This window comes from Pseudomonas sp. TWP3-2 (assembly GCF_049897765.1).
Classification (GTDB): domain Bacteria; phylum Pseudomonadota; class Gammaproteobacteria; order Pseudomonadales; family Pseudomonadaceae; genus Aquipseudomonas.
Genome location: NZ_JAFCWW010000012.1, coordinates 54,675 through 110,755, shown reverse-complemented (window position 1 = coordinate 110,755; position 56,081 = coordinate 54,675). Strand labels below are relative to the sequence as shown.

The window sequence follows — 56,081 nt, the reverse complement described above, 5'->3', positions numbered from 1 at the left end:
GGTTACAACGCGTTCTATCGCACCACTGACTATGACGACCTTGATACTGATATCGCCAGCTATGCAGTCGACAGCCTGGGTGCAGGCGTCAATGTTGGCTACCCGATCAGCGAAACGTCGCGTCTGACATTCGGTCTGTCCGCGCAGCAGGATACGATCAAGACCGGTCAGTACACCGTTGATGAGATTTTCGACTTCGTTAAGCAGGAAGGCGACAAATACCTGAACTTCAAGGCTTCCGCCGGCTGGTCCGAGTCGACTTTGAACAAAGGTGTTCTACCGACCCGTGGCCGTTCCCAGAGCCTGACGCTGGAAAGCACGATTCCGGGCAGCGATCTGTCGTTCTTCAAACTCGACTACCGTGGCCAGCTGTTCCAGCCGCTGAGCGAAAACTACACCATGCGCCTGCACACCGAGCTGGGCTATGGCGACGGTTATGGTTCGACCGATGGCTTGCCGTTCTATGAAAACTACTATGCTGGTGGTTTCAACTCGGTTCGTGGTTTCAAGGACAGTACGCTGGGGCCGCGCAGTACTCCGAGTCGTGGTGTCGGTGTGACCGGTAACTCCGGTACCCTGGCCGACCCGGATCAGGATCCGCTGCCATTCGGTGGTAACGTCCTGATTCAGGGTGGTGTTGAAGTGTTGTTCCCGCTGCCGTTCGTCAAGGACCAGCGTTCCCTGCGTACCTCGGTATTCTGGGATGTCGGTAACGTATTCGATTCCAGCTGCGAGAAGACTACCAACGCTACTGTCGGGTCGACTTCTGCCACCAAGTGTAACGACATCAGCCTCAGCAACATGGCCAGCTCTGTCGGTGTAGGCGTGACCTGGGTCACCGCACTGGGTCCTCTGAGTTTCGCACTGGCGATGCCGATCAAGAAACCGGATGACGCTGAAACTCAAGTGTTCCAATTCTCCCTCGGCCAGACGTTCTAAGCGTCTGACCCAAGATAACGACAATGGATTTTGTAGGAGTGCATCGTGCGTAAGTTGACTCAATTGGTTCTCCTGGCCTCCGTACTGGTGGCAGGCCCGGCATTTGCCGACATGAAAATCGCCGTTCTGAACTATCAGATGGCTCTGCTGGAATCCGACGCGGCCAAGAAATATGCCGTGGACGCCGAGAAGAAGTTCGGTCCGCAACTGACCAAACTGAAGACTCTGGAAAGCAGCGCCAAAGGCATTCAGGATCGTCTGATGGCCGGCGGCGACAAGATGCAGCAAGGCGAGCGTGAGCGTCTGGAGCTTGAATTCAAGCAAAAGGCCCGTGATTTCCAGTTCCAGTCCAAGGAACTGAACGAAGCCAAAGCCGTTGCTGACCGTGAAATGCTCAAGCAACTGAAGCCGAAACTGGATGGCGCAGTGGAAGAAGTCATCAAGAAAGGTGCTTTCGACCTGGTCTTCGAGCGTGGTGCAGTCATCGATGTCAAACCTCAGTACGACATCACGCGCCAGGTTATCGAGCGCATGAATCAGCTGAAGTAACCCATGACCGTGACTATCAAACTCGGCCGGTTGGCCGAGTTCCTCGGGGCCACCCTGCGTGGCGACGCGGAAAAGCAAATTACTGGGCTAGCCACTTTGCAAGAGGCTGGCCCAGCTCAGTTGAGCTTTCTGGCAAATCCCCAATACCGTAAATACCTGGCTGACTCACAGGCTGCAGCACTGTTGCTCAAAGCTGCTGATGCCGAAGGTTATGCCGGTGATGCGTTGGTGGTGCCGGATCCTTATCTGGCTTACGCACGTATCTCCCATCTGTTCGATCCAAAACCGAAAGCCGCTGCGGGTATCCATCCCTCGGCAGTGATCGCGGCGGACGCGGTAGTTGATCCTGCCGCCAGCATCGGTCCCTTTGTGGTGATTGAAGCCGGCGCGCGGATTGCTGCGGGCGTGACACTCGGTGCGCATTGTTTCATTGGCGCTCGCAGCGAGATCGGTGAAGGTGGCTGGCTGGCTCCACGGGTGACGCTGTACCACGACGTGCGCATCGGCAAACGTGTGGTCATTCAGTCCGGCGCCGTGCTCGGCGGTGAAGGCTTCGGCTTTGCCAACGAGAAAGGCATCTGGCAGAAAATCGCCCAGATTGGTGGCGTGACCATCGGTGACGATGTGGAGATTGGCGTGAATACCGCCATCGACCGTGGTGCGTTGGCCGATACCGTGATCGGCAATGGCGTGAAGCTCGACAACCAGATTCAGATCGCCCACAACGTTCAGGTCGGTGATCACACCGCCATGGCCGCTTGCGTGGGGATCTCCGGCAGCACCAAAATCGGCAAGCATTGCATGCTCGCCGGTGGTGTCGGCCTGGTCGGACACATCGATATTTGCGACAACGTTTTCCTGACCGGGATGACCATGGTGACCCACTCGATTACCGAGCCGGGCGCTTATTCATCCGGTACAGCCATGCAACCGGCGGCCGAGTGGCGCAAAAGCGCGGCCCGCATTCGTCAGCTGGACGACATCGCGCGACGATTGCGCCAGCTGGAAAAGCGCTCCGGGGAAGTGACCCCTGACGGTAATGCTTCATCTGAAGGCTGATACCATTTCCATATCAAGAGTGCACAGCCTCTGGACTGCCTCCTTGATTTGCTAGAGGAGCGCGCGTCAGTCGCGCGTTCCCAATCTTTACATAGGCTTCCTCCCGAAATGATGGACATCAACGAGATTCGCGAATACCTGCCTCACCGTTACCCGTTCCTGCTGGTGGACCGGGTCGTGGATCTGGATGTGGAAGGCAAGCGCATTCGCGCCTACAAGAATGTCAGCATCAACGAACCGTTCTTCAATGGTCACTTCCCGGCGCATCCAATCATGCCCGGCGTACTGATCATCGAAGCCATGGCTCAGGCTGCGGGGATTCTGGGCTTCAAGATGCTGGACGTGAAGCCGGCTGATGGCACCCTGTACTACTTCGTCGGCTCCGACAAGCTGCGCTTCCGCCAGCCGGTCAAGCCAGGCGATCAGTTGATCCTCGAGGCAACGTTCATCAGCTGCAAGCGCAAGATCTGGAAGTTTGAATGCCAGGCTTCGGTCGATGGCAAGCCGGTCTGCTCCGCCGAAATCATCTGCGCGGAACAAAAAGTATGAGTTTGATTGACCCTCGCGCAATCATCGATCCGTCGGCCGTTCTGGCTGACGGCGTCGAGGTCGGCCCGTGGTCGATCGTCGGCGCAGGTGTGGAAATCGGCGAGGGTACAGTGATCGGGCCACACGTGATCCTCAAGGGTCCGACCCGCATCGGCAAACACAATCGCATCTACCAGTTTTCCTCGGTAGGCGAAGACACGCCTGACTTGAAGTACAAGGGTGAAGAAACCCGTTTGGTGATCGGTGACCATAACGTCATCCGTGAAGGCGTGACGATTCACCGTGGCACCGTGCAGGATCGTTCCGAAACGACGCTGGGCGATCACAACCTGATCATGGCCTACGCGCACATCGGTCATGACAGCGTTATCGGTAACCACTGCATTCTGGTCAACAACACCGCGTTGGCCGGGCACGTTCACGTCGATGACTGGGCGATCCTCTCCGGTTTCACCCTCGTGCATCAGTATTGCCATATCGGCGCCCACAGCTTTTCCGGCATGGGTACGGCGATCGGCAAGGATGTGCCAGCGTTCGTTACCGTGTTCGGCAACCCGGCCGAAGCGCGCAGCATGAACTTCGAAGGCATGCGCCGTCGCGGTTTCAGCGAAGACGCGATCCACGCTTTGCGCCGCGCCTACAAAACGGTTTACCGCCAAGGCTTGACCGTTGAGCAAGCGCTGGGCGAACTGGCCGAGCCTGCTGCGCAGTTCCCGGAAGTCGCCATTTTTCGTGACTCGATCCAGTCGTCGACTCGCGGCATCACTCGCTGATCATGGCCAATTTGCGTATTGCGCTGGTAGCGGGTGAGGCTTCCGGTGACATTCTCGGCGCCGGTCTGATGCGTGCTCTCAAGGCTCAGCACCCGACGGTCGAGTTCATCGGCGTCGGCGGCCCGCTGATGGAAGCCGAAGGCATGACCTCGCATTTTCCAATGGAACGTCTGTCGGTGATGGGCCTGGTGGAAGTTCTCGGGCGCTTGCGTGAGTTGCTCAAGCGCCGCAAGGACTTGATCGCGATGCTGATCGCGCAGAAGCCGGACGTGTTCATCGGTATCGATGCCCCGGATTTCAACCTCAATATCGAACTCAAGCTGCGTCAGGCCGGGATCAAGACTGTGCATTACGTCAGCCCGTCGGTGTGGGCATGGCGCCAGAAACGCGTGCTGAAGATTCGCGAAGGTTGCGATCTGATGCTCACGCTGTTCCCGTTTGAAGCCAAATTCTACGAAGAGAAGGGCGTACCGGTACGGTTCGTCGGCCATTCGCTGGCCGATGCCATTCCCCTGCAGGCCGATCGCGAAGCCGCGCGTGCCGAGTTGGGCTTGCCTGACGGGCCGCTGGTGGCATTGATGCCCGGCAGCCGTGGCGGCGAAGTTGGTCGTCTCGGCGCGTTGTTCCTCGATACCGCCGAACGTCTGCGCGCGATGCGCCCCGGTGTGCGTTTCGTCATGCCTTGCGCCAGCCCGCAGCGTCGGGTGCAACTTGAAGAATTGCTCGCCGGGCGTGATCTGCCGGTAACCCTGCTCGATGGCAAGTCGCATCTGGCACTGGCGGCGTGCAACGCGGTGTTGATCGCCTCCGGTACTGCCACGCTTGAAGCGCTGCTGTACAAGCGGCCGATGGTGGTTGCCTATCGTCTTGCACCGCTGACGTTCTGGATTCTCAAACGCATGGTCAAGAGCCCTTATGTGTCCTTGCCAAACCTCTTGGCTCAGCGCCTGCTGGTGCCGGAATTGCTGCAAGACGATGCGACGGTCGAAGCGCTGGCGCAGACTCTTTCGCCACTGATCGAAGGCGGGGAAGAGCAGACGCGCGGTTTCGACGAGATTCACCGCACCCTGCGTCTGGACGCGTCCAATCAAGCGGCGCAAGCCGTGCTGAACCTGATCGGTCAAACACGATGAGCAAGACAACGATGCAGATGGGCCTCGATTTCACCCTGGTCGCCGAAGTCGAAGAGCTGGTGGCCGGTGTCGATGAAGTCGGACGCGGCCCGTTGTGCGGCGCGGTAGTTACCGCTGCGGTGATCCTCGATCCGAACCGGCCGATCCTCGGTCTCAATGATTCGAAGAAGCTCACCGAAGCCCGTCGCGAAAAGCTCTATGACGAAATCTGCGAGAAAGCCCTGAGCTGGTGTATCGCGCGTGCCGAAGTTGAAGAAATCGACAAGCTGAATATCCTCCATGCCACCATGCTGGCCATGCAGCGCGCAATTGCCGGGCTGCATATTCAGCCAAAACTGGCGATGATCGACGGCAACCGCTGCCCGCATTTGCCGATGCGAGCTGAGGCCGTGGTCAAGGGCGACAGCAAGGTTCCGGCCATTGCCGCGGCGTCAATTCTGGCCAAGGTCAGTCGTGATCGCGAGATGTCGGCGTTCGAGCTGATTTATCCGGGTTATGGCATCGGCGGGCACAAAGGCTATCCGACGCCCGTTCATCTGGAAGCCCTCGCACGGCTTGGGCCGACGCCCATTCACCGTCGCTCGTTCGCCCCGGTGCGTCTGGCGTACGAGGCGCTGGAAGGCCTGACACAGGTTTAAGCGCAAGGCTGATGTTTTCGCCAAGGCCCGGTACAATCCGGGCCTTGTTGTTTTCATGACTATACGCAGGATCACTATGCCGGCTTCATTCGTTCATCTACGCCTGCACACTGAATACTCCCTGGTCGACGGGCTGGTGCGGATCAAGCCGTTGGTCAAGGCCCTGAACAGCCTGAACATGCCGGCCGTTGCGGTCACCGACCAGAACAACATGTGTTCTCTGGTCAAATTCTATAAAAACGCCATGGGTGCCGGGATCAAGCCGATCTGCGGCGCCGACCTGTGGCTGTCGAACAAGGATCCGGACGCGCCGCTGAGCCGGATCAGCCTGTTGGCGATGAACGCTCAGGGCTATCGCAACCTGACCGAACTGATCTCCCGTGGCTTCATTGATGGCCAGCGCAATGGCTCCGTCATCATTGAGCGCGAGTGGGTGGCCGAGGCCAGCGCCGGGTTGATCATGCTCTCGGCGGCGAAAGAGGGCGAAATCGGCATGGCCCTGATCAGCGGCAACATCGCTGAAGCCGAGGCCCTGACGCGCGAATGGATGAGTGTCTTCCCGGATCGTTTCTATCTGGAAATCCAGCGCACCAATCGCCCCAACGATGAAGAACAACTGCACGGCGCCGTGGCCCTGGCCGACAAGCTCGGCGCGCCGCTGGTGGCGAGCAACGATGTGCGCTTCATCAAGCAGGAAGATTTTGCTGCCCACGAAACCCGCGTTTGCATCGGTGAGGGCCGCGCCCTCGACGATCCGCGGCGATCGAAGAATTACAGCGATCAGCAGTACCTCAAAAGCGCCGAGGAAATGGCCGAGCTGTTCAGCGATATTCCCGAGGCGCTGGAAAACACCGTCGAGATCGCCAAACGCTGCAACATCGAAGTGAAGCTGGGTACGCACTTTCTGCCCAACTTCCCGATTCCCGATGGCATGACCATCGATGAATATTTCCGCAAGGTATCGTTCGAAGGTCTGGAAGATCGCTTGTCGGTCCTGCTGCCCAAGGACACCACCGAGGACTACGAGGCCAAGCGTCAGGTCTACGTTGACCGGTTGAATTTCGAGCTGGATATCATCATCCAGATGGGCTTCCCCGGTTACTTCCTGATCGTTATGGACTTCATCCAGTGGGCCAAGAGCAACGGCGTGCCGGTCGGCCCGGGTCGTGGATCGGGTGCCGGTTCGCTGGTGGCCTATGTGCAGAAGATCACCGACCTCGATCCTCTGGAATATGACCTTCTGTTCGAACGTTTCCTCAACCCGGAACGGGTATCCATGCCCGACTTCGACGTCGACTTCTGCATGGACGGGCGGGACCGGGTAATCGACTACGTGGCCGAGAAATACGGTCGCAACGCAGTAAGCCAGATCATCACCTTCGGTTCCATGGCCGCCAAGGCTGTGGTGCGTGACGTGGCGCGGGTGCAGGGCAAGTCCTACGGTCTGGCGGATCGTCTGTCGAAGATGATTCCGTTCGAAGTCGGCATGACTCTCGAGAAAGCCTACGAGCAGGAAGAGATCCTGCGCGACTTCATCAAGGTCGATGAAGAAGCGGCTGAAATCTGGGAGATGGCGCGCAAGCTTGAAGGCGTGGTGCGTAACGTCGGTAAGCACGCCGGTGGTGTGGTTATCGCGCCGACCAAGCTGACGGACTTCTCGCCGATCTATTGCGACGAAGCGGGCGACGGTCTGGTAACCCAGTTCGACAAAGACGACGTGGAGGCTGCCGGTCTGGTGAAGTTCGACTTCCTCGGTCTGCGAACCCTGACGGTTATCGACTGGGCGCTGAAGACCATCAACCGCGACCGCGCCAAGGTCGATCAGCCGCCGCTGGACATCGCCTTCATCCCGCTGGACGACAAGCCGACTTATCAACTGCTGCAAAAAGCCGAAACCACAGCGGTATTCCAACTCGAGTCGCGCGGCATGAAAGAGCTGATCAAAAAGCTCAAGCCCGACTGCCTGGAAGACTTGATCGCACTGGTGGCGCTGTTCCGTCCGGGCCCGCTGCAATCGGGCATGGTTGACGACTTCATCAACCGTAAGCACGGTCGCGCCGAACTGGCCTACCCGCACTCGGATTATCAGTACGAAGGTCTCAAGCCAGTTCTGGCACCGACCTACGGCATCATCCTGTATCAGGAACAGGTGATGCAGATTGCCCAGGTCATGGCCGGTTACACCCTCGGCGGTGCGGACATGCTGCGTCGGGCCATGGGTAAGAAAAAGCCCGAAGAAATGGCCAAGCAGCGCGGCGGTTTCATCGAAGGTTGCAAGACCAACAATATTGACGCCGATCTTGCCGGTAACATTTTCGACCTGGTGGAAAAATTCGCCGGTTACGGCTTCAACAAGTCTCACTCCGCCGCCTATGGTCTGGTGTCTTACCAGACTGCCTGGCTGAAAACCCATTACCCGGCGCCGTTCATGGCTGCGGTACTCTCGGCGGACATGCACAACACCGACAAGGTCGTGACCTTGATCGAAGAAATTCGCACCATGAAGCTGCGTCTCGACGCGCCGGATGTGAACACTTCGGAATTCAAGTTCACGGTAAATGACGAAGGCCGGATCATTTATGGCCTCGGCGCGATCAAGGGTGTGGGCGAGGGGCCGGTCGAGGCAATCACCGAGGCGCGTCAGGACGGGCCGTTCAAGGATTTGTTCGATTTCTGCGCCCGGGTCGACCTCAAACGCATCAACAAGCGCACGCTCGACGGATTGATCCGCAGCGGCGCGCTGGATCGTCTCGGTCCGTACTTCCATGAAGAGCAGAAGGCGTATCAGGCCAACATCGATCGCAATCGCGCGGTACTGCTGGCGGCGATGGAAGGGGCGATCAAGGCTGCCGAGCAAACCGCGCGCACCCATGACAGCGGTCACGCCGACCTGTTTGGCGGACTGTTCGTCGAGGCCGATGCCGATGTTTACGCGACCCATCGCAAGGCCAAGGAGCTGACGCTAAAGGAGCGGCTCAAAGGTGAGAAAGACACCTTGGGTCTGTACCTGACCGGTCACCCGATCGACGAATACGAAGGCGAAATCCGCCGTTTCGCCCGCCAGCGCATCATCGACCTGAAACCGGCCCGGGATACGCAGACCGTGGCGGGGATGATCATCGCCCTGCGGGTGATGAAGAACAAAAAGGGCGACAAGATGGGCTTCATCACCCTCGACGACCGCTCCGGACGGATCGAGGCGTCGCTGTTTGCCGAAGCGTTCCATTCCGCGCAATCGCTGTTGCAGACCGACGCGATGGTGGTGGTCGAGGGCGAAGTCAGCAACGACGACTTCTCCGGTGGCCTGCGCCTGCGGGTCAAGCGCGTGATGAGCATGGAAGATGCACGCACCAATCTGGCTGAAAGCTTGCGTCTGAAGCTGCAGACTCAGGATCTGAAGGGCGATCAGCTACGCTGGTTGGGTGACCTGCTCAAGCGTCATCGCGGCGCGTGCCCGATCACCATGGAGTACACCAGCCCCGACGCGAAGACCTTGCTGACGTTCGGCGAGACCTGGCGAATCGATCCGGCGGATGCGTTGATTCAAGCCCTGCGTGACCAGTTCGGGCGAGACAACGTCTTCCTCCAATACCGTTGACCGGCAGGGTGCCACCAAGCGCCTTGCCCGCGACCTGAATTTTTAATCTCGACCTTAGCGCGCCTTTTCCTTAAGGTAGGGCGCGAATAGACAACCGGCCGGCCCAAGCTCATTTGGGACACGACCCAAGACGGACGCCTATGAACCCGAATTTTCTAGATTTCGAACAGCCGATCGCCGACCTGCAAGCCAAGATCGAAGAGTTGCGCTTGGTCGGTAATGACAATTCGCTGAATATCGGCGATGAGATCTCCCGCCTGCAGGACAAGAGCAAAACGCTCACCGAAGACATCTTCGGCAAACTGACCAGCTGGCAGATCGCACGTCTGGCGCGTCACCCGAAGCGCCCGTACACCCTGGACTATATCGAGCACATCTTCACCGAGTTCGACGAACTGCACGGCGACCGTCACTTCTCCGACGACGCGGCAATCGTTGGCGGTATCGCTCGCCTCGACGAGCAGCCGGTGATGATCATCGGTCACCAGAAAGGCCGCGAAGTGCGCGAGAAAGTTCGTCGCAACTTCGGCATGCCGCGTCCGGAAGGCTACCGCAAGGCCTGCCGTCTGATGGAGATGGCCGAGCGTTTCAAAATGCCGATTCTGACCTTCATCGACACGCCGGGGGCTTACCCTGGGATCGACGCTGAAGAGCGCAACCAGAGCGAAGCCATCGCCTGGAACCTGCGTGTCATGGCACGCCTGAAAACCCCGATCATCGCCACCGTTATCGGTGAAGGTGGTTCTGGCGGCGCACTGGCGATTGGCGTCTGCGACCAACTGAACATGCTGCAATATTCGACCTACGCGGTGATCTCACCGGAAGGTTGCGCTTCGATTCTGTGGAAAACCGCCGAAAAAGCACCGGATGCCGCAGAAGCAATGGGCATCACTGCCGAGCGCCTGAAAGGTCTGGGCATTGTGGACAAGGTGATTGGCGAGCCTCTGGGCGGCGCCCACCGTGATCCGGCTGCGGCTGCTGCATCGATCCGTGCCGAGCTGAGCTCGCAACTGGCGATGCTGCAGAAGTTCGATAACGAAGCGCTGCTCAAGCGCCGTTATGATCGACTGATGAGCTACGGTCTCTAAGTCGACCGCAGTAACCCTGTAGGAGCTGCCGCAGGCTGCGATCTTTTGACCTTGTTTGTTTTAAGATCAAAAGATCGCAGCCTGCGGCAGCTCCTACAGGTTTTTATGAGAAGTGATCAATCTCCATGAATACTTCGAAAAGTGATCTGCTCTCCCGGCTTCTGCTGAATCTCGAGCCTTGGCGCAATGCCGCCCACTGGCGCATCGCCTTCTCCGGTGGTCTCGACTCCACCGTCCTGCTGCACATCCTCGCCCATCTCGCAAAATTCGGTCCCATGCCGGCACTCAGCGCCATCCATGTCCATCATGGCCTGCAGCCTGTGGCTGACGCGTGGCCTAAGCATTGCCAAGAATTTTGTGAAGCGCTGGGCGTCCCATTACAGGTGGTTCGCGTGCAGGTGCAAACGGGTGCAAGCCTGGAGCGCGCCGCGCGGGATGCTCGCTACGTGGCGTTCAGTTCCGTGACGCAAGCCGATGATGTCCTGCTGACCGCGCAGCACCGTGACGATCAGGCGGAAACTCTGCTGTTTCGGCTGCTGCGTGGCGCCGGCGTGCGTGGTTTGTCCGGCATGCCGGCCGAGCGGCCGTTGGGGCAGGGTAGGCTGGTGCGGCCGTTGCTCGACGTGACCCGTGCCGAGCTGGAGGCCTACGCGCAAGCCAACCAACTGAGCTGGATCGAAGACCCGTCCAATCAGGATCGCCAGTTCTCGCGCAATTACCTGCGCCATCAGGCAATGCCGGTGCTTACCGCGCGCTGGCCGCAGGCACAGGCGAGCATGGCGCGCAGTGCGGCGCATCTGAGGGAGGCGCAGGGATTGCTCGACGAGCTGGCGCAGATTGATCTGGCTGGCGCCAACACTTCACATGAATTCGAATGGCTGCGAATTCCTTCTTTGCAAATGAGCGTACTGACGACGCTGTCACCCGCGCGTCAACGCAATGCGCTCAGCCATTGGCTGCAAGCGCTGACGCGACTGCCAGACACTGACCATTGGTCGGGTTGGACGGATCTGTGCACTGCCGCCAGCGACGCTTCGCCGATCTGGCGTCTGGCGGATGGCGAACTGCACAGAAGTGCCGGCCGTGTGTGGTGGCTGAGTAATCGATGGCTGCGCACACCGGTGGTCAGCGACCTTTGGCACGAGCCTGCGCAGCCACTACGCTTGGGCGATAACGGTCATGTGATGTTCAGCGGTCCGGCTCCCGCAGGCCCGCTGCACATTCGCTATCGGCAGGGCGGTGAGGTGCTGCATCTGGCCGAGCGTGGCCATCGCGACCTCAAACGCCTGCTTAATGAGCGCGCGGTGCCGGGCTTCGTGCGTGGCAGATTGCCGCTGCTGTTTCGTGGCGAAGAATTGCTCGCGGTGGCGAACCTGCCGGGGCTCGACGGCAATCCGCAGCAAGGCTGGCGATTGCATTGGGGTCACGCGGAAGAAGATCAAGGTTTGAGATGAAGGGGGCATTCCGGTAGACTACGCTCCCTTCTTGATACAACTTCTGTGGATTCGCCTGAATTGCAGGAGTTGCCGATTACCAAGCAGTCTTTGCTGGGCGATTCCAAAAAATGTGTAGCGAGCAACGTACCGGTGTTTCACCTGCCGGTCTGTCCCAACGCGGCGGTTTTTTTGAAAGGTGCACTGTGATTAATGCAGGTGATCGGGGGCTTCGGCCTTCCTTCGCTTTCCCCGGCGGCTCGTACCGCTTTAACGCAGACTTCTAGGGTTTTTCATGACGCGCTACATATTCGTCACGGGCGGTGTTGTTTCTTCTTTGGGGAAAGGCATTGCATCGGCATCATTGGCGGCGATCCTGGAGGCGCGGGGGCTTAAGGTCACCATGCTCAAACTGGATCCGTACATCAACGTCGATCCGGGCACCATGAGCCCGTTCCAGCACGGTGAGGTGTTCGTCACCCACGACGGCGCCGAGACTGACCTGGACCTGGGCCACTACGAGCGGTTCATCCGCACGACCATGACCCAGAACAACAACTTCACCACCGGCCGTGTCTACGAGCACGTGCTGCGCAAAGAGCGTCGTGGCGACTACCTGGGTGCAACCATCCAGGTAATTCCGCACATTACCGACGAGATCAAGCGCCGCATCATCAAAGGCGCGGGCGATGCTGACGTGGCAATGGTCGAGATCGGTGGCACCGTGGGTGACATCGAGTCGCAACCGTTCCTCGAAGCCATCCGTCAATTGCGCTTCGAAGTCGGCGCCAAGCGCGCGATGCTGATGCACCTGACGCTGGTGCCGTACATCGCCACCGCTGGCGAGACCAAAACCAAGCCGACTCAGCATTCCGTCAAGGAACTGCGTTCGATCGGCCTGCAGCCAGACGTACTGGTGTGCCGTTCCGATCACCCGATCGACATTTCGTCGCGTCGCAAGATCGCCCAGTTCACCAACGTTGAAGAACGTGCGGTGATTGCGCTGGAAGACGCCGACACTATCTACAAGATCCCGGGCATTCTGCACTCGCAGGGTCTGGATGATTTCGTGGTTGAGCGTTTCGGCCTGCAATGCGGCAGCGCTGACCTGTCCGAGTGGGAAGCAGTGGTTGACGCCAAGCTGAACCCGGAACACGAAGTGACCATCGCGATGGTCGGCAAGTACATGGAGCTGCTGGATGCCTACAAGTCGCTGATTGAAGCGATGAGTCACGCCGGCATCAGCAACCGCACCAAGGTCAACCTGCGCTACATCGATTCCGAAGACATCGAGAACCAGGGCACTGCCTTGCTCGAAGGTGTTGACGCGATCCTCGTACCGGGCGGCTTCGGTCTGCGCGGCGTGGAAGGCAAGATCACTGCCGTGCAGTTCGCTCGCGAAAACAAGATTCCATACCTCGGCATTTGCCTGGGCATGCAAGTCGCGGTCATCGAGTTCGCACGTAACGTGATGGGCTGGAAAGACGCCAACTCCACCGAGTTCGACAGCAAGAGCGGCCACCCGGTCGTGGGTCTGATCACCGAGTGGGAAGATGCTACCGGCGCGGTCGAAACCCGTACCGAAGCGTCCGATCTGGGCGGCACCATGCGTCTCGGCGCTCAGGAATGCCTGCTTGAAGCCGGCTCCAAAGTGCATGACTGCTACGCCAAGGATGTGATTGTCGAGCGTCACCGTCATCGCTACGAAGTGAACAACAACCTGCTGCCACAGATGATGGAAGCCGGCCTGAAAATTTCCGGCCGTTCCGCTGACGCAGCGCTGGTTGAAGTGGTCGAAGCTGCGGATCACCCATGGTTCGTCGCTTGCCAGTTCCACCCGGAGTTCACCTCGACACCACGTGACGGTCATCCGCTGTTCAGTGGCTTCGTCAAGGCAGCATTGGCTCAACACCAGAAGAAGGCGTAACCCCGATGGCACAGAAGATCATCCGCGTCGGCGACATCGAGATTGCCAACGACAAACCCATGGTGCTGTTCGGCGGCATGAACGTGCTGGAAAGCCGCGACATGGCCATGCAGGTTTGCGAAGAGTACGTGAAGGTTACCGAAAAACTCGGTATCCCTTACGTGTTCAAGGCCAGCTTCGACAAGGCCAACCGGTCTTCTGTGACCTCCTATCGTGGTCCTGGCCTGGAAGAAGGCATGCGCATCTTCCAGGACATCAAGGAAGCCTTTGGCGTGCCGATCATCACCGACGTCCACGAGCCTGATCAGGCTGCAGTGGTCGCCGAGGTCTGCGACATCATTCAGTTGCCGGCCTTCCTGTCGCGCCAGACCGACCTTGTGGTCGCGATGGCCAAGACCGGCGCAGTGATCAACATCAAGAAAGCCCAGTTCCTCGCCCCGCACGAGATGAAACACATCCTCAGCAAGTGCGTGGAAGCGGGTAACGATCAGTTGATTCTCTGCGAGCGTGGTTCGAGCTTCGGCTACAACAACCTCGTGGTCGACATGCTCGGCTTCGGCATCATGAAGCAGTTCGAATACCCGGTGTTCTTCGACGTGACCCACTCGCTGCAAATGCCTGGCGGTCGTTCCGACTCCGCTGGCGGCCGTCGCGCCCAGGTCACTGACCTCGCCAAGGCTGGCATCAGCCAGTCGCTGGCCGGTCTGTTCCTCGAAGCTCACCCGGATCCGGACAACGCCAAATGCGACGGCCCTTGTGCCTTGCGCCTGGACAAACTGGAGCCATTCCTGGCCCAGCTCAAAGCTCTGGACGAACTGGTGAAGAGTTTTCCGACGGTAGAAACCGCGTAACACTCGAATCTCCGGTAAAGTACCGCACGATTTGTCGCTCATGCCCTCGGGCATGAGCGTTGTCGTCTGCAAGTCTGCCCGCTGTACCTCGCTTGCCGACGATTGAAGATTTCCTCTAGCTGCGTCGTTTTCGTCAACTTTGGAGTGTTTACAACAATGGCAAAAATCGTCGACATCAAAGGTCGTGAAGTTCTCGACTCCCGTGGCAATCCCACCGTGGAAGCGGACGTGCTTCTCGACAACGGCATCATCGGCAGCGCTTGCGCGCCGTCCGGTGCATCCACTGGCTCGCGTGAAGCACTCGAGCTGCGTGATGGCGACAAGAGCCGTTACCTGGGCAAGGGCGTGCTCAAGGCAGTAGCCAACATCAACGGTCCGATCCGCGATCTGCTGCTGGGTACTGACCCAAGCGACCAGAAAGCGCTGGATCACGCGATGATCAAGCTCGACGGTACCGAAAACAAAGCAACCCTGGGCGCCAACGCCATCCTCGCGGTGTCTCTGGCTGCGGCCAAGGCTGCTGCACAGGATCAGGACCTGCCGCTGTACGCACACATCGCCAACCTGAACGGCACGCCGGGCGTTTACTCGATGCCGGTGCCGATGATGAACATCATCAACGGTGGCGAGCACGCCGATAACAACGTCGATATCCAGGAATTCATGGTTCAGCCTGTTGGCGCCAAGTCTTTCTCGGAAGGTCTGCGCATGGGCACCGAGATTTTCCATCACCTCAAAGCTGTGCTGAAGGCCCGTGGCCTGAGCACTGCGGTAGGCGACGAAGGTGGTTTCGCACCGAATCTGGCGTCCAACGAAGATGCACTGAAAGTGATCTCTGAAGCTGTGGCCAACGCCGGTTACAAGCTGGGCACCGACGTGACCCTGGCACTGGATTGCGCGGCCAGCGAGTTCTACGAAGACGGCAAGTACAACCTGTCCGGCGAAGGTCAGGTGTTCACTGCTGAAGGTTTCGCCGACTACCTCAAAGGTCTGACCGAGCGTTACCCGATCATCTCCATCGAAGACGGTCTGGACGAGTCCGACTGGGCTGGCTGGAAGATCCTCACCGACAAAGTCGGCGAGAAAGTGCAGCTGGTTGGCGACGACTTGTTCGTGACCAACACCAAGATCCTGAAAGAAGGCATCGATAAAAAGATCGCCAACTCGATCCTGATCAAGTTCAACCAGATCGGCACCCTGACCGAAACTCTGGAAGCCATCCAGATGGCCAAGGCTGCCGGTTACACCGCCGTGATCTCGCACCGCTCGGGCGAAACCGAAGATTCGACCATTGCCGACCTGGCTGTGGGCACCTCGGCTGGCCAGATCAAGACCGGTTCGCTGTGCCGTTCCGACCGCGTTTCCAAGTACAACCAACTGCTGCGTATCGAAGAGCAGTTGAATGGCAAAGCCAAGTACAACGGTCGCTCCGAGTTCCGCGGTTAAGCGATTGCTGGTAAAAAGACAGCGGATTGTGTCGAAAAACTCGCAACAGCGATGAATTTGCCACTAATCTGATGCCTTATATGCACAAGCCTGGATATTCCAGGCTTCGTGCTATCAGATGCTTCAAGTTTTGCATGGCTGTCTTTTTTCACTGGATACCTGATATTCGATGCGCAGTCCCTATTGGTTGTTTCTCGTCTTGCTCTTGCTCCTGGCCGGTTTGCAGTACCGCCTGTGGGTGGGCAATGGCAGCCTCGCGCAAGTGGCCGAATTGAATCAGCAGATTGCCGATCAACACGCCGAGAACGAAGGCTTGCTGGAACGCAACCGGGTGATGGACGCCGAAGTCAGTGAGCTGAAGAAAGGCATGGAGACCGTTGAAGAACGCGCTCGCCATGAACTGGGCATGGTCAAGGACGGCGAAACCCTTTACCAGTTGGCCCAATGATCGATTCCCTGCCGGCCTTCTGGGCCGTGATTCCTGCCGCGGGCGTCGGTGCCCGAATGGCCGCGGACCGTCCCAAGCAATATTTGCAACTGGGCGGGCGCACAATTCTTGAACACAGCCTCGGCTGTTTCCTCGATCACCCGAGCCTCAAAGGCCTGGTGGTCAGTCTTGCTTCTGATGATCCTTATTGGCCGAACCTGGCCTGCGCCAGCGACTCGCGTATTCAGCGTGTCGAGGGTGGCAGCGAGCGTTCCGGTTCAGTGCTCAATGCGTTGCTGTACCTGCATGCGCAAGGTGCCGACGATGAGGATTGGGTACTGGTGCACGATGCGGCACGGCCCAATCTGAGCCGCGATGACCTCGACAAACTGCTGAGTGAACTGGCTGACGATCCAGTCGGCGGTCTGCTGGCGGTGCCTGCGAAAGACACGCTGAAGCGGGTCGACAAGCACGGTCGCGTGGTTGAAACCGTGGATCGCAGTGTGATCTGGCAGGCGTATACGCCGCAGATGTTCCGCCTCGGCGCTTTGCATCGTGCGCTGGCAGACAGTCTGGTCGCCGACGCGGTGATTACCGACGAAGCCTCGGCGATGGAGTGGGCCGGTCTGGCCCCGCGTCTGATCGAAGGTCGCGCAGACAACCTCAAAGTCACCCGCCCCGAAGATCTCGAATCGCTGCGCCAGCGCTGGGCCAACCGCCGCTAGAGCCGATACTCCGGCCGTTCGGCCAAGCCTTCCTTGAGAAAATCCACCAGTTTGCGCACTTTCGGCGACAAGTGTCGCTGTTGCGGATACAACGCCCACACGGCTGTGTTCGGCGGTTGATGCGCCTCCAGCAGGGAAATCAATGCGCCGCTGTGCAGATGCTCCAGCACGTAATAATCCGGCAACTGACACAACCCCACCCCTTGCAGCGCTGCATCGAGCACCGCTTGCCCACTGTTGCAGCGCCAGTTTCCCTGCACCCGTTGGGAAAATTCCCGCCCGTTTTGCTCTAACTGCCACATATCCGAGCTGCCGATCAGGCAATTGTGCCGACTGAGTTCCGACAAACTGTGTGGGCGACCATAGCGTTCGACGTAGGAAGGTGACGCGCAGAGATACATGCGGCGCGGCGCCAAGCGTGTCGCCACCAGCCGCGAATCCTGCAAACGGCCGAGCCGGATCGCCAGATCGAGGCCTTCATGCACGAGGTCGAGTTGGCGGTTGCTCAACTCGATGTCGATGCGCAATTGCGGATACAGACCCATGAACCGCGTCACCAGCGGCACGATGAATCGTTCGCCGTAAGCCACGGCGCAGGTCATGCGCAGCATGCCTTTGGGTTCGCTGGTCAGATCACCAACCGCGCGCAAAGCCTCTTCGCGTCCATCCTGCAGGCGTTGGCAATGTTGCAGAAAGGTCTGTCCGGCCTCGGTCAGCGTCACGCGGCGGGTACTGCGATACAGCAGGCGCGTCTGTAAACGCTCTTCCAGTCGTACGATTTGTCGACTGACGTGTGAGGAAGAAACCCCCAGGCGTTCAGCGGCAGCGGTGAACTGGCTGCATTCGGCAACGGCAACAAACTCGTCGATGCCTTCCCAGCGGTTTTCGGACATCAGGATTATCCCTGTGTGGCAATAATGTTTTGCTTTTGTCCGGATTATTCATCGTAAAGCTGTGTATTACACTCACTGTCTGCTTTTTTATTTAATGGATTCACTGGAGAGTCAGCATGATCAAGTCGCGCGCCGCCGTTGCCTTCGAGGCCAAGAAACCGCTGGAAATCGTAGAAGTCGATGTCGCCATGCCCAAGGCCGGTGAAGTGTTGCTGCGCGTGGTGGCTTCCGGGGTTTGCCACACTGACGCCTACACTTTGTCCGGCGCCGATCCGGAAGGCATCTTCCCGTCGATCCTCGGCCACGAAGGTGGTGCGATCGTTGAGGCAATCGGCGAGGGCGTGACCTCGGTTGCAGTCGGCGACCATGTGATTCCGCTGTACACCCCGGAATGCGGCCAGTGCAAATTCTGTAAGTCGGGCAAGACCAACCTGTGTCAGGCGATTCGCGCGACTCAGGGCAAAGGCTTGATGCCGGACGGCACTTCGCGTTTTTCCTACAAGGGTCAGACGATTTTCCACTACATGGGTACTTCGACGTTTTCCGAATACACCGTGCTGCCGGAAATCTCCGTGGCCAAAATCGCCAAGGACGCGCCGCTGGAGAAGGTCTGCCTGCTCGGTTGCGGCGTCACCACCGGCATCGGCGCCGTGCTCAACACCGCCAAGGTCAAGCCGGGTGACACCGTAGCGATCTTCGGTCTCGGTGGCATCGGCCTTTCGGCAGTCATCGGCGCAGTGAAGGCCAAGGCAGCACGCATCATTGCCATCGACATCAATCCGGCCAAGTTCGAAATTGCCAAACAATTGGGCGCGACCGACTGCGTCAACCCGAAGGACTTTGATCGCCCGATTCAGGAAGTGATCGTCGACATGACTGACGGCGGCGTCGACTTCTCCTTCGAGTGCATCGGCAATGTGCAACTGATGCGCGCAGCGCTTGAGTGCTGCCACAAAGGCTGGGGCGAATCGGTGATCATCGGCGTGGCCGGTGCCGGTCAGGAAATTTCCACTCGTCCATTCCAGTTGGTGACCGGTCGTGTCTGGCGCGGTTCGGCGTTCGGCGGCGTACGTGGCCGTACCGAACTGCCAAGCTACGTCGAGATGGCGCAGAGCGGGGAAATCCCGCTGGATACTTTCATCACCCACACCATGGGCCTGGAAGATATCAACAAGGCATTCGACCTGATGCACGAAGGCAAGAGCATCCGTACCGTCATTCATTTCTGATCATTCGCGACAGCTACGGTTGCGTAGGTAAGCAGCCGTAGTCGCGTAGGAGTCTTTACATGAACCTGGAAAACATCTCCTGTCAGAAAAGTTTTGGCGGCTGGCACAAACGCTATCGACATCGCTCGGATGTGCTCGGTTGCGACATGGTGTTTGCCGTGTACCTGCCTCCGCAGGCAGAGCAGGGCGGCAAGTTGCCGGTGCTGTACTGGCTGTCGGGCCTGACCTGCACCGACGAAAACTTCATGCATAAGGCCGGCGCGCTGCGCATGGCCGCCGAGCTCGGGCTGATCATCGTTGCGCCGGACACCAGTCCGCGCGGCCCGGATGTGCCGGGTGATCCGGATGGCGCGTGGGATTTCGGCCTTGGTGCCGGGTTTTATCTGAATGCCACGCAGGAACCCTGGTCGCGGCACTATCGGATGCATGACTACGTCGTGCAGGAATTGCCTTCACTGGTTGAAGCGCATTTCCCGGCGTCGGGCAAACGCAGCATCAGCGGCCACTCCATGGGCGGTCACGGTGCGCTGGTTTGCGCGTTGCGTAATCCGGGGCGCTATCAGTCGGTGTCGGCGTTTTCGCCAATCAACAACCCGATGGATTGCCCGTGGGGGCAGAAAGCGTTCTCTCGCTACTTGGGCGAAGACCGTTCGAAGTGGAAGGAGTGGGATGCTTGTGCGCTGATCGCCGAAGCTGACGAGAAGCTGCCGTTGCTGGTCGATCAAGGTGATCGCGATGACTTCCTCGAGAATCAGCTCAAGCCCGAAGCCCTGCAACAAGCGGCAAAACAAGCGGGTCATCCGCTGACGTTGCGTCTGCAACCGGGCTACGACCACAGCTATTTCTTCATCGCCAGCTTCATAGACGACCACTTGCAGCATCATGCACGCGCCCTCAAGGGCTAATGCAGGTAGAATCACGCCCTGACAAAAATCGGGGCGTTTTTTTTATGCGTATTGGCCACGGCTATGATGTGCACCGTTTCGCTGAAGGCGATTTCATTACTCTGGGCGGCGTGCGCATTGCACACAGCTTCGGGCTGCTCGCTCATTCCGACGGTGACGTCCTGCTGCACGCCTTGAGCGATGCCTTGCTCGGTGCTGCGGCGCTGGGTGATATCGGCAAACACTTCCCGGATACCGACCCGCAATTCAAGGGCGCCGACAGCCGTGTTCTGCTGCGGCATGTGGTCGCGTTGATCCACGCCAAAGGCTGGAAAGTCGGCAACGTCGACAACACCATCGTTGCCCAGGCGCCGAAAATGGCCCCGCATATCGAATCGATGCGCGCGCTGATTGCCGCGGATCTTCAAGTAGAACTGGATCAAGTCAACGTGAAAGCCACCACCACTGAAAAACTCGGCTTCGTCGGTCGCGAAGAAGGCATTGCCGTGCATTCCGTTGCCCTGTTGCTGCGCGCATGAACGAACTGCAATTGCTCGGCCCTCGCGCCTATGGTGACGCCCTCGGCACCGCGGTACTGAAAGCCATCGCCGAAGATTTTCAGGTCGATGAAGTGCTCGACATCCCGTTCAGCGGCGATGGCGAGCACCTGTGGATCTGGGTGGAAAAGCGCGGTTTGAACACCGAAGAAGCTGCGCGGCGGATCGCCAAGGCCGCCGGGGTGCCGTTGCGCACGGTCAGCTACGCCGGGCTGAAAGATCGTCAGGCGCTGACCCGACAGTGGTTCAGCGTGCAGTTGCCGGGCAAGGCTGATCCGGATCTGTCGGCGGCGGAAAACGACACGCTGAAGATCCTCAAGACCACGCGCCACAAGCGCAAGCTGCAACGCGGGGCGCACTCGGCTAACGGTTTCACTCTGCGCCTGACCCAATTCACTGGCGACAAGGCCGCGATTGAAGAGCGGCTGCAGCTGATCCTTAAACAAGGTGTTCCGAATTATTTCGGCGCTCAGCGTTTCGGCTTTGATGGCGGCAATGTGGTCGATGCTCGAGACTGGGCAGCGCGCAAGGCCTTGCCGGAGCAGCGCAACGTGCGCTCGCGCCTGCTCTCGACCGCGCGCAGTTTTCTGTTCAATCAGGTGTTGGCGGCGCGGGTTGCCGATGGCACCTGGCAACGTGCTCTGGTCGGTGATCTGCTGGCGTTTACCGACAGCCGCAGCTTTTTCCCGGCTGGCGAGGCCGAGTGCAGTGATCCGCGTCTGGCGATTCTGGATTTGCATCCGACCGGCCCGCAGTGGGGCGAAGGTGACTCGCCGACCACGGGTGCTGTCCATGAACAGGAGCAGAAAATTGCCGCCCGTGAGGCGGACCTGCGCGATTGGTTGATTAACGCCGGTATGAGCCACGAACGTCGCATCCTTCGACTGCCCATTGGCGGGTTGACGTGGCATTATCCCGAGCCTGACATTCTGCAACTGGAATTCGTCCTCCCGGCCGGATGCTTTGCCACCGTATTGGTGCGCGAGCTCGTTGATCTGGTGCCGGTGGGGCAGACGGACAGCCCATGCGTATTCTGATTTCGAACGACGATGGGGTAACCGCACCCGGTCTCGCCGCGCTTTATGCTGCGCTGGCGGATTACACCGAGTGCGTGGTTATCGCCCCGGAGCAGGACAAGAGTGGCGCCAGCAGTTCGCTGACGCTCGACCGTCCGTTGCATCCGCAATATCTGGCCAACGGCTTTATCAGCCTCAATGGCACACCGACCGATTGCGTGCACCTGGGGCTTAACGGCTTGCTGGAGCGGCAACCGGACATGGTGGTTTCGGGCATCAATCTCGGCGCCAACCTGGGCGATGACGTGCTGTATTCCGGCACCGTGGCGGCCGCTCTTGAGGGGCGTTTCCTTGAGCGTCCGTCCTTCGCCTTCTCGCTGGTGTCGCGCCAGGTCGACAACCTCGCCACAGCCGCCCACTTTGCGCGCAAACTGGTCGAGGCCCATGCCGGTCTCGATCTGCCACCGCGTACGGTGTTGAACGTGAACATTCCCAATCTGCCCATCGATCACATTCGCGGGATTCAGCTGACCCGTCTGGGCCATCGCGCCCGCGCGGCGGCGCCGATGAAAGTGGTCGACCCGCGCGGCAAGGCTGGCTACTGGATTGCCGCTGCCGGTGACGCTGAAGACGGCGGCCCGGGCACCGATTTTCATGCTGTGATGCAAGGCTATGTTTCGATCACGCCGTTGCAGCTTGATCGCACTTTCAATGATGCCTTCAGAAGTCTCGACGGCTGGCTGGAGGGACTCGGCTGATGGCTCGTGAACAGGACGACAGACTGCGCAGCGGTATCGGCATGACCTCCCAGCGCACTCGCGAACGGCTGATCCAGCGTCTGTATGAAGAAGGCGTATCGAACGCCAAGGTGCTGGAAGTCATCCGCCGCACGCCGCGTCATCTGTTTGTCGATGAAGCGCTGGCGCACCGCGCTTATGAAGACACCGCGCTGCCAATCGGCCACAACCAGACCATCTCCCAGCCTTATATGGTGGCGCGCATGAGCGAGCTGCTGCTTGAGGCCGGGCCGCTGGACAAGGTCATGGAGATCGGCACCGGTTCGGGTTATCAGACCGCTGTACTGTCGCAACTGGTCGAGCGGGTGTTCTCGGTTGAACGCATCAAGGTCTTGCAGGACCGCGCCAAGGAGCGTCTGGTCGAACTGAACCTGCGCAACGTGGTATTCCGTTGGGGCGATGGTTGGGAAGGCTGGCCGGCACTGGCGCCGTATAACGGCATTATTGTCACAGCTGTGGCCACTGATGTGCCGCAGGCGTTGCTCGATCAATTGGCACCGGGCGGGCGGTTGGTGATTCCGGTCGGCTCTGGAGAAGTGCAGCAACTGATGCTGATCGTGCGTGAAGAACACGGTTTTTCCCGACGCATTCTCGGTTCTGTGCGTTTTGTGCCATTGCTCAATGGGCCGCTGGCCTGAGCATTTGTTCAACGGCGCTGAATTCCTTCGCCGCGCCCCTGTCTTACAGCGGCAGTGATCGCTTAAACAGGATCGATTGTCGGCAGGCAAACGTGTGCGCCGAGCGTTATCGCTACATTAAAGGTGAAGGCCGTTCGGCCCGTTATACTTGCGACGCTACATGCCGGAATTCGGCATTCCATATTTTTCAGCCACCACAAAGGGAGCGGCGGGTGAGTCTCACTGTCATTGCGCAGCGTATGGGTAACACGAGCTTTCAGCGCCTGGTGACTGGCCTTGTCTTGAGCACCTTGCTGGTCGGTTGCTCCAGCACCAAATCGAGCAACGTGCGGGTAGTCGATCGCAACAATTCGGCGGCTCAGCGTCCTACAGTGACGACCGGACAGTATGTAGTCCGTCCGGGCGATACGATGTTCTCGATCGCGTTTCGCTACGGCTGGGACTACAAAGCCCTCGCTGCCCGGAACAATATTCCTACGCCGTATACGATCCATCCGGGTCAGACAATTCGCTTCGACGGACGCACCGGTTCAACACCGACAGCGGTGGTCAGCAACTCCAGTTCTTCACCGTCCTCGTCGAGCAAAACCACGGTAATCCGGCGTCAGGCGAATGGCACGACCACCACCACAACCACCGGTACTGCGGCTGGTTCTGCGGTGGTTGTACCGTCCGTCGGTAACAAGTCCGCACCCCCTCCACTGCCTCCGGCAGGCCCGGCCCCGACCGGCTGGGGATGGCCATCTAATGGCATTCTCATTGGCAAATTCTCCTCAAACGGTAGTTTGAATAAAGGAATTGATATCGCCGGAGATTTGGGACAGCCTGTTTTAGCTGCGTCTGATGGGACGGTGGTATACGCCGGGAGTGGCTTAAGGGGCTACGGCGAATTAGTCATCATCAAACACAGTGAAACCTACGTCAGTGCTTACGGACACAACCGTCGGCTGTTGGTACGGGAGGGGCAGCAGGTCAAGGTCGGACAGACAATTGCCGAAATGGGGTCAACGGGTACAGACCGGGTGAAACTGCATTTTGAGATTCGCCGACAAGGTAAACCTGTAGATCCGCTGCAGTTCCTGCCAAGACGTTGATTTGTAGACCAGCCTGTTTCTTCACGTAGAGGGGACAGGCTCCAGCGTTGCCAAGGATAGAGGCGTCGCTTGAGCTTGGGGTCGAACTCACCAAAGGACTATAACAATGGCTCTCAGTAAAGAAGTGCCGGAGTTTGACATCGACGATGAGGTTCTCCTGATGGAGACCGGCATCGATTCGGATTCGATGTCGAATGATGAAGGGGCTGCTCCACCTTCTGTTCGCGCCAAATCCAAACACTCCGCTTCACTTAAACAACATAAGTACATCGACTACACGCGGGCACTTGATGCCACGCAGTTGTATCTCAACGAAATCGGCTTTTCCCCATTGCTCTCACCGGAAGAAGAAGTTCATTTTGCGCGTTTGTCGCAAAGTGGCGACCCTGCCGGGCGTAAGCGCATGATTGAAAGTAACCTGCGGCTGGTGGTGAAAATCGCCCGGCGTTACGTCAATCGGGGGCTGTCTCTGCTGGATCTGATTGAAGAGGGCAACCTCGGATTGATCCGCGCGGTAGAAAAGTTCGATCCCGAGCGCGGCTTCCGCTTCTCGACCTACGCAACCTGGTGGATTCGTCAAACCATCGAGCGCGCGATCATGAATCAGACCCGGACCATCCGGTTGCCGATTCATGTGGTCAAGGAACTCAACGTGTACCTGCGAGCTGCACGCGAGCTGACACAAAAGCTCGATCACGAACCCTCACCCGAAGAGATCGCCAACCTGCTGGAAAAAGCGGTGGGTGAGGTCAAGCGCATGCTTGGCCTGAACGAGCGGGTTTCTTCGGTCGACGTCTCGCTGGGTCCGGATTCGGATAAAACCCTGCTGGACACCCTCACGGATGATCGCCCAACCGACCCATGCGAACTGCTACAGGATGACGATCTGTCGCAGAGCATCGATCAGTGGCTCTCTGAGCTGACCGACAAGCAGCGCGAGGTGGTGATTCGCCGCTTCGGCCTGCGCGGGCACGAGAGCAGCACGCTGGAAGATGTTGGCCTGGAGATCGGCCTGACCCGGGAACGGGTGCGGCAGATCCAGGTTGAAGGCCTCAAACGCCTGCGCGAGATCCTGGAGAAAAATGGCCTGTCGAGCGAGTCGCTGTTTCAGTAAGCGTATCGCCTGATCGCCCGCAAAAAGCCCCGACTGTTTCGGGGCTTTTTGTTGGCCAAAGAGAAGCAGGGCACTTGGCGGGATTTGTAGTCTCTCGTTGTAAGCCTTTGCTGACTGTCCCGTAAGTGTTCGTTATTTTTACACCGGGGTAGACGTCGATCGCTTCAAATGAATAGGTCTAACACTTTGATTTAGATCGTTATTATTTTAAATGAACAGCTTATTACAACAATTTCCAGCATTCAGGTGCGGTTGCTCCTGACGGCGAATTCTCTAGTATCTGAACTGTGTCGACGGACAGACACGCCCTTCAAGGACGAGGGGAATGGACATCGCAGGACGCGATTCATCAGGACGATGAAAAGGAATACAGGGAATAGGGAAAAAATGTGGGCGGGTCAAACCGCCCCTTTTTTTTGCCTGCAGAAAAGCGAAAAGGCCCGCATGGGGCCTTTTTGCAGAGCGCTCGGTGAATCAGCGTTCGAGGTCTTTCAGCTTGCTGCCTACAGACTTGTTGATCACGCGATCGAACTCCTCGGCATTCGGCATCGAGTCTTTCTTCTCGGTGATGTTCGGCCAGATCTCCGCCAACTCGACGTTCAACTGAATGAACTCTTGCATGTCTTCCGGGACTTCATCCTCGGAGAAAATCGCAACGGCCGGGCATTCTGGTTCGCACAGGGCGCAGTCGATGCACTCATCCGGGTGAATCACCAGGAAGTTCGGGCCTTCGTAAAAGCAGTCCACCGGACACACTTCTACGCAGTCGGTGTACTTGCACTTGATGCAGTTGTCGGTGACGACGAAGGTCATTTCTAATTTTCTCCTCAGGCGGCGGCAGCGTTGCCCCTTCACGGTTGGGGTCGCCAGGTTCGGGAGCGATGCCTGCTGGCCAGGCTATTAACCAGCAGCATCCCAAACCGCGCGAGATTCTAACAGCTTGAAGCCGTTTGCGTTATATCCGGTTCTTCAGTGCATAGAGCATTTCGAGAGCACGACGCGGGGTCAGGTCGTCGAGGTCCAGTTTAGCCAGCTCATCCAGCACCGGGTGTGGCAGCGCGGCAAACATGTCGCTTTGCATCGGCGCCGCCGGTTTGCCTTTGACGGGCGCCGGTTGCTCGTGCGGCAGAGCGGTATCTTCCAGGCGGCTCAGGTGTTCGCGAGCACGCAGGATCACTTCATTTGGCACGCCCGCCAGTTGCGCCACGGCCAGGCCGTAGCTCTGACTCGCAGGCCCGGGCAGCACGTGGTGCAGGAATACGATGCGCTCGTTGTGCTCGGTGGCGTTGAGGTGCACGTTGGCCACCAGCGGCTGGGCTTCCGGCAACACTGTCAGTTCGAAGTAGTGCGTGGCGAACAGCGTGTAGGCGCGCAGCTCCGCCAGGCGTTCAGCCGCAGCCCAGGCCAGCGACAGGCCGTCAAAGGTGCTGGTGCCGCGACCGACTTCGTCCATCAACACCAGACTGCGCTCGGTGGCGTTGTGCAGGATGTTGGCGGTCTCGCTCATTTCCACCATAAAGGTCGAACGCCCGCCGGCGAGGTCATCGCTGGAGCCGATCCGGGTGAAGATCCGGTCCACCAGCGACAGTTCGCAACTGGCCGCCGGCACGAAGCTGCCGATATGCGCGAGTAACACGATCAGTGCGGTCTGACGCATATAAGTGGATTTACCGCCCATGTTCGGGCCGGTGATCACCAGCATGCGCGTACTGTCGTCCAGGCTCAGGTCGTTGGCCACGAACGGCGTGGTCAACACTTGCTCGACCACCGGATGGCGACCCTGGGTGATGCGCATGCACGGTTCGCTGACGAACTGCGGGCAGTTCAGGTCCAGATTCAGCGCACGCTCGGCGAGGTTGCTCAGCACGTCGAGTTCGGCCAGTGCTGCGGCGGTGTCCTGCAATGGCGGCAACTGGCTGATTAGGTCTTCCAGCAGCGCCTCATAGAGCATCTTCTCGCGAGCGAGGGCGCGGCTCTTGGCCGACAGCGCCTTGTCTTCAAACTCTTTGAGTTCCGGCGTGATGAAGCGCTCGGCACCCTTGAGGGTCTGACGGCGAATGTAATCCGCCGGAGCCGATTCGGCCTGCTTGCTCGGCAACTCGATGAAGTAACCGTGAATGCGGTTGTAGCCGACTTTCAGATGGGACAGCCCGGTGCGCGCCTTTTCCCGAGCTTCCAGATCGATCAGGAACTGGCCGGCGTTCTCGCTCAGCGATTGCAGCTCGTCGAGTTCGCTGTCGTAACCGGTTTTCAGCACACCACCGTCACGGATGACGGCGGGCGGGTTATCGATAATGGCTTTGGCCAGCAGTGCTGCCAGCTCCGGGTAGGTGCTGGTGATGGTCGCCAGTTGATTCAGGTGCGGCGCTTCCAGATCGGCCATCGCCACTTGCAGCTCAGGCAACGCGCCGAGGGCGTCACGCAGGCGCGCGAGGTCACGAGGACGCGCATTGCGCAGGCCGATCCGCGCGAGAATCCGCTCGATGTCGCCGATTTCCTTGAGCTGCGGTTGCAGGTTTTCGAAGCGATAGCGGTCGAGCAGGCAAGTGATCGACGTCTGGCGTGCGAGCAATACCTTCAAATCGCGCAACGGACGGTTCAGCCAGCGCGTCAGCAAACGACTGCCCATCGCGGTCTGGCAGCGATCCACTACAGATTGCAGCGTGTTGTCGCGACCGCCAGCGAGGTTGGTATCCAGTTCCAGATTGCGACGGCTGGCGCCGTCCAGCACCACAGTGTCGTCAAGCCGCTCGTGACGCAGGCTGCGCAAGTGGGGCAGGGCGGTGCGCTGGGTTTCCTTGGCGTAGGCCAGCAGGCAACCGGCAGCGCCGATGGCCAGAGTCAGATTCTCGCAACCGAAGCCTTTCAAGTCTTGGGTGGAAAACTGCTGGCAAAGACTTTTCAGCGCCGTATCACGCTCGAAATCCCACGGCGCACGACGACGTACGCCACGACGTTTCTCTGCCGGCAGATCCTTCGGCCAGTCGTCCGGGATCAACAACTCCACCGGGTTGACCCGCTCCAGCTCTGCCAGCAGGTTTTCCCAGCCTTTGATCTCCAGCACGCTGAAGTTGCCGCTGGTGATGTCCAACACCGCCAGACCAAACAGACGCTCGTCGCCCAATACCGCCGCGATCAGGTTGTCACGACGCTCATCCAGCAGCGCCTCGTCACTGACCGTACCCGGCGTGATGATCCGTACCACTTGGCGGTCTACCGGGCCTTTACTGGTAGCCGGATCACCGACTTGCTCGCAAATCACCACCGACTCGCCGAGCTTGACCAGTTTCGCCAAGTAGCCTTCCGCCGCGTGGTAAGGAATCCCACACATCGGAATCGCCTGACCCGCCGACTGACCACGAGCAGTCAGGGTGATGTCCAGCAACTTGGCCGCTTTCTTCGCATCTTCATAGAAGATCTCGTAGAAATCGCCCATGCGATAGAACATCAGCTGATCCGGGTGCTGATTCTTCAGGCGCCAGTATTGCTGCATCATCGGAGTGTGGGAGGACAGGTCGGAGACGGCTTTATTCATCGGATTGTCAGAAAACTCGTTCGAAGGTGTAGGGCAAGAGCGGGGCACAGGCGCGGCTTTTGCGCGATGGGCGCAAGATTACCATGGGCGGTCTGGTGGGCGCAGGGATGACGGTTGAATAGCCGTCCTCGGTGGTGTTGGGATCAGGGGGCGCCAGCAGGTCGAGCCTTGAAATGAAAAAGCCCGGCATTTGGCCGGGCTTCGCTTGGAACTCAGAGTGAACTTTCAGGCGCGCTTCGTCTCGGCTTGCATCATCACCAGATTCTGCTGCTTGGTTGCCTCAGTCAAAACCTCACCGTAGACACGCTTTTTCTGCTCTGCCTTCGCATTACGAATGAAATCGGCGAATGGGTTTGTGGCTCCTTTTTCAGAGCTTTGCTTTGTAAAAATCATGAATGCTCTCCTGAAGGTAGCCCAAGTTTGGCCTCTAGATCGGCCCGCGTATATCGCTCAGGGATATGGTAGTCAATTTTATCGACGCCAGCTTTGTACAGTCGTCCCGAATTGTCGATGTGCTTGAGCAGTAGGTCGACATGAACATCCCCACCAAACTCTAGCTTAAGTGAGTTCACTACGTCACGCGCCGCAAAATACTGTTCGATGAAGTGCTGCTTGCGGATCCTCCTGCCCTCTGCTTCCTCACGAGCTTTGACAAAGTCCCAGGCAAGGAACGGGTTCTGATACACATACAGAATTTGGACGAACCTGCCTTTTTTCAAGGAGCGTTCCACGTTTCTCTTGGCCACTTTCAGGTTGGAAAGCGTGCCATCCAACAAGAATGACTGCCTTTGATGAATTGCGAAGTCGAGGATTTTTTCAACCAGAATTGAAACCCCTCCTTGAAAAAGCCAAGAATTTCTTCCCGAGTATTCAACGAATTCATTACGTAGCTCATCCGGGTCAATCCTCAGAATTTTGGCATCAACGAAAAGATTTACCAGAGCTACCGACGCTTCGGTTTTGCCTGCTCCCGGCGAACCTGCCATAAACACAGATACTGGCGCTTGCTCTGGGAGAAAAATCGCGTTGTCGGTAAACCGCCTCGCAATGCTTTTCTTGTTTGATCGAGCGAAGCTGATTGCTTGGTCGACGATCTTTTGCTCGGCCGGCGTCATGAATTGTTTGTCTGGATCAGTTTCATTCACTGTGTTGATCACCTATTGGAATTCTTGCCTTCAGGCTAGCTCCCTCTGTGCTGTTACTCAGCCAATCAATCGACGAAGATGAAACAAGATTTGAATGTAACCTGATTAATGCACAATTTATGCAAATCAGCATTTGTCATCCCGAAAAACTTCAAGCACTATGCGCGTTATGCAAAAACGCAACGTATCTACCGTATTAAGAGCACTGCTCGACCAGCACGGGATCTCCCCTACGGAGCTTCACCGGCGTACCGGCGTGCCTCAATCCACGCTCTCGCGGATTCTCAGCGGGAAGATTGTCGATCCTTCGGATAAACACATCTCGAAGATCGCCGAGTACTTCGCCGTGAGCACCGATCAGTTGCGCGGGCGCGCGGATGTTGCGCCGAGCGCGGCAGCCGGGCGCGATGAGGTGCATTTTGAACTCAAGGACATAAGCCTGTGGGACGACGACACGCCGGTCGATGATGACGAGGTGTCTGTACCCTTTTTGCGCGAGGTTGAATTGGCTGCTGGATCAGGAAGATTCGTCGTGGAAGAGAGCGAGCGCTCTAGTCTGCGCTTCGGCAAACGAAGCTTGCGTCATAACGGTGTGCAATTCGACCAGGCCAAATGCGTGACCGTGCGCGGCAATAGTATGTTGCCGGTGCTGCGCGATGGCGCAACGGTCGGCGTCAACGCAGGCAAGTGCGGCATCGGCGACATCATCGATGGCGACCTGTACGCGATCAATCACAATGGTCAGCTGAGGGTGAAGCAGCTCTATCGTCTGCCTACCGGCATCCGCTTGCGCAGCTTCAATCGTGATGAACATCCGGATGAGGATTACAGCTTCCAGGAAATCCAGGAAGAGCAGATCGTCATCATTGGCCACGTCTTCTGGTGGGGCATGTACGCCCGCTAACCTCACCTTTTCCAAATGAAACCCGCCACCCGGCGGGTTTTTTTTCGCCCCGAAAAATGGCCAACCCCCCGACCTGCGCGGCCTTCATGCATCAGTGCATGCTTGATGCATAAATAAATGCATTTACGCATTGACTGTATATGCATCCATGCATATCATGACCACCAAGCCGCTCGACAAAGCGGCTGGAAACGAAAGCTCTTTAGTTCCACAAGAACAGGCAGCGATGAATCGGCCTCAACGATTCAGAGGGTTGGCAACTGACCCGGGTGTGCAGCGTAAAGCACCAAAAGCAGTTATCCGGCGGGCAGGGACCGCGGTCGGAAAAACAATCTGAATGGACTCGTACCGCGCCAGTAGCGCCGAAAAGTCAGCTTCCTTCTCGTACACAGGATTGAAGGAAGGCGAAGGAGCGCATTACTGAAAGGCCCGGCGTAAAAAGCCGGGCTTTTTGGAATGCCTACCTCAAGAGAAAACGTTTGAACCCACCACACACCACTCACCCATCACCCCCCGGAGGCGTGACATGACAAACGAGCAACAAGCGTTGGCGGACATGCCGGTCTGGCTGGTCATTTTCCTCGCCGTCATCGGCGGGGTGTCCGGCGAAATGTGGCGCGCCGACAAGGAGGGCGCTCGCGGCTGGTCACTGCTGCGGCGTCTGGCCCTGCGCTCCGGCGCCTGCATGATCTGCGGCGTCTCGGCAATCATGCTGCTGTACGCCGCAGGTCTGTCGATCTGGGCTGCCGGCGCGTTCGGTTGCCTGACCGCCATGGCCGGCGCCGACGTCGCCATCGGCCTCTATGAACGCTGGGCCGCCAAACGCATTGGCGTCTGCGAAGTTCCCCCGCGCGATCAACCTTAAGCACTGATTTCTCCGTGCCGCCATTTTTTGGCGGCAAGGGGGGCGTGTGGACGATAGAAAAGGAGGTCATGTATGCCCACACCGATCCAGCAGCCGTCGCAACTGTTCACGGCTATCGCGACAACCCTGCGCAATACCGCCGGTTTCAATCTGCAGGTCGGCAATCATCAGGATTTTGATGCGCCCGGTGCTCAGCCTTGGGTGTTGATCGACATCGAACGCAACGGGCCGGGCGAACGTGCCGCTGATGGGCGCATCGCTCATGTGCTGACGTTGTCTCTGCAAGTCATACCGGCGGTTTCTGCCACAGCATTCGCCGCCTGCGATCTGATCGCGGCACTGAAGAACCTGGCCACCGACAACCGCTGGGGCCTGCCTGGCGATCAATGCGATCTGCCGATCAATCTCGATGGATTGCCTTCACTGCTCATCGTTGCAGACCGCCAATACAAGGCCTGGACACTCTCATTCAGCCAGACCCTGTACCTCGGACCAACTCTGCTTGATGACCCATTGGGCACGCCGAAATTTGCTCGCACCTGGGAAGTCAGCGACATCGACAATCCGGACAACTACACCACGCTGGAGGCCTGACCGATGTTCGACGCACTACTGCGCATGCAGCTCGGCCCGATCATCGAACGGCTGGCCGAAATGGAAGCGGAAATCGAAGACCTGCACCGGCGTGCCGAGAGCTTTTGCCGCATCGGCATCTGTCAGGAAGTCGACGCCGCGAGCAACACCTGCAAGGTCAGTCACGGTGGATTGCTCACGCCGTTGATCAAGTTCTTCAACCCGAGCGCCGGTGCCCAGAGCGAATCGCGCATTCCGTCGCTGGGCGAGCAGTGTCTGCTACTCAACTACGGCAGCGGCGAAAGCGGCGCGCAGGCCGTGGCGTTGTTCGGTCTCAACAGCGAGCGTTTTCCACCGACCTCAACCGTGCCCACGCTGACCCGGCGCATCCATCAGGACGGCAGCGAAAGCGCTTACGACGATGCGACTCACGTCCTGCACTGGCAAAACGGCCCGGCTACGTTCAAAGGTTCTCGCGAAACGCTGGAGCTGAGTATCGGCCCGGCGCGATTGGCCATGACGCCACAGTCGATTGACCTGCAACTCGGCGCCGTCGGCCTGTCGATCAACAACGCCGGCGTGCACTTCAGCGGCCCGTTGGTGGATCACCAGGGACGCGTCATCAGCACCGCATAAGAGCCTTCCATGATCGGAATCGATAGAGACAGCGGGGCCACGGTCGACGACTGGCTGCAATTTGTGCAGCGCGCGACCCGTGCCCTGACCACGCCGCTCGGCACTCGGCAAAAGCGCCCGCTATATGGCTCGCTGATCCCGACGTTGCTCGGGCAGAACCTCGGCGACGATGTGCTGCTTCTGGCGCAGAGCCACGCAGCGCAAGCGTTCTACAACGCACAAAACGGCATCAGCGATTTTCAGCCGCAAGTGATCGTCGCCACACGTCAGGGCGCCGGTCTGTTGTTGCGGTTCGCCGGCACCTGGAAAAACCGCCAACAGACCTTCGAGGTAGTGACATGAGCATGTTGATCCCCGGCCAGAACCAGTTGGCCGAACCGGCGCTGATCACCGTCGAGGCGTTTGAAGACTTGCTCACCGAGTTCAAGACTTTCGTCGTCGAATACGTCGGCGCACGTTCGCCAGACAGCGCGGTAAAACTCAAGACCAGCCTGGAAAACGAAAGCGAATTGCTGACCTTGGCGCTCGAAGCTTTCTGCCTCCGACTGCAAACCCACGAACGCAAATACAACGCCCGGATCAAGCAGATGCTGGCGTGGTGGGCGATTGGCAGCAACCTCGATGCGCGGCTGGCGGACATGGGCCTGGAGCGGCAATTGCTCGATCCGGGCGACCCGGCGGCCTTCCCGCCGATTGCCCCGATTTACGAAAGCGACGACGACGCCCGGTTGCGTTATTACCTGGCGCCGCATGCTCCGGCAGCGGGCTCACGCATGCAGTATCGCCGCGAAATTTTCACCCTTGGCGAACGGCCAACGGTGAAGGTCGAATCCACCGAAGCGGGGGTGGTCAACGTTACTTACACCTTCGACCCGGACGGTCTCGCGGCTCAGGTCAAGGACGGCAATGGTCGCCGCACTGCGCCTGGCCAAGTGCGCGTCACGGTGCTCTCTCGCGATGGCGACGGTAGCGCGCCCGAAGCCTTACTCAACGGCGTGCGCCAACACTTTGCCCGCCCTGACGTGCGACCGGAAACCGACCTCGTCACCGTGCAAGGCGCCGAGATCAAGCGCTACAAAATCCGCGTCGTGGCGAAGATCAATTCGGGTCCGGATTCGGGCCTGACCAAAGTCGCTGCGCAGCAACAGTTGCAGGCGTATGCCGACAGTTGTCATCGCCTCGAAGGCCGGGTCGATCCGAGCTGGATCGACTACACGCTGCACAGCGCCGGTGCCGTGCAACTGGAGATTCTTGAACCTCTGGAGCCGGTCATCGCCAACGCGTTTCAGGCGCCGTATTGCACGGCGGTCGAGGTCGAGGTGCTGACTATATGAGTGATCAATTTCCACGCCCGACGTTACTGCCGGCCAACAGCTCGGCGCTGGAACGCGCGCTCGATATCGGCTTCGGTGCATTGCTTGATCGCATCGCGCCGCCGTTTCCAGAACTGATGAACCCGCAACAGACCCCGGTCGCATTCCTGCCGTATCTCGCGGCAGATCGCGGCGTCGCCGAATGGAGCACTGACGCCCCCGAAGCGGAAAAACGCCTGACCGTCGAACTGGCCTGGCCTACCGCGCGCCAGGCCGGCACCCGCAAGGCGCTGGAAAACGCTGCCAAGGGTTTGCAACTGCGCCCGCAAATCCGCGCCTGGTACGAGCAGACGCCACCTGGTGCGCCCTACAGTTTTTCCGTGCGCGCCTTCAGCGATCAACCCTACAGCGAAGCGATCGACGCGCGTCTCGACCGACGTCTGGCAGATGCCAAAAGTGAACGCGACATTCTGTCGGTATCGGTCGGCTTGAGCGCTTTTGGCAGCCATTACATCGGCGCCGCCACTTTCTGCGGTGAGCTGACCACGATTTATCCGGTATTCATCGAAGGGCTTGAGGCGTCGGGCGAGGCCTTCATGGCCGCTGCTTTGTACACCGTCGAAACATCCACTATTTATCCTCAGGGGGCCTGAATGGCTGACTATTACACCCTGCTCACCAACGCAGGGATTGCCTACGAAACTGCCTGCAAGGCAGCGGGCACGCCGATCAAGTTGACGCAGATTTCCGTCGGCGACGGCGGCGAGGGCGGGGTCTACAACCCGGCCGCCACCGCCACCGAGCTCAGACGCGAAGTCTGGCGCGGGCCGCTGAATGCACTGTTCCAGGACGAGAAAAACCCGAGCTGGCTGCTCGCCGAAGTCACCATCCCGCCGGACGTTGGCGGCTGGTATGTGCGTGAAGCAGGGCTGTGGACCGACACTGGCGTGCTCTACGCAATCGTCAAATACCCTGAGTCGTTCAAACCGGTTCTGGCCACGTCAGGCTCGGGCAAAGAGTTCTACATTCGTTCGATTTTCGAGACCAGCAATGCGTCGCTGGTGACGTTGTTGATCGATGACACAGTGGTCAAGGCTACCCGTGCGTGGGTCATGAGTTATCTGGCTGAAGAGCTTGGCAAGCTGGATGGCAAGCAATCGGTGCGTGTTGCCGCGACTGGCAACGTGGTGCTGAAGGGCGCGCAGCAGATCGATGGTGTGGCGGTGATCGCCGGTGATCGTGTGTTGCTGCCGAATCAGACGCTGGCCAAGGATAACGGTCTGTGGATCGTGGCCAACGGCGACTGGGTTCGGGCCAACGATGCCAACGTCAGCGCCAAGGTCACGCCGGGTCTGACGGTGATGGTGGAAGAGGGCACGGCGAACGGTGATTCGCTTTGGCACCTGACCACCAATGCGCCGATCAACCTGGGTACTACCGCGCTGACATTCGAGATGTTGGCGGGGCGCACCGGGATTCTGGCGGGGACTTATAAAAGTCTGACTGTGGACAAATATGGTCGAGCGACGGCGGGTTCCAATCCTGAATCGCTGGCCGGGTTTGGCATCAAGGATTCGTACACCAAGGCAGAAGTGGATGCGTTGATCGCCAAGGCGTCGGCGTTGCCGGTGGGATCGATTGTTGCTTTCCCTGTCGATTCGCCGCCACCGGGATTTCTTGAGCTGGATAACAGCGTCAAGAGCAGCGCTATTTACCCGGACTTGAGCGCCTATCTGGGCGGCAAGTTCAACAAGGGGGATGAGGGGGTTGGGAACTTCCGACTGCCTGAGACGCGCGGTGAATTCTTGCGCGGTTGGGATCATGGGCGTGGGGTCGATGCGGGACGTGGCGTGGGTAGCTGGCAAGCCGATGACAACAAGTCCCATATTCATGGCACTACTTACGATGTAATCGCTGATATTTTCATGGCTGGGGATGTAAGGAGAAATTACCTTCAGCAGTACAACGGCACGGATGATGTTGTAACGAAAGCATCGGGCGGAGCAGAAGCTCGCCCACGCAACATCGCCGTCATGTGGTGCATCAAAGCCTGGAACGCCCCGATCAATCAAGGAAACATCGATGTAGCGGCACTGGTCAAGGAAGTCTCACGGCTTGGATCTGCTGTCCCGGTGGGTGCCGTTCTGGCATTTCCGAGCGGAATCGTACCTCCCGGATTTCTTGAGCTGGATGGCAGTGTGCAGAGCATTGCGACTTATCCGGACTTGGCGACGTATCTCGGCACCACTTACAACAAGGGGAATGAGGGTGCAGGCAACTTCCGGCTGCCGGAATCGCGGGGTGAGTTCCTGCGGGGCTGGGATCATGGACGTGGCGTGGATTCGGGGCGGACTCTGGGGAGTTGGCAAAAAGGCAGTTTGCAGTCCTTTGATCCATCCAACGAGAGCTTGGCCGTATCCGGTCTATGGCATAACACTGCGTCCAATGCGGGCATCGCGCAGGCGCATGGCCTCGATGCTCATTCGCAGTGGGATTACCCGATCAGTAACTCAGTTTTTACCACTGGTGCCGGGCCTGTTAGCGATGGTGCGTTAGGTGTAACCCGCCCACGCAACCTCGCCGTCATGTGGTGCATCAAAGCCTGGAACGCACCGATCAACCAGGGGAGCATCGACATTGCTGTGCTCTCTGAACAGCTGCAACAGCTTTCGTTGAATGGGCCCATTGCTGGGGACATTCGAAACGCTCGAGTCTCAATTCCGGTCGCTGCTTCGACCGCCACGTTTACAGCTTCCGAGATGGTGCTGGGAGATGTGAACGGGAATAGGGTCGTGATCTCCAACTTCAACCAGAGCATCAACCTGTCGGCTTCGGTCAAGGGCCTGGGGACGATGGATGTGGGCGCGGCACCGGTCAATGGGTTTGTCGCGATGTACGCGCTTTACAATCCTGCCTCCAGATCCACCGGCATTATCGCCGTAAATACCACTGCAGCAATCGCTCCGAAGCTGTTGGCGGGCGTTGCTCCTGATGGATATACGTTTTCCGCGCTCCTCAGCATTTTGCCGACGAATGCCAGTGCTCAATTTGCTGTCGCTGAACAAGTTGATCGCCAGGTGTTCTATGGCGCGCAAGTGTTGTCGACAACTGTCCCGGTTCTGACGCTCACAGGGTTATCGATTTCTGCAGCTGTGCCATTGAATGCCAAGTCGGTTTCTGGAAACTTTCAAGGCACGGTGTCGGCCAGTGGATACAGCATGGCGCTTGCCGGGTCAGCTGCCGCCATAGGTCTTCAGACCTTTATCGTGAACTTTACAGGGGTAGGCGGTGGTTCGTTTCTGGATGTTCCCCTGTTGTCGCCGCAAACGCTGTTTTATCGCCTGAGCAGCGCCGGAACCTTTAGTGCTTTTGCGATCACGACGAATAGTTACAGGTTTTGAAGGGTGAACCGAGTGGAAGATAAATCACGCATAAACGTCCGCCGAGCAGATTCTAGCCATTGCCAAGGCTGTCCGCGCTCACGTCCAGACCTGCTTTGATCGCGAACTGGATTTGCTCCGGGCCCTTGAGGCAGGAACCTATAAAGATGAAATGCTCGCTGTAGGCTGGCCGGTTTCGACGCCCCCAGCACCGATTACAGCGCTTCAATAAACGCCCCACACCGTGGGGCGTTTTCATATCTGGCCACCCAGGCGGGTGGTTTTAGAGTCGTTACTTATCAAACAAGGAAGAACCTATGTTTTATGCACCCTCCACGGGCGGTTTTTACGATCCCGCCATTCATTCCGAAATTCCAAGCGATGCAGTTGAAATCTCTCGGGAGTACTGGCTCGAGTTATTGAACGGGCTGTCTACCGGCAAGATGATTGTCATGAATGAAAATAACTATCCGGTGCTGGTTGATCGGCCGGGGCCAACGCCTGCGGAACTTGAGAGCATTGAACGCTACTGGCGCAAACAGCAGATCGCGCTCACTGATCCCGTGGTCAACCGTCACCGTGACGAGGTGGACCGTTGGCCAACCCTGCTGACCCCGGCGCAATACATCGAGTTGCAGACCTATCGCCACGTGCTGCGCATCTGGCCGGTCGGCGGCGAGTTGCCTTTGAGCGAAAACCGCCCAGCTGCGCCGGAATGGCTCGCTAGCCTGCCTGAATAAAAACGCCCCGCACTGACGGGGCGTTTTCTTATCCGCTGATCAGTAACTGATAGCCCCTTCTTGAAACCAAGGGGCTTTTTCGTCTTTGGAGAAACTCGAATGGCAACTCGCCAAACCTACACCGTGCTCGTTCCATTCCCCACCGGCGGTGGGCATTGGTCGAGCATCGGTCAAGAACTCGATCTGCTCGACGTCGAGGCCAGTGCCTTGCACTTCGCCGGTCGACTGGAACTGAAAACCACAACCACCCAGGCCGTGAAGGCCGCTGCCAAGAAGGCTGACTGAATATGGCTGAGGTTCTGAACTTCGAGCACAACGGCATTACCGTAAACGCTACTGAATCCCCCGAGGCCATGGGTGGTCTGGGTGACAACGTGATCGGTCTGGTCGGCACCGCGCCGAAAGCCGATCCGCTGATTCCGCGTAACGCACCGTTTCGCATCAACAGCTTCACCACGCATGCGCTGCTTGACCCGACCGGTTCGGAAGAGGGCACGCTGTACCACGCGGTCTACCAGATCCTCAAAGTGGTCAAAGTGCCGGTGTACGTAGTGATCGTCGAAGCGGGCGCAACCCCGGCCGATACCGTCAACGCGGTGATCGGTGGCGTCGAGCCGCTGACCGGCCGCAAGCTCGGTCTGGCCGCGCTGGGCAGTGTCCCGGAAGACCTGACCATCATCGGCGCGCCGGGTTTCACCGGCACCAAAGCGGTGGCCAGCGAGTTCGCCTCGTTCGGCAAACGCATCAAGGCCCGCGTGGTGCTGGACGGCAAGGACGCTGCGGTCGCTGACCAGGTTCTGTACAGCCAGGAACTGGGTGGCGCCGACCTCGGTTTCGACCGTTGCCTGGTGGTGCACAACATGCCCGCCGTGTACTCGAAAGCGGCGAAGAAAAACGTATTCCTGTCGCCTTCCAGCCTGGCGATTGCCGCGCTGGCCAAGGTCAAGCAGTGGGAAAGCCCGGGCAACCAGGTGACCTACGCCGAAGACGTGTCGCGGGTGGTGGAATACAACATCCTCGACACCTCCACCGAAGGCGACCTGCTCAACCGCTACGGCATCAGCTACTACGCCCGCACCGTGCTCGGCGGCTTCTCGCTGCTGGGTAACCGCTCGGTTACCGGCAAGTTCATCAGCTACGTCGGCCTCGAAGATGCGATCAGCCGCAAGCTGGTCAAGGCCGGTCAGAAAGCCATGGCCAAGAACCTGACCAAATCCTTCATGGATCAAGAGGTCAAGCGCATCAACGACTGGCTGCAAACCCTGGTCGCCGACGAAACCATTCCCGGCGGCAGCGTGTACCTGCACCCGGAACTCAACAGCGTCGAGAAGTACAAGAACGGCACCTGGTTCGTGGTCATCGACTACGGCCGCTACGCGCCGAACGAACACATGGTTTATCAACTCAACGCCCGCGATGAAATCATCGAGCAGTTCCTGGAGGACGTTCTCTAATGTTTACCAACCGTAATCGCCAGGCCATCGCGGCCACTCTGCAAGGCTTGCCGTTGTCGGCGACCGTCGAGGAATTCACTCCGCCGAAAATTGAATTCGACATGGAAGAAATGCGCGGCGGGCGCTTCATCGTCGAAGAAATGGCCAAGGGCGGCAAAGCGCTCGCCGCCAAGTTGACCCTGCAAGGCATGGGCACCGAAGTGATGCTGGCGCTGGGCGTGAAACTGGGCGACGACATCCTGCTGAACGTGCGTGAAGCCGGTCAGGATCAGGATGGCAACACTTGGTTCACCTACCACACGGTCGGCGGCAAGCTGAAATCCCTCGAGGAAACCGCGGTGAAAATGGGCGAAAAACCCAAGACCAATCTGGAGCTGTCCTGCCGCACCTACAACCGCCTGGAAAACGGCGTACCGGTGATCGACATCGACGTGCGTACCCAGAAGTTCGTGCTCAACGGTGTCGACATCCTCGGCGATGCACGTCGCGCGGTGCTGATGCCGTAAGTCGTTTCGGCAGATCCAGCACCAACCCTGTGGGGGGCAATTCCCACAGGGTCATAGCAATTTCAAGGAATTCATTCATGTCGTGGATGCCACCCAAGCATGACTTGTTGTCGCCGATCACCGGTGACGACGGCTCGCAGATCAACCAGATCCAGCTCAAACCACTGTTCTACGCCGCACAAAAAGACGCGCTGGCCCGTGCCGGCGATGACGAAGACGATCAGTTCTTCGAGCTGGCGCTGCTCGCCACCGGGCTGTCGGTCAAGGAACTCGATCAGCTCAAACGCCCGGACTACGTGACCATCGCGCAATACGTGCACGAAATGTCGACCCGTCCGGCGTCGTACTTTCTCCAGCAGATCGAAGACGCGGAAAAGTCCGACGATCCCGATCAAGTGCAACTGCTGCAACCGCTCGCCATCACCGGCCGCACCGTGACCTCGCTGAGTCTGGAAATGCCGGTTCTGCGTGCCACCAAAGTGATGAAGAAACTGAAAACGGCCAAGGAACGCGCCGAGTTCATCACCGCTCATTGCACCGGGCTGATGATCCCCGATCTGGCGTTGTTGAGCGTCCCGGACTGGACTCAGTTGCAGGTGCGCATAGACGATTTTTTAAACCAGCCGGCGGCCTTCTTTCAGAGCGCGACATCGAAGTAATCCTCGATATCGTGCCGCTCATTTACCCGGTAAGTGAAGCGGAAATTCTGGAGTGGGACGCCGAAAAGGCCTTGCGCCGCTACGACATCGCGATCACTCGCCTTGGCGTGAAACAGGAGTAGAGCGGCAATGGCAGAAAGCAAATATGCGCCGATGAATGCCGCTGAACGCGGTGCAGCGGCGTCTGGAAATCTCAATCTGACCCCGGCCACCGCGAATACAGGTGGCGGACAAATAGCCACAGATCAACTCTCCGGATTGAGTCAGGCGCTGCTCAAGACGAGTGCCAGTATTGGTTTGCTGACAACCGCGATCAACGCCTTGAAGTTGGCGCTTTCGAACCTGAACTCGCTATCCGCCAGCGCCACTGCCAAAAGAGAGACCGCCAGCGAACCAAAGACTTCGGTCGAGAGCATTGACCGGATCGAGCCGCCTGAGATGTTACAACCGGCCATCGCGTTGGACCTGGCAGAAGCTGAGTTAAAGGATGCCGCGCACCTGACCTCCAGACAAAGCAAAGAGATGGCGCAGACAAGCCAGAGGACCGCCACCGCGCCAATGGTGGCGGCGGGAGGAACCAGCGGTAGCGAGTTGCTCAAGGTCGCAACGTTTGCCGCTGACGCAGGGATCGGCAATGATCTGACCAACGCGGCGGACAAACCGTTCGAGCTGCTCAACTTCGCCGGTGACGCTGCGGTGGTTGCGTCAGCATTCAAAGTCCCGGCCATGGAAGTCGCCGAGATGATGGCGGTGTGGCGCACGTCGATGAAGCTGACTCGCGATCAGGCGTTTGACCTCGCGGATGCGACCAACCAACTCGGGAAAATGCCCGGGGACGTCAAAGCGGCAGACATCGGTGCAGTTCTCAAGGAGTCGGGCAGCGCGGCGATTGCCGCGGGCATGCAGCCAGAGCAGGCCGCCGCGTTGTCGGCTGCACTACTCGGCAGCGGGACGAACAAAGACGATGCCGGCGCTGCGTTGAAGAGCATTTCCATTGGGCTGGGCAAAGGTGACAAGGCCACAGTCGCTGAGCGTGGCGCCTGGAAGCAGTTGGGACTGGATCCCGCTGCCGTGGCCACGGCGATGCGCGACCCGGACAAGCAAAATGCACAGGGTGCGCTGATCTCGGTATTTGCTGCGCTGAACGCCAAACCGGTAGAGCAACGCGCCGCGTTGGCGCGGACAATATTTGCCGACAGCGGTGATGCCGCGCAGTTACTGGCGCAGAACCTCGGGGACGTGAACCAAGCCTTCGCGCTAGTGAAGGACAAAGATCAATACGCAACTTCGAAGCTCGGCGACCAAGGCTCGGTCCGCCAGTCTGCGCTGGCGCTGTCCAATACGCAGCAAGGGCAGTGGAACATTCACAATGCTCGTCAGGAGCGATGGGCAACGATCAACGCCAATGCATTGTCGCCTTCGCGTAATACGCTTGGCGCGGCCGGCGCTGGCCTGGATAACCTCAGTGACTGGGCGGAGGCCAATCCGAAAACTGCTGAGATTCTGTTGCCGGTGGCGGCGGCGCTCAAAATACTGATTGGTTTCGTGCTCGAGGCGGGGGCCGAGGAGTTGAAGGAGAAGGTCGGCAAAGGAATCTTCAAAAGCCGCTCTGGAGGCCCGCCAGACTTGGCACTTTCCGCAGATCCTGCAGCCAGGTTGCCGACCGACGAGCCGGCTATGAGCGTTGCCAGTCAACGTTCCTCCGCCACTGGCCCGACAAATATTCTCGAACAGACTTCTGTGGTAAATGCTCCACCACTGGAACCGTCGATAGCTTCAATGCAGCCTCTCTCGCCTGCTGCGCCAGCCTCTGAAAAGGCTGCGTTTGCAGTTGCGCAGGGTGGCCTGGTCGATGGCTGGCAGGATGTTGGCGCGGCGGGATCTTTGGGGGACCGACTCGCGGTCGCCGCGCCAGACACACTCGCCGCCCCCGGCCAGGTCAGCACCGATCTGGCGATCGCCCAAGCCTCGAACCAGCAAGTCACCTACGCACCTTCGGTTCAGGTGTACTGCAGCGATCCCGGCAGCTCGGAAAGCATCGGCCTGCTTGTCACTCAACACCTGCAAAGCCAATTCGACAGCCAGTTCACACCATTGATGAACACCAATCCCCTCGGCACCCGCCGTGACGCAGCCCTTACCGATGGAGTCGCCTGATGAAACAACAAATGGCACTCGGCAGTTTCATCTTCGGTCTGTCCCGCGAGTTTGCCTACAGCACGCTGGCGCGCAAATCCGACGGTGGCTGGACTGAATTGCCGATCCTCACCAGCAAACCCAAGTCCCATCAGACCGGACAAAAGCCGGAAAGCCTGACCATCGGCGGCACCTCGATGTACGCCGTGGCCATGGAACGGCTCGATGAACTCCGTGCGCTGCAAGCCTTGAGAGCACCGCTGCCGTTGATCGACGGCATCGGTCGCAACTGGGGTTTGTGGCGAATCATCAGCGTTCAGGAGAACCAGAGCGAGGTCATCGATGACGGCACCGCGATGGTGATCAAGTGGGTACTCGAATTAGCGGAGTTCAACAATGCGTAAGGTCCGAAGCGTGGCCGGTGATTCGGTCAATCTGCTGCTGTACCGCGAGTCGGGTCGCTCAGACGATCAGGCCGAGGCAGCGTTGTGGAAACTCAATTCGACCCTGGCCGAATACGGCCCCGTTTTGCCGGCGGGCATCTGGGTGACGCTGCCGGAACTCGACAGTCGGCCCGCCGCGATCAAGCCGGTTTTGGCCTGGGACTAAGGAGGTTGCATGGCACAGGGATTTACACCGGCGATCGAAATCTACGGCGCCAACCAAGCCCTGCTGAACCAGCGTCTGATCAGTTGGGAGCACATTGATGCCGCCGGGATGGAGTCCGATCAACTGACACTGGTGATCGACCTGGAAGGCCTTGAAGGCTTGCCGACGCTGGGCGGAAAAATCGGCCTGCGGGTCGGTTATCTGGAGTCCGGGCTGGTCGAAAAGGGCCAGTTCAAGGTGACTCGACTGACACCGACGCTGTTCCCGTTACGCTTGACGTTGGTGGCTACCGCAGCGCCTTTCAGCGGCAAGGATGAGACCCGATTCAAGGAACGGCGCACGGCCAGCCATGGCCCCACCACCCTTGGCGCACTGTTTCGCCAGCTGGTCTTGCCGCACGGTTTTTCGCCACGCGTCGATCCCGAGTTGGCGCTGATCCGGATTGCTCATGTTGATCAGTCGAACGAAACCGACATGAGCTTCATCACGCGATTGGCGCGCAAGTACGACGCGGTGGCCAAACCTTTCAACGACCTCTACGTACTGGCGAAACCGGCGCAGCTGAAAAACCTCTCGGGCCAGGTGATACCTGACGTCAGGCTGTCAGTGACCAGCAACAATCGACCGGGCGATCACGCCTTCATCAGCGCCATGCTGGAAGAGACCGCTCGTACCCAGAACCAGGGTTGCAAGACCTGCTTCTGGGACATCGCTGCCGGCAAGCTGCGCGAGGTGATAACCGGTTCCGAGCCCTACAAGGTCATTCGCCAGAAACAGCCCAGTGAAGAAGAAGCCAAAGCCATCGGCGAAGCCGAGGTGCGCAAGATGTTGCGCGAGAAATACAAGCTGAAAGTCACCTGCCCGGGCAATCCGCTGCTGGCGGCCGAAGGCCTGTTGGTGCTCGATGACACTTGGCCTGACTTCATGCGCGGTCGCTGGTCGATCGAAAAAGTCACCGCCAGCGGCAAGCGCGAGGAAAGCTATCGCTGCTTGATCGAGGCAACCGGTCTCGATCCCAAGGCCGCGTCCACAGACTGATTCACACCTTTCTCAGCAAGCCCGCTCTCACAGTTTTTTATCTCTGGAACGCCCCCATGAAGATCACCCCGATCCTCACGCAGCTGCGTGCGCAATGCCCAAGCCTTGCCGGCCATATCGCCGTCGGTATCGACCTGGCGCTACTGAAAGGCGACCCGAACCTGCCAACACCTTCGGCCCACGTCACTCCGCTCGCCGATCTGGCCAGCGCGAGCACCGCGCAAAACCTCGCGCTGCAACCGATCCGCGACCGCTTTGAAATCGTCCTGGTGCTTGACGCAACCGACGCTACAAAAGCGCTGGATCTGTTGCATGACCTGCGCGCCGAACTGTGGCGCGCACTGGTTGGGTTCAAGCCAGGCACCGACTACAGCGCCATCGTTTATGACGGCGGCGAACTGGTCTCGATCAACAGCAGCCGCGCCTTTTACCGGCTGCGCTTTTTTGCCGAGTTCCAGCTCGGGCGCAACCTGCCCGATCAGCCTGCGCAGAGCTGGCACGAACGTGAACTGGACGCCTTGGCGTCCTTTACCGGGGCCACCGTGCGGGTCGATGCGATCGACCCGGCCGACCCCAACCTGAAACGCCCGGGCCCTGATGGGCGCGTGGAACTGACTTTCTCTGGAGACGTAACCCCATGAGCAATCGCATCACCGTAGTGCCGGCCGCTGGCCGTGCCGTGCCTGACCCGGAAGCGGGCGACTTGCTGCCCCTCGAGGGCCGTGAAGTGCTGGACAGCGCCTGGTGGCGCCGACGTCTGGCCGACGGCGATATCACCCTCAAAACCGTAAAAGCTAAACCACAGGGAGCCAAATAATGGCGATCGGATTCAGCAACATCCCCGCGGACATTCGTGTACCGCTGTTCTATGCCGAAATGGACAACTCGGCCGCCAATAGCGCGACCTCGGCCATGCGCCGACTGATCGTGGCTCAGGTCAACGACAACATCGCCCCGACCGAAGTCGGCAAGCTGGTGCTGGTGTCCAGCGTGGCGCTGGCCAAGAGCATCGGCGGCCAAGGCTCGATGCTCGCTTCGATGTACGAGACCTTCCGCAAGGCTGACCCGATCGGCGAGATCTGGTGCCTGCCGCTGCACAACACCGAAGGCGCCATCGCCAAAGGCGTGCTGACCCTGACCGGCACCGCGACTCAGGCTGGCCTGCTCAATCTGTATGTTGGCGGCGTTCGCGTTCAAGCCACCGTGGTCAATGGTGCCACCGCTGCGCAAGCGGCCACCGCACTGGCACAAAAAATCAACGCCAGCGCCGACCTGCCAGTGAGCGCAGCCGCCGCGGAAGGTGTCGTCACTCTGACCGCCAAATGGACCGGCGAGAGCGGCAACGATATCAACCTGCAATTCAATCGCCTGGGCAAGAGCAACGGCGAAGAAACCCCGGCCGGCCTGACCAGCGCAATTACCGCCATGACCGGCGGTGCCGGTGTGCCGGACCAGATCGCTGCGGTCGCGGCACTGGGCGACGAACCGTTCGAGTTCATCACGCTGCCGTGGTCGGATCTGTCGACCCTCAACACCTGGCAAGCGGTCATGGATGACAGCACCGGTCGCTGGTCGTGGGCCAAGCAACTTTTCGGTCACGTCTACAGCGCCAAGCGCGGCACCGTCGGCACGCTGGTGGCGGCCGGTCAGGCACGCAACGATCAGCACATGACCATTCAGGCGCTGGAGCCGGGCGTTCCGCAACCGTTCTGGGTGCAGGCTGCTGCACTGGCTGCGCGCACTGCGGTGTTCATCTCCGCCGACGCCAGCCGTCCGACCCAAAGCGGCAGTCTGCCGGGCGTTGATCCGGCCCCGGCCAGCGAGCGTTTCACCCTGACCGAGCGTCAGTCGCTGCTCAACTACGGCATCGCCACCGCTTACTACGAAGGCGGTTATGTGCGCATCCAGCGTTCGATCACCACCTACCAGAAAAACGCTTACGGCCAGGCTGACAACTCGTACCTGGACAGCGAAACCATGCACCAGTCGGCGTACATCGTGCGTCGTCTGCAAAGCGTGATCACCAGCAAATACGGCCGCCACAAACTGGCTTCCGACGGCACGCGTTTCGGCGCCGGCCAGCCCATCGTCACCCCGAGCACCATTCGCGGTGAGCTGATCGCCCAGTACGCCAAGCTCGAACTGGAAGGCCACGTGGAAAACGCCGAGCTGTTCGCCGAGCACCTGGTCGTCGAGCGCGACGTGCAGGATCCGAGCCGCGTAAACGTGCTGTTCCCGCCGGATTACATCAACGGTCTGCGCGTGTTCGCACTGCTCAACCAGTTCCGTCTGCAGTACGACGACGCTGCCTGATCGGCACGTTTGAATCTGTGAATTCAGCCCACCTCGCGTGGGCTTTTTATTTGAAGGGAGTAACACCATGGGTCAACTGATTGCAGGCACCTGCTACGTCAAGGTCGACGGCGCACAACTGACTATCAATGGCGGCTGCGAAGCGCCGTTGCTGGCGGTCAAACGGGAAACCGTAGTGCCGGGTTTCTACAAGGAAACCGACATCGCGCCGTCGTTCAAAGTGACCGCGCTGCACACCGCCGACTTCCCGCTGAAGAAGCTGATCGAAGGCACCGACATCACTGTCACCTGCGAATTCAGCAACGGCAAAGTCTACGTCCTGGCCGGTGCTTATCTGGTGGAAGAACCAGTCTCCAAAGGCGATGACGCCACCATCGAACTGAAGTTCGAAGGCATCAAGGGGACCTGGCAATGAGTGGCGCCGTGCAGCTTCAGGTTGCGATCGAAGCGCACGGCGAGCCTCTGACCGAACTCGTCCTGCGCCGTCCGACGGTGCAGGAAGTGCGAGCGATCAAGGCGCTGCCGTACAAGATCGACAAGAACGAAGAGGTCAGCCTCGACATGGACGTCGCCGCGAAATACATCGCGGTGTGCGCCGGCATTCCACCGTCGTCGGTCAACCAGCTGGATCTGGCTGACCTCAACGCGTTGAGCTGGGCCGTCGCAAGTTTTTTCATGAGTGCGGCGTCGGCGCCATCACCGACCTGATCGCAGTCGCCTATGACCTGGCCTGGTTCTGGAAGGTTGACCCCGAACAGATGATGGCCAGGCCACTGGATGTGCTCCGCGAATCGCTGGAGCACGCGCAACGGATCAATGCGATGCAGCAGGTGCAGTGATGGCAGACACAGATACCAAAGCGAAAACCTCGGTGCTGCTCACGGGCATCGATGAGCTGTCACCCAAACTCGGCGCCCTGCGGGCAAAAGTCGAGGGTTTCAAGAAAAACCTCGAACAGACCGGCCTCGGCAAACTGGACATCAGTGGTCTGTTCAAGGGGGGCAGCGTGATCACGCCGTTCGTGGACGGCATAAAGTCGGCAGCGGCGTTTCAGGGCAAGTTGGCCGAAGTCAGCGAGACGGCGAAAACCGTGGACATGCCTGCGGCGCCGAAAGCCGCAGCGCAGAACATGGATGTGTTCAGTGCTTCGATGGAGAAGGTCTCGACGGCGGTGAATGCCGCACTGGTGCCGGCGGTCGGTGCCGTGGTGGTCGGGCTTGAGCCAATGTTGACCGGTTTTGGCAGTTTGCTCGCCGACAACCCGAAACTGGTCGAAGGCCTCGCGGCGGGCGCCATCGCGTTCTCCGCGATGCAAACCGCGGTGACCGGCGCGACTCAGGTGTTCGACGTGATGAGCATGGTGCTCAAGACCAATCCGATCATGCTGATTGCGATGGGCATTGCCGTGGCAGCCGGTTTGATCGTGGCCAACTGGACGCCGATTTCGGCTTTCTTCACTGGCCTGTGGGACGGGGTGAAAAGCGTCGGGGCGAATGCCATGGCGACGCTGCGTTCGATCCTCGACTGGCGACCGCTGGCTGCATTGGCGGCGCTGTGGGAACCGATTACGGGTTTCTTCTCGGCAATCTGGGACAAGGTCAAAGCGCTGACTGCGCCGGTGATCGACTTCTTCAAGTCGGTTTTCTCGTGGTCGCCAGCGGGCATGATCGTGGAAAACTGGGGGCCGTTGACCGGCCTGTTCTCGGCGATCTGGGAATTGCTCAAGGCCTTGAGTGTGCCGGTCATGGCGTTCCTCAAAGGTCTGTTCGACTGGACACCGTTGGGCATGATCATCAACAACTGGGGCGCGATCACCAGCTTCTTCGCCTCGATCTGGACGGCGCTGCAACCGGCGGCGCAAGTCATCAAGGACTTCTTCGCCACGCTGTTCGACTATTCCCCGCTGGGGATGATCGTCAATAACTGGGGCAGTATCGTCAGCTTTTTCGAGCCGATCTGGGCGGCGCTGCAAGCCTCTGCGCAGCAGGTGAAGAGCTTCTTCGCCGGGCTGTTCGAATGGTCGCCACTGGAGCAGATTGCGACGTACTGGCAACCGATCAGCGAAGTGTTTTCGGCGCTGTGGGGTGTGGTGCAAGCATTGGCCACGCCGGTGCTGGAGTTTCTGCACAACATGTTCGAGTGGACACCGTTGGGGCAGATCATCAAGAACTGGGCGCCGATCACCGAGTGGTTCGGCGAGTTGTGGCAAAAGCTGCAAACCGTGATCGCGCCAATCAAGGAGCTGTTCGACGGCGGCTTCGCCGGACTGGTGGCGAAAGTCACCGGCAAGGTCGAAGGCTTGACCCAGGCCCAGCGGCAGACCAATGCCGAAGGCAAGGGTGAACTGGCGCCGGCGTTCTTCGGCGCCAGTGTGCAACCTCAAGGTAGCAATGCGTTGCAGGCCGGCTCCTTGCCGCAATCCTCCAGCGCGCTGATCCAGCAAAGCGCCGCCAATAACCGTACGCAACTCGAAGGCGGCCTGACCGTGCGCTTCGAAAATGCGCCGGCCGGGTTGCGCACCGATCAACCGCAAACCAATCAACCGGGGCTGGCGCTCAGTTCGCGCATCGGCTACCGCTCGCTGTCCGTGGGAGGTTCCAATGAACTGGCGTGACCGTTTATTGCCGGCATCCTTTCGCGGTGTCGGGTTCTGGATCGATTCGGCGAAAACTCCGGTCGGTCGCAAGGGGCAATTGCACGAATACCCGCAGCGTGATCTGCCGTTTTTCGAGGACCTCGGCCAGCAGGCCAAGACCCATGATCTGACGGCGTTCATTGTCGGCGCCGATTGCCTGGAGCAGCGCGACAAACTGCTCAAGGCATTGGAACTGGGCAGCGGCGAACTGGTGCACCCGTGGCTCGGACGCCTGCAAGTCAAGGTCGGCGAATGCGACATGAGCCACACCCGCCAGGACGGCGGGCTGGTGACCTTCACGCTGAAGTTCTATCCCGACCGACCGCTGCCGTTTCCGACAGCCACGGTCAGCACGCAGAAAGTGCTGCTGGCCAAGGCTGACACGCTGCTCGGTTCGGCGGTGGCGCGCTTCGAACAGGCGATGACGTTAATCAAAGCTGCGCGGATCGGTATTGCCAATCTGCGCAACAGCCTGACCGGCGTGTACGAGGTAATCAAAGAGCAGCTCAAACCATTGATCGAGCAGTACCGGCAAATCACTGAACTGGTCAAAGCGGTCAAGGAATTGCCCAAGGAAGTGGCGGCGGAATTCAAGGGTTTGCTCGGCGATATCAAGGAGCTCAAGGCGTTCGCCAAGGAGGGTTACCGTGGCGTGATTGCCGACGTTTCCCAACAACTCGAAGCCATCCGCAAGGCCGATGCGCCGAAGATCACCACCGGCAAGGACACCAACGCGGCGGCGCAAGCCATGGCGGATCTGGTGCAGGACACGATGCTGGTCAAGGTCGCGCAATGGGTGGCGTCGATGCCAGTCGCGAAAGCGCCGGTGAAGCTGCAATCGATACCCTCCGTGGGACAGCAGGCGACAAGCCCCGTGGCCCGCCAGGAAGTGCCGGTCAGTGACGACATGCAGGCCCTGCGTGACGCCGTGGCTGCGGCGATCAATCCGATGCTGGACAAGGCCGGCCCCGCACACTTTCAGGCTATCAGCGATGTGAAGGAGGCGCTGACCGCGCACCTCAAAGCGGTGGCATCGTCCGGTGTGCGCCAGGTCAGCAAATCGTTTCAGGAGAGTTTTCCTGCTGTGGTGATTGCCTATAAGCAATTTGCCGACGCGACGCGGGTTGACGAAGTGCAGCAGCGCAACGGCATTACCCATCCCGGTTTTTCGCCCAACGAAGTGAAAGTCTCCAGGGAGTGAGCCATGAGCGAGATCGACAACCACGTCACCTTGACCGTCAACAACATGGAATACGGCGGCTGGAAAAGCGTGGAAATCACCGCGGATCTGGAGCGTCAGTTCCGCACCTTCAAACTGGATATCACTTGGCAATGGCCGGGGCAGACGGTGGATAACCGGATCAAACCGGGTGATCCCTGCGAGGTGAAAATCGGTGAGGATCTGGTGCTCACCGGTTATGTGTTCAAGGCGCCGATCAGCTATGACGGTCGGCAGATCAGCCTGAGCATCGAAGGCAGTTCCAGGACTCAGGATCTGGTGGATTGCGCGGCGACCAACCGCCCCGGTCAATGGCAGGAACAGCCGCTGCTGAGCATCGTCCAGGACCTGGCGATGAACAACTCGCTGATGGTCGTCAGTGAAATCCCGCAGACCGCGCGCCTGAGCAAGCACACCATCGTGCCGGGGGAAACGGTGTTCCAATCCATCGACCGCTTGCTCTCGCTGTACCGGGTGTTTTCTACCGATGATGCCGAAGGGCGGCTGGTGCTGGCCAACCCCGGCAGCGGCGGGCGTGCGAGTGATGCGCTGGAGCTGGGCAAGAATATTCTCTCGGCCAACGCGCCGATGGATTACAGCCAGGTGTTTTCCATCTACCGGGTGATCGGCCAGCAAAAAGGCAACGACAAGCAGAGCGGGGCGGCGGTCAGCGAGGTGGAATCGTCGGCGGCCGATCTGAGCTTCAAACGGCAGCGCACCACGGTGATCAACGAAGGCACGCAACTGACCTTTGAACTGGCACAGCAACGTGCGCAATGGGAAAGCGCGACCCGCATGGGCCGCGCCTTGAGCACTACCTATCAGGTGCAGGGCTGGCGGCAGTCCAACGGTGATTTGTGGCGTCACAACACCTTGGTGCGGGTCAAGGATCCGGTGCTCGGGTTCGATGAGGACATGCTGATTTCCAAGGTGACCTACTCACTCTCGGCGCAAGGCTCGGTGACCACATTGCACGTGGCGCCGCCGCATACTTTTGATGCCAATCCTTCACCACCGAAAAATCCCAAGACCTGACACAAAAACCCAAGACCTGACACAAAACCCTGTGGGAGCTGGCTTGCCAGCGATAGCTATGGTCGCTCAAACACATCTTTGCCTGACACACCGCCATCGCGGGCAAGCCAGCTCCCACAGGTTTGTCGGTGTTCGCCGATCCCCAAGGACAACCCTATGAGCCTACTGACTCGCCTGCTGGCGCGCGGCACTGTCGTGCTCGCCAGTTCGGCCTCCAAGCTGCAATCGCTGCAAATGCGCCTCACCGCCGGTGAAGTCAACGACGACATGGAGCACTTCGAACCCTACGGTTTCACCAGCCATCCGCTGGCCGGCGCCGAGGGCATCGTCACCTTTCTTGGCGGCGACCGTTCCCATGCCATCGCACTGGTGGTCGCCGACCGTCGCTATCGCCTGCAAGCGCTGGCCGCTGGTGAAGTGGCGATCTACACCGACGAAGGCGACAAGATCCACTTCAAGCGCGGGCGGATAATCGATATCGAAACCGCCACGCTGAACATTCGCGCCAGCAGCGCGGTGAACTTCGACACGCCGGTGATCAATCAGACCGGCAAAATCGTCTCCACCGGCGATCAGCTTGCCGGCGGCATCAGCCAGATCAAACACGTGCACGTCGGCGTGCAGGCAGGCAACGGTCAGACCGGCGTGCCGGCAGGAGGCAAATGATGTTCATCAGCCAAAACCTGCACGCCGCGCTGACTCGCGCAGTGCTCATCAGCTTGTTCACCTGGCGCCGCGCCGCCGATGACGATGCCCTCGATGACGACGAACGCTTCGGCTGGTGGGGCGATAGTTTTCCCAGCGTCGCCGACGACCGCATCGGCTCGCGGCTGTGGCTGCTGCGCCGGGTCAAGTTGACCCGACAGACCCAGATGGACGCCGAATTCTATGCCCGCGAAGCCCTGCAATGGCTGATCGACGACGGCCATTGCAGCGCACTCGACATCATCAGCGAACGCCTCGACGACCAGCGCCTGAACTTGCGCATCGTCCTGACCCTGGCCGACGGCGAACGCCTGGACATCAACCCCGATAACAGTTGGCAGGTGATCTATGCCGTTTGAAACCCCTTCGCTGCCGGTGCTGATCAAGCGCACCCAAAGCGACCTGGCCGGCGATTCGCTGCGCCAGTCCGATGCGCAAGTGCTCGCCCGAACGTTGGGCGGCGCGGCTTATGGTCTGTATGGCTACCTTGACTGGATCGCCGAGCAGATCCTGCCCGACACGGCCGATGAATCGACCCTTGAGCGCATCGCCGCACTGCGTCTGAATCAACCGCGCAAAGCTGCGCAAGTGGCCAGCGGTAGCGTGAGTTTCACTGCTACGGCTGGCGCAGTGCTCGACGTCGACACACTGTTGCAGGCGAGCGATGGCCGCACTTACAAAGTCACCGCTTCGCGCACCACCGCCAATGGCCTCAACAGCACCACGATTGCTGCGCTGGATGCCGGCAGCCTGGGCAACGCCGAGGCGGGTCTGGCGCTGACGCCGACGCAACCGATTGCCGGTATTGTCGGCAACAGTTTCGTGGTGCTGGCGCCCGGCCTGAACGGCGGTGTTGCGCGTGAAAGTCTCGAATCCCTGCGCTCGCGGGTGATCCGTTCGTATCGGATCATTCCGCATGGCGGCTCGGCGCAGGACTATGAAACCTGGGCACTGGAATGCCCTGGCGTGACCCGTGCCTGGTGCCGCGGCGGCTTCCTCGGGCCGGGTACTGTCGGCGTCTACATCATGCGTGACGACGATCCGCAACCGGTGCCCAACGCCGAACAACTGGCCGAGGTTCAGGCGTACATCGAGCCCCTGCGCCCGGTGACTGCCGAGGTGCATGTGCTGCCACCGGTGCAGGTGCCGGTGGCCTATAAGTTGAAGCTGATTCCCGACACCAGCGCAGTGCGCGCTGCCGTTGAAACGCAGCTGCGCGATCTGCACAACCGCGAAGCCGATCTCGGCGAGGATCTGTTGATCAGCCACATCCGCGAAGCGATCAGCAGCGCGGCTGGCGAGACCGACCATATCCTCGCAGCACCCGTGGCCAACGTGACGGCTGGCGACAGTGAATTGCTGACCTTCGGAGGTTGCGTATGGCAGGCATAAGAACTGCCGCGCAATACCAGGCGCAACTGCGCGCCTTGCTGCCGTCCGGCCCTGCGTGGGATCCGGAGCGCGTGCCGGAGCTTGAGGAAGTGCTACACGGCGTGGCCGTCGAACTGGCGCGCCTCGACGCGCGCGCCGCTGACCTGCTCAACGAGATGGACCCGGCCGGCGTCAGCGAACTGGTGCCGGACTGGGAACAGGTGATGAACCTGCCCGACCCATGCCTCGGCGCCGCGCCGCTGTTCGACGATCGACGCCTCGCGGTGCGTCGGCGCCTGCTGGCGGTCGGCAGTCAGGCGGTCGGCTACTACATCGAAATCGCCAAAAGCCAGGGTTACCCGAACGCAACCATCACCGAACTCGAAGCCCCGCGCATGGGCCGCGCACGTTTCGGCGCGGCGCATTTCGGCACCTGGGAAGCGCAATTCATGTGGACGCTCAACACCGGCGGACGGCTGCTGCTCGGTCGGCGTTTCGGCGCGAGTTACTGGGGCGAACGCTTCGGCGTCAATCCCGGCTCGGCGCTCGAATGCCTGATCCACCGCAGCGCACCGGCGCATACCAAAGTGCACATCAATTATGACTAGGGAGTGATGGAATGGATTATCCGAAAAGTGTGCCCAGCGCCGGTTTGGTGAATGGCAAGTTTGTTGATGAAAACCCGTTGCTGGGGACGCCGGGATCGTTGATTCCAGCGCAGTGGGGTAACGGGGTGACCGAGGAGTTACTGACGGTTATCCGCGCTGCGGGGCTGGTGCCTTCCGAGAGTGAATCGGACCAATTGCTCAGAGCGCTGAAAAGTGTGCTGTCCCAGGATGCGATGCCCTTTGCGGCGCTGGCGTTTCCGACAGTAGCGACGGCGGACGGACGCATCGCCGTGACTGCCGCGACGTCTTCGGCAGGCGGAACGGTATCAGTGCCGAGCGGTGTGATGGTCAGCTTGGGCGAAGAGGTGACAGTCGGCATGACCGCGCGGCCACGTACGTTGCTCACACCGTTGTGGGCGTCGGCCGGGCTTGACCTCAACAGCACCTATTTTCTGCGTATGCAGATTCGCAACGGCGCAGTGTTTTGCTACACGCAAAAGGGCGCGGACACCGATGTAGTTCCTGCGAGCATGAAGGGTGGAACCGGCGGCAATGGTGGTGGGTTCGATTCGACTTGTATCGACATGCTGGTGGCCAGAGTGGTGACCGCAGGTGCGGGGACACTGCCCAAGTTGACGCTGCTGGCGAACAAGGCCCGGCTGGAGGCGGTCGGTGTCTGGTCGGGTGCCAATGGCAATTATTCGGTGGCATTGAACTGGGCGCGTAAACCACGTGCGTACATTGCCGGAATCTACGATTTTGATGACAACGTCAAAACCGACTACGGCGTGATCAGTGAAGAAATCGGGGTCGGCTTTACCGGCGTCCAGTTCATGCCAGAAGGTGGATTCACTGACCGTTATGCCGGGCGTGTGGCGATTTCCGCATGGTCACAGAACCTTACCGCAGCGGGTCGGATTAACGTTCGCGTCAGATGGGAGGTTTGACAATGAAAGCCATTATCGAGGACGGAAAGGTAACTGCATTGGTGAGCGGTGATGTCGACGGCGGGGTTCTGCTGCCAGTCGGCACTTCGGTTTCTGTCGGCTGGAACTATGCGAACGAAATCTTCAGCGCACCACCCGAAGTCAGCATTTCGTCAGGTACTTCAGCCCAGGCTGAGCGCAGCTGGCGCACTGTGCAACTCGCCGAATCTGACTGGTTGGTGACCCGCCATCGCGATGAGCTGGACGTCGGGAGTCAAACAGCGCTGAGCAGCAAACAGTTCTCCAGGTTGCAGGCCTGGCGCCAAGCTCTACGAGATTGGCCTGGCGCTGGCGACACCTTGGACACCGGATCGCGGCCTCAATCGCCGAAGTGGCTTGCGCGGTTATCTCAACGAGCA

At 59.3% G+C, this 56,081-nt stretch carries 59 protein-coding genes (2 of these 59 cut by a window edge); 54 read left to right on the top strand and 5 right to left on the bottom strand.

The features are described 5' to 3' along the window. From bamA to ispD, 15 genes are all read left to right on the top strand, one after another. Window positions 1-939: the 3' portion of an outer membrane protein assembly factor BamA gene (bamA, locus tag ACP7EE_RS18645; RefSeq protein ID WP_426235777.1), read on the top strand. 1,452 nt of this gene lie to the left of the window's left edge; 939 of the gene's 2,391 nt are visible here — the last part of the coding sequence; its start codon lies beyond the left edge, outside the window; its stop codon occupies window positions 937-939. A gap of 45 nt (window positions 940-984) precedes the next feature. After that, on the top strand, window positions 985-1,488 hold the full coding sequence (locus ACP7EE_RS18640) for an OmpH family outer membrane protein (protein WP_420648326.1): 504 nt from the start codon (window positions 985-987) through the stop codon (window positions 1,486-1,488). A 3-nt stretch (window positions 1,489-1,491) separates the two neighbouring features. Beyond that, window positions 1,492-2,547 (top strand): UDP-3-O-(3-hydroxymyristoyl)glucosamine N-acyltransferase, encoded by a 1,056-nt coding sequence (gene lpxD, locus ACP7EE_RS18635; protein WP_426235775.1) that lies wholly within the window; start codon window positions 1,492-1,494, stop codon window positions 2,545-2,547. A gap of 108 nt (window positions 2,548-2,655) precedes the next feature. Further along, a complete protein-coding gene (gene fabZ, locus ACP7EE_RS18630) occupies window positions 2,656-3,096 on the top strand; it encodes a 3-hydroxyacyl-ACP dehydratase FabZ (protein ID WP_008028982.1) in 441 nt (146 codons plus the stop codon). Next, entirely contained in the window at window positions 3,093-3,869 is a 777-nt protein-coding gene (lpxA, locus tag ACP7EE_RS18625) for an acyl-ACP--UDP-N-acetylglucosamine O-acyltransferase (RefSeq protein WP_420648324.1), read from the top strand. The genes fabZ and lpxA overlap by 4 nt, the downstream gene beginning before the upstream one ends. Before the next feature lie 2 nt (window positions 3,870-3,871). Beyond that, window positions 3,872-5,002 (top strand): lipid-A-disaccharide synthase, encoded by a 1,131-nt coding sequence (lpxB, locus tag ACP7EE_RS18620; protein ID WP_426206168.1) that lies wholly within the window; start codon window positions 3,872-3,874, stop codon window positions 5,000-5,002. A gap of 11 nt (window positions 5,003-5,013) precedes the next feature. Continuing rightward, window positions 5,014-5,640 (top strand): ribonuclease HII, encoded by a 627-nt coding sequence (gene rnhB / locus ACP7EE_RS18615; protein ID WP_426206222.1) that lies wholly within the window; start codon window positions 5,014-5,016, stop codon window positions 5,638-5,640. 76 nt (window positions 5,641-5,716) lie between these two features. Next, complete coding sequence (gene dnaE, locus ACP7EE_RS18610) at window positions 5,717-9,238, top strand: DNA polymerase III subunit alpha (RefSeq protein WP_426235773.1); 3,522 nt, start codon at window positions 5,717-5,719, stop codon at window positions 9,236-9,238. A gap of 140 nt (window positions 9,239-9,378) precedes the next feature. After that, window positions 9,379-10,326 carry an acetyl-CoA carboxylase carboxyltransferase subunit alpha gene (locus tag ACP7EE_RS18605; protein WP_420648321.1) on the top strand — a complete coding sequence of 316 codons (948 nt, stop codon included), beginning with the start codon at window positions 9,379-9,381 and terminating at the stop codon, window positions 10,324-10,326. 125 nt (window positions 10,327-10,451) lie between these two features. Then, window positions 10,452-11,780, top strand: coding sequence for a tRNA lysidine(34) synthetase TilS (gene tilS, locus ACP7EE_RS18600; RefSeq protein ID WP_426235770.1), 1,329 nt, complete (start codon window positions 10,452-10,454; stop codon window positions 11,778-11,780). Window positions 11,781-12,054: 274 nt separating this feature from the next. Further along, the gene (locus tag ACP7EE_RS18595; protein WP_420648319.1) at window positions 12,055-13,686 is read left to right on the top strand and encodes a CTP synthase; all 1,632 of its coding nucleotides are present in this window, start codon (window positions 12,055-12,057) and stop codon (window positions 13,684-13,686) included. Between the two features lie 5 nt (window positions 13,687-13,691). Continuing rightward, window positions 13,692-14,537, top strand: a complete 846-nt coding sequence (gene kdsA, locus ACP7EE_RS18590) for a 3-deoxy-8-phosphooctulonate synthase (protein ID WP_426235768.1) — start codon at window positions 13,692-13,694, stop codon at window positions 14,535-14,537. A gap of 156 nt (window positions 14,538-14,693) precedes the next feature. Continuing rightward, window positions 14,694-15,983: a phosphopyruvate hydratase gene (gene eno / locus ACP7EE_RS18585; protein WP_426235766.1), complete on the top strand. Its 1,290-nt coding sequence runs from the start codon at window positions 14,694-14,696 to the stop codon at window positions 15,981-15,983. A 169-nt stretch (window positions 15,984-16,152) separates the two neighbouring features. Then, on the top strand, window positions 16,153-16,431 hold the full coding sequence (gene ftsB, locus ACP7EE_RS18580) for a cell division protein FtsB (RefSeq protein WP_007908838.1): 279 nt from the start codon (window positions 16,153-16,155) through the stop codon (window positions 16,429-16,431). Continuing rightward, window positions 16,428-17,135, top strand: coding sequence for a 2-C-methyl-D-erythritol 4-phosphate cytidylyltransferase (gene ispD / locus ACP7EE_RS18575; protein WP_426206173.1), 708 nt, complete (start codon window positions 16,428-16,430; stop codon window positions 17,133-17,135). The genes ftsB and ispD overlap by 4 nt, the downstream gene beginning before the upstream one ends. Here the strand turns inward: ispD and ACP7EE_RS18570 are convergent. Then, the gene (locus tag ACP7EE_RS18570) at window positions 17,132-18,028 is read right to left on the bottom strand and encodes a LysR substrate-binding domain-containing protein (protein ID WP_426206175.1); all 897 of its coding nucleotides are present in this window, start codon (window positions 18,026-18,028) and stop codon (window positions 17,132-17,134) included. The two genes, ispD and ACP7EE_RS18570, sit on opposite strands and share 4 nt — an antisense overlap. Window positions 18,029-18,144: 116 nt before the next feature. Here ACP7EE_RS18570 and ACP7EE_RS18565 point away from each other — a divergent pair, with 116 nt between their 5' ends. The 8 genes from ACP7EE_RS18565 (at window position 18,145) to rpoS (ending at window position 25,357) form a co-directional block, all read left to right on the top strand. After that, window positions 18,145-19,257: an S-(hydroxymethyl)glutathione dehydrogenase/class III alcohol dehydrogenase gene (locus tag ACP7EE_RS18565; RefSeq protein ID WP_420648315.1), complete on the top strand. Its 1,113-nt coding sequence runs from the start codon at window positions 18,145-18,147 to the stop codon at window positions 19,255-19,257. Between the two features lie 59 nt (window positions 19,258-19,316). Continuing rightward, window positions 19,317-20,162, top strand: a complete 846-nt coding sequence (gene fghA / locus ACP7EE_RS18560) for an S-formylglutathione hydrolase (RefSeq protein WP_426235764.1) — start codon at window positions 19,317-19,319, stop codon at window positions 20,160-20,162. A 44-nt stretch (window positions 20,163-20,206) separates the two neighbouring features. After that, a complete protein-coding gene (gene ispF / locus ACP7EE_RS18555; RefSeq protein WP_038979164.1) occupies window positions 20,207-20,680 on the top strand; it encodes a 2-C-methyl-D-erythritol 2,4-cyclodiphosphate synthase in 474 nt (157 codons plus the stop codon). Then, window positions 20,677-21,735, top strand: coding sequence for a tRNA pseudouridine(13) synthase TruD (gene truD / locus ACP7EE_RS18550; RefSeq protein WP_426235762.1), 1,059 nt, complete (start codon window positions 20,677-20,679; stop codon window positions 21,733-21,735). Before ispF ends, truD begins: the two co-directional genes overlap by 4 nt. After that, entirely contained in the window at window positions 21,723-22,472 is a 750-nt protein-coding gene (surE, locus tag ACP7EE_RS18545) for a 5'/3'-nucleotidase SurE (protein ID WP_426235760.1), read from the top strand. The genes truD and surE overlap by 13 nt, the downstream gene beginning before the upstream one ends. Before the next feature lie 41 nt (window positions 22,473-22,513). Then, complete coding sequence (locus tag ACP7EE_RS18540; protein ID WP_420648384.1) at window positions 22,514-23,149, top strand: protein-L-isoaspartate(D-aspartate) O-methyltransferase; 636 nt, start codon at window positions 22,514-22,516, stop codon at window positions 23,147-23,149. A 212-nt stretch (window positions 23,150-23,361) separates the two neighbouring features. Then, window positions 23,362-24,243 (top strand): peptidoglycan DD-metalloendopeptidase family protein, encoded by an 882-nt coding sequence (locus ACP7EE_RS18535; protein WP_426235758.1) that lies wholly within the window; start codon window positions 23,362-23,364, stop codon window positions 24,241-24,243. Between the two features lie 106 nt (window positions 24,244-24,349). Then, on the top strand, window positions 24,350-25,357 hold the full coding sequence (gene rpoS / locus ACP7EE_RS18530; protein WP_426235756.1) for an RNA polymerase sigma factor RpoS: 1,008 nt from the start codon (window positions 24,350-24,352) through the stop codon (window positions 25,355-25,357). A 474-nt stretch (window positions 25,358-25,831) separates the two neighbouring features. On the opposite strand, the gene fdxA is transcribed toward rpoS, so the two are convergent. From fdxA to ACP7EE_RS18510, 4 genes are all read right to left on the bottom strand, one after another. After that, complete coding sequence (gene fdxA, locus ACP7EE_RS18525) at window positions 25,832-26,170, bottom strand: ferredoxin FdxA (protein WP_420648309.1); 339 nt, start codon at window positions 26,168-26,170, stop codon at window positions 25,832-25,834. A 142-nt stretch (window positions 26,171-26,312) separates the two neighbouring features. After that, window positions 26,313-28,892 carry a DNA mismatch repair protein MutS gene (gene mutS / locus ACP7EE_RS18520; protein ID WP_426206183.1) on the bottom strand — a complete coding sequence of 860 codons (2,580 nt, stop codon included), beginning with the start codon at window positions 28,890-28,892 and terminating at the stop codon, window positions 26,313-26,315. A gap of 225 nt (window positions 28,893-29,117) precedes the next feature. Beyond that, entirely contained in the window at window positions 29,118-29,285 is a 168-nt protein-coding gene (locus ACP7EE_RS18515) for a hypothetical protein (RefSeq protein WP_426206185.1), read from the bottom strand. After that, window positions 29,282-30,007 carry a zeta toxin family protein gene (locus ACP7EE_RS18510; RefSeq protein WP_426235813.1) on the bottom strand — a complete coding sequence of 242 codons (726 nt, stop codon included), beginning with the start codon at window positions 30,005-30,007 and terminating at the stop codon, window positions 29,282-29,284. Before ACP7EE_RS18510 ends, ACP7EE_RS18515 begins: the two co-directional genes overlap by 4 nt. 199 nt (window positions 30,008-30,206) lie before the next feature. Here ACP7EE_RS18510 and ACP7EE_RS18505 point away from each other — a divergent pair, with 199 nt between their 5' ends. The 31 genes from ACP7EE_RS18505 to ACP7EE_RS18355 all read left to right on the top strand — a co-directional run. After that, complete coding sequence (locus tag ACP7EE_RS18505; protein WP_420648307.1) at window positions 30,207-30,941, top strand: XRE family transcriptional regulator; 735 nt, start codon at window positions 30,207-30,209, stop codon at window positions 30,939-30,941. Window positions 30,942-31,467: 526 nt separating this feature from the next. Then, on the top strand, window positions 31,468-31,806 hold the full coding sequence (locus ACP7EE_RS18500) for a phage holin family protein (protein ID WP_426206186.1): 339 nt from the start codon (window positions 31,468-31,470) through the stop codon (window positions 31,804-31,806). 72 nt (window positions 31,807-31,878) lie between these two features. Next, window positions 31,879-32,400, top strand: a complete 522-nt coding sequence (locus ACP7EE_RS18495; RefSeq protein ID WP_426235753.1) for a hypothetical protein — start codon at window positions 31,879-31,881, stop codon at window positions 32,398-32,400. 3 nt (window positions 32,401-32,403) lie between these two features. Continuing rightward, on the top strand, window positions 32,404-33,015 hold the full coding sequence (locus ACP7EE_RS18490) for a phage baseplate assembly protein V (RefSeq protein WP_426206189.1): 612 nt from the start codon (window positions 32,404-32,406) through the stop codon (window positions 33,013-33,015). A gap of 9 nt (window positions 33,016-33,024) precedes the next feature. Further along, the gene (locus tag ACP7EE_RS18485) at window positions 33,025-33,357 is read left to right on the top strand and encodes a phage baseplate protein (protein WP_426206190.1); all 333 of its coding nucleotides are present in this window, start codon (window positions 33,025-33,027) and stop codon (window positions 33,355-33,357) included. Beyond that, window positions 33,354-34,349, top strand: a complete 996-nt coding sequence (locus ACP7EE_RS18480) for a baseplate J/gp47 family protein (RefSeq protein WP_426235751.1) — start codon at window positions 33,354-33,356, stop codon at window positions 34,347-34,349. The genes ACP7EE_RS18485 and ACP7EE_RS18480 overlap by 4 nt, the downstream gene beginning before the upstream one ends. Further along, window positions 34,346-34,981, top strand: a complete 636-nt coding sequence (locus ACP7EE_RS18475; protein ID WP_426235749.1) for a phage tail protein I — start codon at window positions 34,346-34,348, stop codon at window positions 34,979-34,981. The genes ACP7EE_RS18480 and ACP7EE_RS18475 overlap by 4 nt, the downstream gene beginning before the upstream one ends. Further along, complete coding sequence (locus ACP7EE_RS18470) at window positions 34,982-37,729, top strand: phage tail protein (RefSeq protein WP_426235747.1); 2,748 nt, start codon at window positions 34,982-34,984, stop codon at window positions 37,727-37,729. Between the two features lie 296 nt (window positions 37,730-38,025). After that, window positions 38,026-38,448 (top strand): phage tail protein, encoded by a 423-nt coding sequence (locus ACP7EE_RS18465; protein WP_426206195.1) that lies wholly within the window; start codon window positions 38,026-38,028, stop codon window positions 38,446-38,448. A 99-nt stretch (window positions 38,449-38,547) separates the two neighbouring features. Next, window positions 38,548-38,733 (top strand): hypothetical protein, encoded by a 186-nt coding sequence (locus ACP7EE_RS18460; RefSeq protein ID WP_426235745.1) that lies wholly within the window; start codon window positions 38,548-38,550, stop codon window positions 38,731-38,733. A gap of 2 nt (window positions 38,734-38,735) precedes the next feature. Further along, entirely contained in the window at window positions 38,736-39,902 is a 1,167-nt protein-coding gene (locus ACP7EE_RS18455) for a phage tail protein (protein WP_420648297.1), read from the top strand. Continuing rightward, window positions 39,902-40,408 (top strand): phage major tail tube protein, encoded by a 507-nt coding sequence (locus ACP7EE_RS18450; protein ID WP_426235743.1) that lies wholly within the window; start codon window positions 39,902-39,904, stop codon window positions 40,406-40,408. The genes ACP7EE_RS18455 and ACP7EE_RS18450 overlap by 1 nt, the downstream gene beginning before the upstream one ends. Window positions 40,409-40,485: 77 nt before the next feature. Beyond that, window positions 40,486-41,067 carry a phage tail assembly protein gene (locus ACP7EE_RS18445; RefSeq protein ID WP_426206200.1) on the top strand — a complete coding sequence of 194 codons (582 nt, stop codon included), beginning with the start codon at window positions 40,486-40,488 and terminating at the stop codon, window positions 41,065-41,067. Window positions 41,068-41,196: 129 nt separating this feature from the next. Continuing rightward, on the top strand, window positions 41,197-43,224 hold the full coding sequence (locus ACP7EE_RS18440) for a phage tail tape measure protein (RefSeq protein WP_426206201.1): 2,028 nt from the start codon (window positions 41,197-41,199) through the stop codon (window positions 43,222-43,224). After that, window positions 43,224-43,607, top strand: coding sequence for a phage tail protein (locus ACP7EE_RS18435; RefSeq protein ID WP_420648293.1), 384 nt, complete (start codon window positions 43,224-43,226; stop codon window positions 43,605-43,607). The genes ACP7EE_RS18440 and ACP7EE_RS18435 overlap by 1 nt, the downstream gene beginning before the upstream one ends. Next, window positions 43,600-43,812: a tail protein X gene (locus ACP7EE_RS18430; protein WP_420648292.1), complete on the top strand. Its 213-nt coding sequence runs from the start codon at window positions 43,600-43,602 to the stop codon at window positions 43,810-43,812. The genes ACP7EE_RS18435 and ACP7EE_RS18430 overlap by 8 nt, the downstream gene beginning before the upstream one ends. A gap of 9 nt (window positions 43,813-43,821) precedes the next feature. Then, on the top strand, window positions 43,822-44,850 hold the full coding sequence (locus ACP7EE_RS18425; RefSeq protein ID WP_426235740.1) for a phage late control D family protein: 1,029 nt from the start codon (window positions 43,822-43,824) through the stop codon (window positions 44,848-44,850). Between the two features lie 56 nt (window positions 44,851-44,906). Further along, window positions 44,907-45,491 (top strand): phage tail terminator protein, encoded by a 585-nt coding sequence (locus ACP7EE_RS18420; RefSeq protein ID WP_426235738.1) that lies wholly within the window; start codon window positions 44,907-44,909, stop codon window positions 45,489-45,491. Continuing rightward, the gene (locus tag ACP7EE_RS18415) at window positions 45,488-45,667 is read left to right on the top strand and encodes a DUF2635 domain-containing protein (RefSeq protein ID WP_420648289.1); all 180 of its coding nucleotides are present in this window, start codon (window positions 45,488-45,490) and stop codon (window positions 45,665-45,667) included. Before ACP7EE_RS18420 ends, ACP7EE_RS18415 begins: the two co-directional genes overlap by 4 nt. Next, window positions 45,667-47,163, top strand: coding sequence for a phage tail sheath subtilisin-like domain-containing protein (locus ACP7EE_RS18410; RefSeq protein ID WP_426235736.1), 1,497 nt, complete (start codon window positions 45,667-45,669; stop codon window positions 47,161-47,163). Before ACP7EE_RS18415 ends, ACP7EE_RS18410 begins: the two co-directional genes overlap by 1 nt. A 67-nt stretch (window positions 47,164-47,230) precedes the next feature. Beyond that, window positions 47,231-47,578, top strand: coding sequence for a phage tail tube protein (locus tag ACP7EE_RS18405; RefSeq protein WP_420648287.1), 348 nt, complete (start codon window positions 47,231-47,233; stop codon window positions 47,576-47,578). Next, window positions 47,575-47,871, top strand: a complete 297-nt coding sequence (locus tag ACP7EE_RS18400) for a phage tail assembly protein (protein ID WP_426206208.1) — start codon at window positions 47,575-47,577, stop codon at window positions 47,869-47,871. The genes ACP7EE_RS18405 and ACP7EE_RS18400 overlap by 4 nt, the downstream gene beginning before the upstream one ends. 130 nt (window positions 47,872-48,001) lie before the next feature. Beyond that, complete coding sequence (locus tag ACP7EE_RS18395; RefSeq protein ID WP_426235734.1) at window positions 48,002-49,777, top strand: phage tail protein; 1,776 nt, start codon at window positions 48,002-48,004, stop codon at window positions 49,775-49,777. Further along, window positions 49,764-50,999 carry a DNA circularization protein gene (locus tag ACP7EE_RS18390; protein WP_420648284.1) on the top strand — a complete coding sequence of 412 codons (1,236 nt, stop codon included), beginning with the start codon at window positions 49,764-49,766 and terminating at the stop codon, window positions 50,997-50,999. Before ACP7EE_RS18395 ends, ACP7EE_RS18390 begins: the two co-directional genes overlap by 14 nt. A 3-nt stretch (window positions 51,000-51,002) precedes the next feature. Then, window positions 51,003-52,052, top strand: a complete 1,050-nt coding sequence (locus ACP7EE_RS18385) for a phage baseplate assembly protein (protein ID WP_426235732.1) — start codon at window positions 51,003-51,005, stop codon at window positions 52,050-52,052. Between the two features lie 156 nt (window positions 52,053-52,208). Beyond that, window positions 52,209-52,718: a phage baseplate assembly protein V gene (locus ACP7EE_RS18380; RefSeq protein ID WP_426206213.1), complete on the top strand. Its 510-nt coding sequence runs from the start codon at window positions 52,209-52,211 to the stop codon at window positions 52,716-52,718. Beyond that, window positions 52,718-53,116 carry a phage GP46 family protein gene (locus ACP7EE_RS18375; protein WP_426235730.1) on the top strand — a complete coding sequence of 133 codons (399 nt, stop codon included), beginning with the start codon at window positions 52,718-52,720 and terminating at the stop codon, window positions 53,114-53,116. The genes ACP7EE_RS18380 and ACP7EE_RS18375 overlap by 1 nt, the downstream gene beginning before the upstream one ends. Further along, window positions 53,106-54,149, top strand: a complete 1,044-nt coding sequence (locus tag ACP7EE_RS18370) for a baseplate J/gp47 family protein (RefSeq protein WP_426235728.1) — start codon at window positions 53,106-53,108, stop codon at window positions 54,147-54,149. Before ACP7EE_RS18375 ends, ACP7EE_RS18370 begins: the two co-directional genes overlap by 11 nt. Next, a complete protein-coding gene (locus tag ACP7EE_RS18365; RefSeq protein ID WP_426235726.1) occupies window positions 54,137-54,736 on the top strand; it encodes a YmfQ family protein in 600 nt (199 codons plus the stop codon). Before ACP7EE_RS18370 ends, ACP7EE_RS18365 begins: the two co-directional genes overlap by 13 nt. 11 nt (window positions 54,737-54,747) lie before the next feature. After that, window positions 54,748-55,683 (top strand): hypothetical protein, encoded by a 936-nt coding sequence (locus ACP7EE_RS18360; protein WP_426206217.1) that lies wholly within the window; start codon window positions 54,748-54,750, stop codon window positions 55,681-55,683. A gap of 2 nt (window positions 55,684-55,685) precedes the next feature. Then, window positions 55,686-56,081: the 5' portion of a hypothetical protein gene (locus ACP7EE_RS18355; protein ID WP_426206218.1), read on the top strand. Its footprint extends 6 nt past the window's final position; the window shows 396 of its 402 coding nt (coding positions 1-396); the start codon lies at window positions 55,686-55,688; its stop codon lies beyond the right edge, outside the window.

Bases quoted from the DNA above. Each gene is read 5' to 3' on its own strand.
- lpxD (WP_426235775.1), top strand. From the start codon at position 1,492: ATGACCGTGACTATCAAACTCGGCCGGTTGGCCGAGTTCCTCGGGGCC.
- fabZ (WP_008028982.1), top strand. From the start codon at position 2,656: ATGATGGACATCAACGAGATTCGCGAATACCTGCCTCACCGTTACCCG.
- lpxA (WP_420648324.1), top strand. From the start codon at position 3,093: ATGAGTTTGATTGACCCTCGCGCAATCATCGATCCGTCGGCCGTTCTG.
- lpxB (WP_426206168.1), top strand. From the start codon at position 3,872: ATGGCCAATTTGCGTATTGCGCTGGTAGCGGGTGAGGCTTCCGGTGAC.
- rnhB (WP_426206222.1), top strand. From the start codon at position 5,014: ATGCAGATGGGCCTCGATTTCACCCTGGTCGCCGAAGTCGAAGAGCTG.
- dnaE (WP_426235773.1), top strand. From the start codon at position 5,717: ATGCCGGCTTCATTCGTTCATCTACGCCTGCACACTGAATACTCCCTG.
- ACP7EE_RS18605 (WP_420648321.1), top strand. From the start codon at position 9,379: ATGAACCCGAATTTTCTAGATTTCGAACAGCCGATCGCCGACCTGCAA.
- tilS (WP_426235770.1), top strand. From the start codon at position 10,452: ATGAATACTTCGAAAAGTGATCTGCTCTCCCGGCTTCTGCTGAATCTC.
- ACP7EE_RS18595 (WP_420648319.1), top strand. From the start codon at position 12,055: ATGACGCGCTACATATTCGTCACGGGCGGTGTTGTTTCTTCTTTGGGG.
- kdsA (WP_426235768.1), top strand. From the start codon at position 13,692: ATGGCACAGAAGATCATCCGCGTCGGCGACATCGAGATTGCCAACGAC.
- eno (WP_426235766.1), top strand. From the start codon at position 14,694: ATGGCAAAAATCGTCGACATCAAAGGTCGTGAAGTTCTCGACTCCCGT.
- ftsB (WP_007908838.1), top strand. From the start codon at position 16,153: ATGCGCAGTCCCTATTGGTTGTTTCTCGTCTTGCTCTTGCTCCTGGCC.
- ispD (WP_426206173.1), top strand. From the start codon at position 16,428: ATGATCGATTCCCTGCCGGCCTTCTGGGCCGTGATTCCTGCCGCGGGC.
- ACP7EE_RS18570 (WP_426206175.1), bottom strand. From the start codon at position 18,028: ATGTCCGAAAACCGCTGGGAAGGCATCGACGAGTTTGTTGCCGTTGCC.
- ACP7EE_RS18565 (WP_420648315.1), top strand. From the start codon at position 18,145: ATGATCAAGTCGCGCGCCGCCGTTGCCTTCGAGGCCAAGAAACCGCTG.
- fghA (WP_426235764.1), top strand. From the start codon at position 19,317: ATGAACCTGGAAAACATCTCCTGTCAGAAAAGTTTTGGCGGCTGGCAC.
- ispF (WP_038979164.1), top strand. From the start codon at position 20,207: ATGCGTATTGGCCACGGCTATGATGTGCACCGTTTCGCTGAAGGCGAT.
- truD (WP_426235762.1), top strand. From the start codon at position 20,677: ATGAACGAACTGCAATTGCTCGGCCCTCGCGCCTATGGTGACGCCCTC.
- surE (WP_426235760.1), top strand. From the start codon at position 21,723: ATGCGTATTCTGATTTCGAACGACGATGGGGTAACCGCACCCGGTCTC.
- ACP7EE_RS18540 (WP_420648384.1), top strand. From the start codon at position 22,514: ATGACCTCCCAGCGCACTCGCGAACGGCTGATCCAGCGTCTGTATGAA.
- rpoS (WP_426235756.1), top strand. From the start codon at position 24,350: ATGGCTCTCAGTAAAGAAGTGCCGGAGTTTGACATCGACGATGAGGTT.
- fdxA (WP_420648309.1), bottom strand. From the start codon at position 26,170: ATGACCTTCGTCGTCACCGACAACTGCATCAAGTGCAAGTACACCGAC.
- mutS (WP_426206183.1), bottom strand. From the start codon at position 28,892: ATGAATAAAGCCGTCTCCGACCTGTCCTCCCACACTCCGATGATGCAG.
- ACP7EE_RS18515 (WP_426206185.1), bottom strand. From the start codon at position 29,285: ATGATTTTTACAAAGCAAAGCTCTGAAAAAGGAGCCACAAACCCATTC.
- ACP7EE_RS18510 (WP_426235813.1), bottom strand. From the start codon at position 30,007: ATGACGCCGGCCGAGCAAAAGATCGTCGACCAAGCAATCAGCTTCGCT.
- ACP7EE_RS18505 (WP_420648307.1), top strand. From the start codon at position 30,207: ATGCAAAAACGCAACGTATCTACCGTATTAAGAGCACTGCTCGACCAG.
- ACP7EE_RS18500 (WP_426206186.1), top strand. From the start codon at position 31,468: ATGACAAACGAGCAACAAGCGTTGGCGGACATGCCGGTCTGGCTGGTC.
- ACP7EE_RS18495 (WP_426235753.1), top strand. From the start codon at position 31,879: ATGCCCACACCGATCCAGCAGCCGTCGCAACTGTTCACGGCTATCGCG.
- ACP7EE_RS18490 (WP_426206189.1), top strand. From the start codon at position 32,404: ATGTTCGACGCACTACTGCGCATGCAGCTCGGCCCGATCATCGAACGG.
- ACP7EE_RS18485 (WP_426206190.1), top strand. From the start codon at position 33,025: ATGATCGGAATCGATAGAGACAGCGGGGCCACGGTCGACGACTGGCTG.
- ACP7EE_RS18480 (WP_426235751.1), top strand. From the start codon at position 33,354: ATGAGCATGTTGATCCCCGGCCAGAACCAGTTGGCCGAACCGGCGCTG.
- ACP7EE_RS18475 (WP_426235749.1), top strand. From the start codon at position 34,346: ATGAGTGATCAATTTCCACGCCCGACGTTACTGCCGGCCAACAGCTCG.
- ACP7EE_RS18470 (WP_426235747.1), top strand. From the start codon at position 34,982: ATGGCTGACTATTACACCCTGCTCACCAACGCAGGGATTGCCTACGAA.
- ACP7EE_RS18465 (WP_426206195.1), top strand. From the start codon at position 38,026: ATGTTTTATGCACCCTCCACGGGCGGTTTTTACGATCCCGCCATTCAT.
- ACP7EE_RS18460 (WP_426235745.1), top strand. From the start codon at position 38,548: ATGGCAACTCGCCAAACCTACACCGTGCTCGTTCCATTCCCCACCGGC.
- ACP7EE_RS18455 (WP_420648297.1), top strand. From the start codon at position 38,736: ATGGCTGAGGTTCTGAACTTCGAGCACAACGGCATTACCGTAAACGCT.
- ACP7EE_RS18450 (WP_426235743.1), top strand. From the start codon at position 39,902: ATGTTTACCAACCGTAATCGCCAGGCCATCGCGGCCACTCTGCAAGGC.
- ACP7EE_RS18445 (WP_426206200.1), top strand. From the start codon at position 40,486: ATGTCGTGGATGCCACCCAAGCATGACTTGTTGTCGCCGATCACCGGT.
- ACP7EE_RS18440 (WP_426206201.1), top strand. From the start codon at position 41,197: ATGGCAGAAAGCAAATATGCGCCGATGAATGCCGCTGAACGCGGTGCA.
- ACP7EE_RS18435 (WP_420648293.1), top strand. From the start codon at position 43,224: ATGAAACAACAAATGGCACTCGGCAGTTTCATCTTCGGTCTGTCCCGC.
- ACP7EE_RS18430 (WP_420648292.1), top strand. From the start codon at position 43,600: ATGCGTAAGGTCCGAAGCGTGGCCGGTGATTCGGTCAATCTGCTGCTG.
- ACP7EE_RS18425 (WP_426235740.1), top strand. From the start codon at position 43,822: ATGGCACAGGGATTTACACCGGCGATCGAAATCTACGGCGCCAACCAA.
- ACP7EE_RS18420 (WP_426235738.1), top strand. From the start codon at position 44,907: ATGAAGATCACCCCGATCCTCACGCAGCTGCGTGCGCAATGCCCAAGC.
- ACP7EE_RS18415 (WP_420648289.1), top strand. From the start codon at position 45,488: ATGAGCAATCGCATCACCGTAGTGCCGGCCGCTGGCCGTGCCGTGCCT.
- ACP7EE_RS18410 (WP_426235736.1), top strand. From the start codon at position 45,667: ATGGCGATCGGATTCAGCAACATCCCCGCGGACATTCGTGTACCGCTG.
- ACP7EE_RS18405 (WP_420648287.1), top strand. From the start codon at position 47,231: ATGGGTCAACTGATTGCAGGCACCTGCTACGTCAAGGTCGACGGCGCA.
- ACP7EE_RS18400 (WP_426206208.1), top strand. From the start codon at position 47,575: ATGAGTGGCGCCGTGCAGCTTCAGGTTGCGATCGAAGCGCACGGCGAG.
- ACP7EE_RS18395 (WP_426235734.1), top strand. From the start codon at position 48,002: ATGGCAGACACAGATACCAAAGCGAAAACCTCGGTGCTGCTCACGGGC.
- ACP7EE_RS18390 (WP_420648284.1), top strand. From the start codon at position 49,764: ATGAACTGGCGTGACCGTTTATTGCCGGCATCCTTTCGCGGTGTCGGG.
- ACP7EE_RS18385 (WP_426235732.1), top strand. From the start codon at position 51,003: ATGAGCGAGATCGACAACCACGTCACCTTGACCGTCAACAACATGGAA.
- ACP7EE_RS18380 (WP_426206213.1), top strand. From the start codon at position 52,209: ATGAGCCTACTGACTCGCCTGCTGGCGCGCGGCACTGTCGTGCTCGCC.
- ACP7EE_RS18375 (WP_426235730.1), top strand. From the start codon at position 52,718: ATGTTCATCAGCCAAAACCTGCACGCCGCGCTGACTCGCGCAGTGCTC.
- ACP7EE_RS18370 (WP_426235728.1), top strand. From the start codon at position 53,106: ATGCCGTTTGAAACCCCTTCGCTGCCGGTGCTGATCAAGCGCACCCAA.
- ACP7EE_RS18365 (WP_426235726.1), top strand. From the start codon at position 54,137: ATGGCAGGCATAAGAACTGCCGCGCAATACCAGGCGCAACTGCGCGCC.
- ACP7EE_RS18360 (WP_426206217.1), top strand. From the start codon at position 54,748: ATGGATTATCCGAAAAGTGTGCCCAGCGCCGGTTTGGTGAATGGCAAG.